The organism is Micromonospora sp. NPDC005553, from assembly GCF_042871765.1.
GTDB lineage: Bacteria > Actinomycetota > Actinomycetes > Mycobacteriales > Micromonosporaceae > Micromonospora.
Map to the genome: position 1 here is coordinate 549,648 of NZ_JBIAJD010000005.1, position 55,014 is coordinate 604,661.

At 69.8% G+C, this 55,014-nt stretch carries 59 protein-coding genes (2 of these 59 running past the window's edge); 32 read left to right on the forward strand and 27 right to left on the reverse strand.

Features of this window, described 5'->3' with window-relative positions; all coding sequences use genetic code 11:
• Both ACFYPG_RS23345 and ACFYPG_RS23350 read right to left on the reverse strand, forming a co-directional pair.
• A protein-coding gene (locus ACFYPG_RS23345) for a VOC family protein (protein WP_387353852.1) crosses the window boundary here: on the reverse strand, nt 1-81 show its beginning. The gene continues 285 nt to the left of window position 1, outside the view; only the first 81 of its 366 coding nucleotides appear in the window; it begins with the start codon at nt 79-81; the stop codon falls past the left edge of the window.
• 170 nt (nt 82-251) lie between these two features.
• Nucleotides 252-689 (reverse strand): TetR/AcrR family transcriptional regulator, encoded by a 438-nt coding sequence (locus ACFYPG_RS23350; protein ID WP_387353853.1) that lies wholly within the window; start codon nt 687-689, stop codon nt 252-254.
• A gap of 6 nt (nt 690-695) precedes the next feature.
• Here ACFYPG_RS23350 and ACFYPG_RS23355 point away from each other — a divergent pair, with 6 nt between their 5' ends.
• Both ACFYPG_RS23355 and ACFYPG_RS23360 read left to right on the forward strand, forming a co-directional pair.
• The gene (locus ACFYPG_RS23355; protein WP_387353854.1) at nt 696-1,907 is read left to right on the forward strand and encodes an aldo/keto reductase; all 1,212 of its coding nucleotides are present in this window, start codon (nt 696-698) and stop codon (nt 1,905-1,907) included.
• A gap of 242 nt (nt 1,908-2,149) precedes the next feature.
• Nucleotides 2,150-2,812 (forward strand): class I SAM-dependent methyltransferase, encoded by a 663-nt coding sequence (locus ACFYPG_RS23360; protein WP_387353855.1) that lies wholly within the window; start codon nt 2,150-2,152, stop codon nt 2,810-2,812.
• 46 nt (nt 2,813-2,858) lie between these two features.
• On the opposite strand, the gene ACFYPG_RS23365 is transcribed toward ACFYPG_RS23360, so the two are convergent.
• Nucleotides 2,859-3,509, reverse strand: a complete 651-nt coding sequence (locus ACFYPG_RS23365) for a TetR/AcrR family transcriptional regulator (RefSeq protein WP_387353856.1) — start codon at nt 3,507-3,509, stop codon at nt 2,859-2,861.
• Nucleotides 3,510-3,567: 58 nt separating this feature from the next.
• Between ACFYPG_RS23365 and ACFYPG_RS23370 the strand changes: the two genes are divergently transcribed.
• Both ACFYPG_RS23370 and ACFYPG_RS23375 read left to right on the forward strand, forming a co-directional pair.
• Complete coding sequence (locus ACFYPG_RS23370; RefSeq protein ID WP_387353857.1) at nt 3,568-4,398, forward strand: SDR family NAD(P)-dependent oxidoreductase; 831 nt, start codon at nt 3,568-3,570, stop codon at nt 4,396-4,398.
• A 98-nt stretch (nt 4,399-4,496) separates the two neighbouring features.
• Nucleotides 4,497-4,820 (forward strand): nuclear transport factor 2 family protein, encoded by a 324-nt coding sequence (locus ACFYPG_RS23375; RefSeq protein ID WP_387353858.1) that lies wholly within the window; start codon nt 4,497-4,499, stop codon nt 4,818-4,820.
• Between the two features lie 139 nt (nt 4,821-4,959).
• Here ACFYPG_RS23375 and ACFYPG_RS23380 read toward each other — a convergent pair whose 3' ends face one another.
• Nucleotides 4,960-5,733: an alpha/beta hydrolase gene (locus ACFYPG_RS23380; protein ID WP_355008538.1), complete on the reverse strand. Its 774-nt coding sequence runs from the start codon at nt 5,731-5,733 to the stop codon at nt 4,960-4,962.
• A 320-nt stretch (nt 5,734-6,053) separates the two neighbouring features.
• Here ACFYPG_RS23380 and ACFYPG_RS23385 point away from each other — a divergent pair, with 320 nt between their 5' ends.
• A complete protein-coding gene (locus ACFYPG_RS23385; protein WP_355008537.1) occupies nt 6,054-6,662 on the forward strand; it encodes a helix-turn-helix domain-containing protein in 609 nt (202 codons plus the stop codon).
• Between the two features lie 165 nt (nt 6,663-6,827).
• Here ACFYPG_RS23385 and ACFYPG_RS23390 read toward each other — a convergent pair whose 3' ends face one another.
• The 5 genes from ACFYPG_RS23390 to ACFYPG_RS23410 form a co-directional block, all read right to left on the reverse strand.
• Nucleotides 6,828-8,267: a dihydrolipoyl dehydrogenase family protein gene (locus tag ACFYPG_RS23390; protein WP_387353859.1), complete on the reverse strand. Its 1,440-nt coding sequence runs from the start codon at nt 8,265-8,267 to the stop codon at nt 6,828-6,830.
• A gap of 1 nt (nt 8,268) precedes the next feature.
• Nucleotides 8,269-8,826 carry a hypothetical protein gene (locus ACFYPG_RS23395; RefSeq protein WP_355008535.1) on the reverse strand — a complete coding sequence of 186 codons (558 nt, stop codon included), beginning with the start codon at nt 8,824-8,826 and terminating at the stop codon, nt 8,269-8,271.
• A gap of 78 nt (nt 8,827-8,904) precedes the next feature.
• Nucleotides 8,905-9,204, reverse strand: a complete 300-nt coding sequence (locus tag ACFYPG_RS23400) for a hypothetical protein (protein ID WP_387353860.1) — start codon at nt 9,202-9,204, stop codon at nt 8,905-8,907.
• A 228-nt stretch (nt 9,205-9,432) separates the two neighbouring features.
• A complete protein-coding gene (locus ACFYPG_RS23405) occupies nt 9,433-10,668 on the reverse strand; it encodes a low temperature requirement protein A (protein ID WP_387353861.1) in 1,236 nt (411 codons plus the stop codon).
• A 110-nt stretch (nt 10,669-10,778) separates the two neighbouring features.
• Nucleotides 10,779-10,973 carry a hypothetical protein gene (locus tag ACFYPG_RS23410; protein WP_355008532.1) on the reverse strand — a complete coding sequence of 65 codons (195 nt, stop codon included), beginning with the start codon at nt 10,971-10,973 and terminating at the stop codon, nt 10,779-10,781.
• Between the two features lie 181 nt (nt 10,974-11,154).
• Here ACFYPG_RS23410 and ACFYPG_RS23415 point away from each other — a divergent pair, with 181 nt between their 5' ends.
• The gene (locus ACFYPG_RS23415) at nt 11,155-12,405 is read left to right on the forward strand and encodes a PQQ-dependent sugar dehydrogenase (RefSeq protein ID WP_387353862.1); all 1,251 of its coding nucleotides are present in this window, start codon (nt 11,155-11,157) and stop codon (nt 12,403-12,405) included.
• A gap of 99 nt (nt 12,406-12,504) precedes the next feature.
• Here the strand turns inward: ACFYPG_RS23415 and ACFYPG_RS23420 are convergent, their stop codons facing one another.
• Together ACFYPG_RS23420 and ACFYPG_RS23425 are read right to left on the reverse strand one after the other, a co-directional pair.
• Entirely contained in the window at nt 12,505-13,014 is a 510-nt protein-coding gene (locus tag ACFYPG_RS23420; protein ID WP_387353863.1) for a hypothetical protein, read from the reverse strand.
• Entirely contained in the window at nt 13,011-13,523 is a 513-nt protein-coding gene (locus tag ACFYPG_RS23425) for a DUF1772 domain-containing protein (RefSeq protein WP_357202497.1), read from the reverse strand. The genes ACFYPG_RS23420 and ACFYPG_RS23425 overlap by 4 nt, the downstream gene beginning before the upstream one ends.
• Before the next feature lie 195 nt (nt 13,524-13,718).
• Between ACFYPG_RS23425 and ACFYPG_RS23430 the strand changes: the two genes are divergently transcribed.
• On the forward strand, nt 13,719-14,867 hold the full coding sequence (locus tag ACFYPG_RS23430; RefSeq protein ID WP_387353864.1) for a sensor histidine kinase: 1,149 nt from the start codon (nt 13,719-13,721) through the stop codon (nt 14,865-14,867).
• Nucleotides 14,864-15,526, forward strand: a complete 663-nt coding sequence (locus ACFYPG_RS23435) for a response regulator (RefSeq protein WP_387353865.1) — start codon at nt 14,864-14,866, stop codon at nt 15,524-15,526. The genes ACFYPG_RS23430 and ACFYPG_RS23435 overlap by 4 nt, the downstream gene beginning before the upstream one ends.
• Nucleotides 15,527-15,615: 89 nt before the next feature.
• Here ACFYPG_RS23435 and ACFYPG_RS23440 read toward each other — a convergent pair whose 3' ends face one another.
• Complete coding sequence (locus ACFYPG_RS23440; protein ID WP_387353866.1) at nt 15,616-16,164, reverse strand: GNAT family N-acetyltransferase; 549 nt, start codon at nt 16,162-16,164, stop codon at nt 15,616-15,618.
• Between the two features lie 130 nt (nt 16,165-16,294).
• Here ACFYPG_RS23440 and ACFYPG_RS23445 point away from each other — a divergent pair, with 130 nt between their 5' ends.
• The 3 genes from ACFYPG_RS23445 (at nt 16,295) to ACFYPG_RS23455 (ending at nt 17,426) form a co-directional block, all read left to right on the forward strand.
• A complete protein-coding gene (locus ACFYPG_RS23445; protein ID WP_387353867.1) occupies nt 16,295-16,864 on the forward strand; it encodes a DinB family protein in 570 nt (189 codons plus the stop codon).
• Nucleotides 16,865-17,019: 155 nt separating this feature from the next.
• Nucleotides 17,020-17,178 (forward strand): hypothetical protein, encoded by a 159-nt coding sequence (locus tag ACFYPG_RS23450; RefSeq protein WP_387353868.1) that lies wholly within the window; start codon nt 17,020-17,022, stop codon nt 17,176-17,178.
• Nucleotides 17,169-17,426, forward strand: coding sequence for an LPXTG cell wall anchor domain-containing protein (locus tag ACFYPG_RS23455; RefSeq protein WP_387353869.1), 258 nt, complete (start codon nt 17,169-17,171; stop codon nt 17,424-17,426). Before ACFYPG_RS23450 ends, ACFYPG_RS23455 begins: the two co-directional genes overlap by 10 nt.
• A gap of 120 nt (nt 17,427-17,546) precedes the next feature.
• Here the strand turns inward: ACFYPG_RS23455 and ACFYPG_RS23460 are convergent, their stop codons facing one another.
• The 3 genes from ACFYPG_RS23460 to ACFYPG_RS23470 all read right to left on the reverse strand — a co-directional run bounded on the left by ACFYPG_RS23460 (nt 17,547) and on the right by ACFYPG_RS23470 (nt 19,790).
• Nucleotides 17,547-18,290 (reverse strand): alpha/beta fold hydrolase, encoded by a 744-nt coding sequence (locus ACFYPG_RS23460; protein ID WP_387353944.1) that lies wholly within the window; start codon nt 18,288-18,290, stop codon nt 17,547-17,549.
• Nucleotides 18,291-18,387: 97 nt separating this feature from the next.
• The gene (locus tag ACFYPG_RS23465) at nt 18,388-18,957 is read right to left on the reverse strand and encodes a DJ-1/PfpI family protein (RefSeq protein WP_355008528.1); all 570 of its coding nucleotides are present in this window, start codon (nt 18,955-18,957) and stop codon (nt 18,388-18,390) included.
• An 89-nt stretch (nt 18,958-19,046) separates the two neighbouring features.
• On the reverse strand, nt 19,047-19,790 hold the full coding sequence (locus ACFYPG_RS23470; RefSeq protein ID WP_355008527.1) for a GntR family transcriptional regulator: 744 nt from the start codon (nt 19,788-19,790) through the stop codon (nt 19,047-19,049).
• Between the two features lie 438 nt (nt 19,791-20,228).
• Here ACFYPG_RS23470 and ACFYPG_RS23475 point away from each other — a divergent pair, with 438 nt between their 5' ends.
• The 9 genes from ACFYPG_RS23475 to zwf all read left to right on the forward strand — a co-directional run bounded on the left by ACFYPG_RS23475 (nt 20,229) and on the right by zwf (nt 30,931).
• Nucleotides 20,229-21,614, forward strand: a complete 1,386-nt coding sequence (locus ACFYPG_RS23475; RefSeq protein WP_355008526.1) for an extracellular solute-binding protein — start codon at nt 20,229-20,231, stop codon at nt 21,612-21,614.
• A 122-nt stretch (nt 21,615-21,736) separates the two neighbouring features.
• Entirely contained in the window at nt 21,737-22,561 is an 825-nt protein-coding gene (locus ACFYPG_RS23480; RefSeq protein WP_355008525.1) for a sugar ABC transporter permease, read from the forward strand.
• The gene (locus ACFYPG_RS23485) at nt 22,561-23,472 is read left to right on the forward strand and encodes a carbohydrate ABC transporter permease (RefSeq protein ID WP_355008524.1); all 912 of its coding nucleotides are present in this window, start codon (nt 22,561-22,563) and stop codon (nt 23,470-23,472) included. The genes ACFYPG_RS23480 and ACFYPG_RS23485 overlap by 1 nt, the downstream gene beginning before the upstream one ends.
• A complete protein-coding gene (locus ACFYPG_RS23490; protein WP_387353870.1) occupies nt 23,472-24,539 on the forward strand; it encodes an ABC transporter ATP-binding protein in 1,068 nt (355 codons plus the stop codon). The genes ACFYPG_RS23485 and ACFYPG_RS23490 overlap by 1 nt, the downstream gene beginning before the upstream one ends.
• Nucleotides 24,539-25,615, forward strand: a complete 1,077-nt coding sequence (locus ACFYPG_RS23495) for an ABC transporter ATP-binding protein (RefSeq protein WP_355008522.1) — start codon at nt 24,539-24,541, stop codon at nt 25,613-25,615. The genes ACFYPG_RS23490 and ACFYPG_RS23495 overlap by 1 nt, the downstream gene beginning before the upstream one ends.
• Nucleotides 25,616-25,766: 151 nt before the next feature.
• Entirely contained in the window at nt 25,767-27,227 is a 1,461-nt protein-coding gene (locus tag ACFYPG_RS23500) for an NAD-dependent succinate-semialdehyde dehydrogenase (protein ID WP_355008521.1), read from the forward strand.
• Nucleotides 27,224-27,373 (forward strand): hypothetical protein, encoded by a 150-nt coding sequence (locus ACFYPG_RS23505; RefSeq protein ID WP_355008520.1) that lies wholly within the window; start codon nt 27,224-27,226, stop codon nt 27,371-27,373. The genes ACFYPG_RS23500 and ACFYPG_RS23505 overlap by 4 nt, the downstream gene beginning before the upstream one ends.
• A complete protein-coding gene (locus ACFYPG_RS23510; protein WP_357203547.1) occupies nt 27,366-28,601 on the forward strand; it encodes an iron-containing alcohol dehydrogenase in 1,236 nt (411 codons plus the stop codon). Before ACFYPG_RS23505 ends, ACFYPG_RS23510 begins: the two co-directional genes overlap by 8 nt.
• Nucleotides 28,602-29,437: 836 nt before the next feature.
• Nucleotides 29,438-30,931 (forward strand): glucose-6-phosphate dehydrogenase, encoded by a 1,494-nt coding sequence (gene zwf / locus ACFYPG_RS23515; protein ID WP_357203553.1) that lies wholly within the window; start codon nt 29,438-29,440, stop codon nt 30,929-30,931.
• 76 nt (nt 30,932-31,007) lie between these two features.
• Here the strand turns inward: zwf and ACFYPG_RS23520 are convergent, their stop codons facing one another.
• Nucleotides 31,008-31,232 carry a hypothetical protein gene (locus tag ACFYPG_RS23520; RefSeq protein WP_387353871.1) on the reverse strand — a complete coding sequence of 75 codons (225 nt, stop codon included), beginning with the start codon at nt 31,230-31,232 and terminating at the stop codon, nt 31,008-31,010.
• A 167-nt stretch (nt 31,233-31,399) separates the two neighbouring features.
• Between ACFYPG_RS23520 and ACFYPG_RS23525 the strand changes: the two genes are divergently transcribed.
• The 6 genes from ACFYPG_RS23525 to ACFYPG_RS23550 all read left to right on the forward strand — a co-directional run bounded on the left by ACFYPG_RS23525 (nt 31,400) and on the right by ACFYPG_RS23550 (nt 38,880).
• Nucleotides 31,400-32,623: a sensor histidine kinase gene (locus ACFYPG_RS23525; protein ID WP_387353872.1), complete on the forward strand. Its 1,224-nt coding sequence runs from the start codon at nt 31,400-31,402 to the stop codon at nt 32,621-32,623.
• Nucleotides 32,611-33,267 (forward strand): response regulator transcription factor, encoded by a 657-nt coding sequence (locus ACFYPG_RS23530; protein ID WP_355008515.1) that lies wholly within the window; start codon nt 32,611-32,613, stop codon nt 33,265-33,267. The genes ACFYPG_RS23525 and ACFYPG_RS23530 overlap by 13 nt, the downstream gene beginning before the upstream one ends.
• Before the next feature lie 111 nt (nt 33,268-33,378).
• Nucleotides 33,379-34,140 (forward strand): ABC transporter ATP-binding protein, encoded by a 762-nt coding sequence (locus ACFYPG_RS23535; RefSeq protein ID WP_387353873.1) that lies wholly within the window; start codon nt 33,379-33,381, stop codon nt 34,138-34,140.
• Nucleotides 34,137-36,608 (forward strand): ABC transporter permease, encoded by a 2,472-nt coding sequence (locus ACFYPG_RS23540; protein ID WP_387353874.1) that lies wholly within the window; start codon nt 34,137-34,139, stop codon nt 36,606-36,608. Before ACFYPG_RS23535 ends, ACFYPG_RS23540 begins: the two co-directional genes overlap by 4 nt.
• A gap of 190 nt (nt 36,609-36,798) precedes the next feature.
• Nucleotides 36,799-37,818, forward strand: a complete 1,020-nt coding sequence (locus tag ACFYPG_RS23545; RefSeq protein WP_387353875.1) for an aldo/keto reductase — start codon at nt 36,799-36,801, stop codon at nt 37,816-37,818.
• A gap of 354 nt (nt 37,819-38,172) precedes the next feature.
• Nucleotides 38,173-38,880, forward strand: coding sequence for an SDR family oxidoreductase (locus ACFYPG_RS23550; protein WP_387353876.1), 708 nt, complete (start codon nt 38,173-38,175; stop codon nt 38,878-38,880).
• A gap of 84 nt (nt 38,881-38,964) precedes the next feature.
• On the opposite strand, the gene ACFYPG_RS23555 is transcribed toward ACFYPG_RS23550, so the two are convergent.
• Nucleotides 38,965-39,603 (reverse strand): response regulator transcription factor, encoded by a 639-nt coding sequence (locus ACFYPG_RS23555; protein WP_355008510.1) that lies wholly within the window; start codon nt 39,601-39,603, stop codon nt 38,965-38,967.
• Nucleotides 39,600-40,745, reverse strand: coding sequence for a sensor histidine kinase (locus ACFYPG_RS23560; protein ID WP_387353877.1), 1,146 nt, complete (start codon nt 40,743-40,745; stop codon nt 39,600-39,602). Before ACFYPG_RS23560 ends, ACFYPG_RS23555 begins: the two co-directional genes overlap by 4 nt.
• Nucleotides 40,746-40,912: 167 nt before the next feature.
• On the opposite strand from ACFYPG_RS23560, the gene ACFYPG_RS23565 reads away from it, so the two are divergent.
• The 5 genes from ACFYPG_RS23565 to ACFYPG_RS23585 all read left to right on the forward strand — a co-directional run bounded on the left by ACFYPG_RS23565 (nt 40,913) and on the right by ACFYPG_RS23585 (nt 45,447).
• Nucleotides 40,913-41,887, forward strand: coding sequence for a DUF418 domain-containing protein (locus ACFYPG_RS23565; RefSeq protein ID WP_387353878.1), 975 nt, complete (start codon nt 40,913-40,915; stop codon nt 41,885-41,887).
• A gap of 98 nt (nt 41,888-41,985) precedes the next feature.
• Nucleotides 41,986-42,882, forward strand: a complete 897-nt coding sequence (locus tag ACFYPG_RS23570) for an ABC transporter ATP-binding protein (RefSeq protein ID WP_355008507.1) — start codon at nt 41,986-41,988, stop codon at nt 42,880-42,882.
• Complete coding sequence (locus tag ACFYPG_RS23575) at nt 42,879-43,628, forward strand: ABC transporter permease (RefSeq protein WP_355008506.1); 750 nt, start codon at nt 42,879-42,881, stop codon at nt 43,626-43,628. The genes ACFYPG_RS23570 and ACFYPG_RS23575 overlap by 4 nt, the downstream gene beginning before the upstream one ends.
• Before the next feature lie 14 nt (nt 43,629-43,642).
• On the forward strand, nt 43,643-44,797 hold the full coding sequence (locus tag ACFYPG_RS23580) for a sensor histidine kinase (protein ID WP_387353879.1): 1,155 nt from the start codon (nt 43,643-43,645) through the stop codon (nt 44,795-44,797).
• The gene (locus ACFYPG_RS23585; RefSeq protein WP_366609775.1) at nt 44,794-45,447 is read left to right on the forward strand and encodes a response regulator transcription factor; all 654 of its coding nucleotides are present in this window, start codon (nt 44,794-44,796) and stop codon (nt 45,445-45,447) included. Before ACFYPG_RS23580 ends, ACFYPG_RS23585 begins: the two co-directional genes overlap by 4 nt.
• Nucleotides 45,448-45,567: 120 nt before the next feature.
• On the opposite strand, the gene ACFYPG_RS23590 is transcribed toward ACFYPG_RS23585, so the two are convergent.
• Nucleotides 45,568-46,098, reverse strand: coding sequence for a hypothetical protein (locus ACFYPG_RS23590; RefSeq protein WP_387353880.1), 531 nt, complete (start codon nt 46,096-46,098; stop codon nt 45,568-45,570).
• A gap of 227 nt (nt 46,099-46,325) precedes the next feature.
• Nucleotides 46,326-46,865, reverse strand: coding sequence for a DinB family protein (locus ACFYPG_RS23595; protein WP_387353881.1), 540 nt, complete (start codon nt 46,863-46,865; stop codon nt 46,326-46,328).
• A gap of 631 nt (nt 46,866-47,496) precedes the next feature.
• On the opposite strand from ACFYPG_RS23595, the gene ACFYPG_RS23600 reads away from it, so the two are divergent.
• Nucleotides 47,497-48,267, forward strand: a complete 771-nt coding sequence (locus ACFYPG_RS23600) for an AfsR/SARP family transcriptional regulator (RefSeq protein WP_355008501.1) — start codon at nt 47,497-47,499, stop codon at nt 48,265-48,267.
• Nucleotides 48,268-48,276: 9 nt separating this feature from the next.
• On the opposite strand, the gene ACFYPG_RS23605 is transcribed toward ACFYPG_RS23600, so the two are convergent.
• The 7 genes in view from ACFYPG_RS23605 to ACFYPG_RS23635 are tightly spaced (at most 40 nt apart) and all read right to left on the reverse strand, a layout consistent with a single transcriptional unit that may run on beyond the window.
• Nucleotides 48,277-49,134 (reverse strand): 2,3,4,5-tetrahydropyridine-2,6-dicarboxylate N-succinyltransferase, encoded by an 858-nt coding sequence (locus ACFYPG_RS23605; RefSeq protein ID WP_387353882.1) that lies wholly within the window; start codon nt 49,132-49,134, stop codon nt 48,277-48,279.
• Nucleotides 49,127-50,251: an aminotransferase class I/II-fold pyridoxal phosphate-dependent enzyme gene (locus tag ACFYPG_RS23610; protein WP_387353883.1), complete on the reverse strand. Its 1,125-nt coding sequence runs from the start codon at nt 50,249-50,251 to the stop codon at nt 49,127-49,129. The genes ACFYPG_RS23605 and ACFYPG_RS23610 overlap by 8 nt, the downstream gene beginning before the upstream one ends.
• On the reverse strand, nt 50,245-51,570 hold the full coding sequence (gene lysA, locus ACFYPG_RS23615) for a diaminopimelate decarboxylase (protein ID WP_355008498.1): 1,326 nt from the start codon (nt 51,568-51,570) through the stop codon (nt 50,245-50,247). The genes ACFYPG_RS23610 and lysA overlap by 7 nt, the downstream gene beginning before the upstream one ends.
• A gap of 40 nt (nt 51,571-51,610) precedes the next feature.
• Nucleotides 51,611-52,315, reverse strand: coding sequence for a class I SAM-dependent methyltransferase (locus ACFYPG_RS23620; protein ID WP_355008497.1), 705 nt, complete (start codon nt 52,313-52,315; stop codon nt 51,611-51,613).
• A gap of 5 nt (nt 52,316-52,320) precedes the next feature.
• The gene (locus tag ACFYPG_RS23625; protein ID WP_387353884.1) at nt 52,321-53,058 is read right to left on the reverse strand and encodes a thioesterase II family protein; all 738 of its coding nucleotides are present in this window, start codon (nt 53,056-53,058) and stop codon (nt 52,321-52,323) included.
• Nucleotides 53,055-54,161, reverse strand: coding sequence for a hypothetical protein (locus tag ACFYPG_RS23630; protein ID WP_387353885.1), 1,107 nt, complete (start codon nt 54,159-54,161; stop codon nt 53,055-53,057). The genes ACFYPG_RS23625 and ACFYPG_RS23630 overlap by 4 nt, the downstream gene beginning before the upstream one ends.
• Nucleotides 54,158-55,014, reverse strand: partial view of a cytochrome P450 gene (locus ACFYPG_RS23635; protein ID WP_387353886.1) — the 3' portion only. 343 nt of this gene lie beyond the right edge of the window; 857 of the gene's 1,200 nt are visible here — the last part of the coding sequence; its start codon lies beyond the right edge, outside the window; its stop codon occupies nt 54,158-54,160. The genes ACFYPG_RS23630 and ACFYPG_RS23635 overlap by 4 nt, the downstream gene beginning before the upstream one ends.

A 55,014-nucleotide genomic window follows, 5' to 3' on the forward strand; every position in this document is an offset into this window, starting at 1 on the left:
CAGCATCGCCGCCCAGAAGCGGGCCAGGACGGCTGGGTCAGGGCATTCCAGGTTGATTGCAGCGATGTGAGCTACCGGCATGGATCCTCCAGTGGACGGGGTCGTTCGGGCCGACGGAGACCTACCCTAGCACCCAAAATGACGGTTCGCTCTTTTTTACGCCACGTCCGCGAGGATCCGGTCGGCACATTCGGACGCTGGTCGAGCCGACCATCCACGGATGGGCGAGAGCCGGTCGCGTCACCCTCGTCTTAGCCCTTGATGATCGCCATCAACGCGGTGGTGAACGGTGCGGGGTCCAGGTCGCCGCGGATCGCCAGTTGCAGGCTGTAGCTGACGCTGAGGGCCACGAACGCTTCGGCGATCTGCCCGGCCTGCGGGCGTCGGGCGTCGGGCACCAACTCGGCGATCGCGGCCCGCATGGCAGCGAGCTGTCGTTGCACAACGGCTGCCAGCAGGGGCGATATCGCGGCTTCGGCATAGATCTGGGCGACCAGCCGGGCATGGTGGGTGTCCCGGGCCCGGGCCCGGACATGCTCAAGGAAACCTCCCACAGCCTCGGCGGTGAGCGCCCTCGGCAGCGCTTCGGTTCCTTGCTCGCAGACCGCGATGACGATCTCGTCCTTGCTCGTGAAGTACCGGTAGATGGCTCCGTTGGAGAGCCCGGACTCGGTGACGATGTGGGCCATCGACGTGTGAGCGAAGCCGTGACTGGCGAACCGAGCCCGGGCGGCGTCCACGATCTGCTGGCGGCGAGCGTCGAGATGAGCTTGACTGACCCTGGGCATAAAAGAGTGACCCCTCGCTTTATTTGCTACCGTCGGAAGCCTACCTCGTCGCACCGAACCTCAGGAGCTTCCATGCGCTACCAGACCTTTGGCCGTCTGACCGGACTGCGTGTTTCGGAGTACGCGCTCGGGACGGCGAACTTCAGCACGTCGAACACCGGCGCCGGGCCCGAGGCTTCACGACAGATCTTCGAGGCCTTCGTCACCGCCGGCGGCACCACGTTCGACAGCTCCAACCTGTACCAGGATGGACAGGCCGAAACCGTGCTCGGTGGGCTGCTCGGACCGCGGCGGGCCGACTTTGTGATCATCACCAAGTACAGCGGGACCAGGCAAGCTCAGCCCCGCCCTGGCACGACCGGTAACAGCCGCAAGATCATGGTCCGGTCCCTCGAAGCGAGTCTGCGCCGCCTCGGCACCGACTACGTCGACGTCTTCATGCCGCACTTTCCCGACGGCGTCACGCCGATCGAGGAGATCCTGGCCGGGTTCGACGACCTGATCCGCTCCGGCAAGATCCTGCACGGCGCCCTGTCCAACTTCCCGGCCTGGCGGGTCGCCGGCGCCGCGGTCCGCGCCGACCTGCGCGGCCTGGCTCCCCTGGTCGGCATTCAAACGGAATACAGCCTGGCCGAACGATCCGCCGAGCGGGAGCTACTGCCGATGGCGCAGGCCCACGGTCTGGGCATGGTCCTGTACTCCCCGCTGGCCGGCGGACTGCTCACCGGCAAATATCGGCAGGGTGAACAAGGCAGGCTGACCGTCCGGGGCGACGCGATCGAGGGCAGCACCCAGCGCACCGCCATCGTCGACGCCGTCCTGGCGATTGCCGAGGAACTCAACGTCAGCGCGGTCCAGGTGTCGCTGGCCTGGCTGCGTCGCCGGGCCGCACTGGCCCCCACGGCCCTGATCCCGATCGTCGGCCCGCGCACCGTGACCCAGTTGGAGGAATACCTGAAGTCTCTCCAACTCGACCTTGGCGACCAGCACTACCGACACCTGGACGAGGTCAGCGCGATCCCGCTGGGAACCCCACACGAGGACGTCACCGCCGCACTGAATCACGGCTTCGACGGTGACCGCGCACTGCTCGACCCTCCCCCCGTTTCCGTCATCTAGCGCTGCCGGTGTCCGCCGCCCATCAGTGATCATTGAGCGGTGACGACCCCTGCGGCGCCGCCGGCCGACTTCGGCGCGTTCTCATGACCGTTCCGAGAACACCGTCGGCAGACGGCAGGTCATCACACGCATCCAAGCGTTCCGCGACGAGCTTCTCGCCGCGCGCATACCCCGCGCCTTCCCGCACTGATCGCCCGGACGGCGGCAGGTGCGGGTGGGTACGGGGTCCTACTGTCCTCTCCGTGGACGCCAAGACCGAAGAGTTGCGAGCCGCGCACGACGTCCTCGCCGAGCTCTATGCGGAACGCCTGAATGACGCCCTGGATCGCATGCCCGCGGAGAGAGCCGTCCTCGACCTGTTCTGTGTACTGGCGCTTGCCACGGGGCTGGGCACCAACATCGGCGACATCGGCTGCGGATCGGGGCGCCTCGCGCCCTACCTGGCGGCCAAGGGCCTGACGCCCTGGGGAGTCGACCTCTCACCCGAGATGATCCGCGTGGCCCGCCGTGACCATGCGGCTTACCGATTCGACGTCGCCGACCTGCGTGAGCTGCCCTTCGAGGACGCGTCGCTGGTAGGCGCGGTTTGCTGGTACTCCCTCATCTTCTTGGCACCGGACGACCGACAAGTGGCCTTTGGCGAGCTGTACCGCGTTATCAAGCCGGGCGGCTATCTGGTGACCGCTTTCAAGGCCGGGAGCAGTCAGGTCCGACGCGCGGGACGCAGCGCCAACCTTGGCGTCGAGTTCGACCTCTACTGGCAGACCCCTCGGGAGGCGGAACAGAGCTGCACCGACGCCGGCTTCACAACCGTGTTCTGGGGTGGCGTCCCCGCCGATGGACCGGACAGCCCTGGCCAGGGGTTTCTTCTCGCCCAGAAACCTGTCGCTCAGGCACCGCGTTGACGACGCCGGCAGTCAAGAGTGGCCCTGACCGCCTTCGGCACAGACCCTAGCGGGCCAGGCGGTCCAACAGCTCGCCGAGCAGCGCGTGTTCGCCAGGGGTGAGGTCGCCCGGGTCGTTGCCGACCAGCGCACGCAGCGTCAGTGCGGCGCTCGCACGAGTCTCGGGGGCTTCGCCGGGGGCCATGCGCAGGACTCCGGCCAGCGCGGCCTCGCGGACGCGTCCGGACAGCCCGAGATCCGGGTCCGGTTGGCTGATCAAGGTGAGCGTGATGCCGACGTTGGCGGCCAACACCTGTTCGGCGGCATCGGCCGCCGGCACCTTGAGCAGGCCCCGGGCGGCGGTTAACCGCTCGCGCAGCGCGGCGTGCGCGGGGGCGGTGACGGCGCACGGCTTTCCTGGCTGGGCGCGGCCGTAAAGCAGCCCGTAGAACGACGGGTGCTCCAGCCCGAACTGCACGTGCCTGTTCCAGCCCTCGCGCAGGTCGTCCAGCGGGTCGCCGGAGCTCTCGACCGCGGTGTACTGGGTGAAGCCGTGGCTTGCCACGGCGTCGATCAGGCCCTGCTTGCTGCCGAAGTGGTGGTACAGCGTCGGGGCCTGCACCCCGGCGCGATCGCACACCGCCCTCGTGGACACCGTGCCGCCGCTCTCCAGCAATTCCGCCGCGGCGAGCAGGAGTCGATCCCGTGCGTTCTGCATGCTTGCTACATTACCTCATGTAGCACTACATTGCTTTCTATAGCGAGAGGAGAAGTCCATGAAGACCTGGTTCATCACTGGTGGGACTCCCGGAGGGTTCGGCCTGGTCTATGCCGAGGCCGCCCTGAAGCAGGGCGATCAGGTGGTGGTGACCGTGCGTCGGCCCTCTGAACTGCACGAGTGGGCTGAACAACACGGAGACCGTGTGCTGGTCCTCCAGCTCGACGTCACCGATGCCGACCAGGTGCGTGCGGCGGTCAGGACGGCCGAGGCGCGGTTCGGCGGGATCGACGTGCTCGTCAACAGCGCGGGCCGTGGCTGGTACGGCTCGATCGAGGGTGCCCCCGACGAGACGATCCGCCGCACGTTCGACCTCAACCTGTTCGCCGTGGTCGAGGTGGTGCGCGCGGTCCTGCCCGGTATGCGGGCACGAGGCGACGGATGGATCGTGAACATGTCGTCAGTGGCAGGCCTCGTCGGCGCACAGGGGTTCGGCTACTACGCGGCGGCGAAGTTCGCGATCGAGGGACTGTCGGAGACACTGCGCCAGGAAGTTGAGCCATTCGGTGTGCGGGTGCTCGTCGTGGAGCCGGGAGCGTTCCGCACCAAGGCCTTCACCTACTTCCAGAACGAGGACGTCAACGAGATCGTCGACGCCTACGTGCCGATGGTCGAGGGCGTCAAGGCGGCGTTCGTGGACCACAACGGCAAGCAGGCAGGAGACCCTGTCCGTGGAGTGCAGGCCGTGATCAGCGCGATGAACGCACCCGTTCCGCCGAAACGAATCGTGCTCGGCAACTCCGGCTACGACGTTGTTGTTGCGATGCACGAGAACGCACTCGCGGAGCTGCGCGCGAACGAGAAGCTCTCCCGCGGAGCGGACTTCTGAACCTTGGCCCTGGTCGGCACCTCAAGCTGAACACCGGTGTCGCAGGGACATACCAGCACGCGCCCGCGTCCTGGAACCCGAGAAATTGGAGAGCAGAAATGAGCGACATCACTCTACCCAAGGCCGTCGACACCTTCATCACGGCCACTAACGCACACGACGCGAATGCGCTGGCCGCGGTCTTCGGCGACGGGGCCGCCGTGCACGATGACGGGAACACCTGGGCCGGCGAGGCCGAGATCCGCGAGTGGATCCAGGGGCACCTGATCAACCCCAAGGTCGTGCTCACGCCGACCTCGTTCGCGGACGACCGGCTGGTGGCCTCCGGGGACGGTGATTTCCCCGGCGGGCCGCTGTCATTCGCATTTGTGTTCGACATCAAGGACGACCAGGTCATCGACCTCGCGATCGAGCCCGTCTGATGCGTCACCGGCCGGGCTGCCCGAGGGCTGCTCCGGCCGGTGAACGCGACAGTGGAGCACGGCATCAAACGGCTCAAACGCCACCGTGCAGTCGCGACCAGGTTCGACGAACTCGCCGTTCGCTACGAAGCGACCGCCGTTAGCCTCGACGACTCTTGGACATCTGCATTGAGCGTGCGGTGGCGCGGGCGGCGGTGTCGATGAAGTCGGCGACCGGGCCGGGTTGCGAGACCGCCACAGCGTGGGAGGCGGCGACCTCAATCGTTGTGGAGCCCGCCCTGTCGGCCATGAAGCGCTGCAGGTCTGGCGGGATGGCCTGGTCCTGGGCGCTGATCAGGGTCCAGGAGGGGATCGTCTTCCAGGCGACCTTGGTCACGCTCTCCTCCTGGGCGTGCGCGGAGGCGGGCCGCTGCGTTGCCTCCATGAGTTCGGCGGTGCCGGAGTCGACGTCGGCGGCGAACGCCTCGTGAAACTTGTCCTGCACAATGTACTGATCCATGGTCATGCCGCCGTCGTCGTCGGGTACCGGGATCATCCTGATGCTCGAGGTGAGCTGACTGCCGGGGTGCTTGGTGAGCAACCCGAGCGCACTTTCGCCCACGTCCGGGCTCAAGCTGGCGACGTACACCAGGGCCTTGACGTTGGGGGCGTCAGCCGCCGCCTCGGTCATGACCGCCCCGCCGTAGGAATGGGCGGCAATCACGACCGGTCCGGGCAGGCTGTCCAGGAGGGCGCGAACATATGCGGCGTCCTTTTGCACACCACGCAGCGGGTTGGCGACGGCAATGACCGGATAGCCCCGATGTTTGAGGTTGGCAATCACGCCGTTCCAACTCGACGAGCCGGCGAATGCCCCGTGGATCAGCACGATCGTCGGCATTTCCTGGGCAGACATGTCAGAAGCAGCGCTCATCTGGAGGTCCTTTCGAGAGGCCTCGTCACCCGTTGCCAGCGATTGCCGGCCGGACCGACGAGTACGGTCGACGGAGCATTTCCCCCGGCACCGCGAATCAGCCCGCGCGATCCCTGCGCCGAAGGGGTTGCAGCATCCAGAATCCCGCATCGATCGGGCCGCTGTCAGCGAGAACGGAGAACGCCGAACGCCTGGCCGGTATGCGAACCGGACAGCGAGATGAGTTGACGGTCACCGTTCGCACGTTGGGCGAGCATTGGGTACCACGTCTCCACCGCCAACAGGGATAAGACCGAACGTTCTGTCGCTAAGATGGTTGGATGGCGAGCGACGAACCCACCAACCGACCCTCCGAGGCGCGCCTCAAGCTTCTCCGCACGGCGACCAGGATTTTCTACGCGGAGGGCATTCACGCCGTCGGCGTCGACCGGATCATCGCCGAGGCGAAGGTGACCAGGGCTACTTTCTACCGACACTTCCCCAGCAAGGATGATCTCATCCTGGCCTACCTGCGGGAGGTGCATCAGCTGGAGCGCGGCATGGTCGACGAGGCGCTCGCCGCCAACCGATCGCCGGTCGACCCGCTCCTGGCCATCGCCAATTCCATCGCTCAGAACATCCAGTCCCCCGGGTTCCGTGGGTGCGCGTTTTTGAACGCCGCGGCGGAATATCCCGACACGAACCATCCCGTGCACCAAGAACTCATGGCCCACCGGCAATGGTTCCTGGACACCATCACCACGCTCATGGCACAGGTCCACGAAGGAACGGCGGATCCCGCGGCGCGCCACTTCGTCATGCTCCGGGACGGTGCCATGGCGGCGGGATGCCTCGCCGACCCCACGAAGGTGTCCGAGACCTTCCTGCGCGGTGTCGAAGGACTCCTCAGGATCAACTCGGAGCTTCGGTCGGCGGAGTCGGCCCGATAGCCCCCGCACGACCTCGAGCTGGGCCACCCTCCGGTAGGAGGATGACCCAGCTCCTGTTGTGGTGCCACCACCGGTTGAGCGCGCGCCCTCGCCCGGCCGACCTCGTCTTCTTTTCGTCGCAACGGCCGACCGCCGCCGATGACGCGGACGGCCGTACGGCGCAGGTCAGCGGCCGTACGCCTCCAGCAGGCGTAGCCAGACCTCGCTCACGGTCGGGTACGCGGGCACGGCGTGCCACAGCCGCTCCAGAGAAACCTCACCGACGATGGCGATCGTCGCCGCGTGGATCAGTTCCGCGACGTCCGGGCCGACGAGGGTGAGGCCGACGATCACCCGCCGGCCCTCGTCCACGACCATCCGGGCGTGCCCCTGGTAGCCGTCGGCGTGCAGCGCGGCCCCGGCGACGGCGGCCAGGTCGTAGTCGACGACCCGGATCCGCAGTCCAGCGGCCTCGGCGGCGGCTGCGGTCAGCCCCACCGACGCGACCTCCGGGTCGGTGAAGACGACCTGCGGCACGGCGCGCTCGTCGGCGGTGGCGACGTGCCGACCCCACGGACGGTCGTCTGTCGCTTCGCCGGTGGCCCGCGCCACGATCACGTCGCCCACCGCGCGGGCCTGGTACTTGCCCTGGTGGGTCAGGAGCACACGCCGGTTGACGTCCCCCGCCGCGTACAGCCATCCGTCGCCAATCAACGCGCCGGCACCGTCGACCACCCGCAGGGTGTCGTCGACCGTGAGCCAGGCGCCCGGCTTCAGGCCGATCCGGTCGAGGCCCAGGTCGTGCGTGTTCGGCGTACGGCCGATCGCGACGAGGATCTCGTCGGCCTCGACCTGTTCGCCGTCGGTGAGCGTGATGTGCACCGTGCCGTCGCCGTCGCGGCTCACCGATCTGGCCTCGGCACCGAGTTGGACCGACACGCCAGCTTCCCGCAGAGACTGCGTGACCCGCTCGCCGACGAACGGCTCCGCCGCAGTGAGCACCCCGTCGCGCGCAAGCACCGTCACCGCCGATCCGAGGCCGGCGTACGCGGTCGCCATCTCCGTGGCCACCACGCCACCACCGATGATGGCGAGGCGGCCGGGAACCTCGCTCGCGGCGGCTGCCTCACGGCTGGTCCACGGTGCAGACTCGCGCAGACCGTCGATGTCCGGCACCAGCGCGCCACTTCCGGTCGCGACGACGACGGCGTGTCGGGCGGTGAGCGAGGTGGTGGCGCCGTCCGCGCCGGTCACCTCGACGACCCGGTCGGCGCCGATCCGTCCCTGGCCCCGATACAGCGCGATCCCCGCCGAATTCAGCCAGGACACCTGCCCGTCGTCCCTCCAGTGCGAGGCGAAGGCGTCCCGGCGACGCAGCACGGCCTCCGCGTCCAACTCGCCGGTCACCGCCTCGCGTGCACCGGGCAGCTGACGAGCCGCCCGGAGCGCGGTCTGGCTGCGCAGCAGCGCCTTGGTCGGCATGCAGGCCCAGTACGAGCACTCGCCGCCCACCAGTTCCCGCTCGACGATCGCGGCGGTCAGGCCGCCCTGCACGACGCGGTCGGCGACGTTCTCCCCCACCGGCCCCGCGCCGATGACAATGACGTCGTACGCGGCCTTTTCCACGTCAGTTTCCCTTCGCGGTGCGGCCGAGGCGGATGGCCGCGATGAGGAAGAAGATGGCGCCGGGGATGGCGTAGCCGATCGCGTTGGTCAGCGCCGGGTTGTCCGCGGAGGCTGCCGCGAAGAACGATGCGCCGGCGATGACGGAGATGCCACCGCTGATGATCATCGGCCATTGGCCCCCCATCTTGCGGCGGGTGACGGCCACGATCAGCTGAACCAGTCCGGCCACGACCGCCCAGGCGCCCCAGACGCGCAGGACCGCTGGGATGCCGGACGCGCCGGCGATGCCCAGGCCCACCGCGGCGAGCAGGCTGATCGCGACGTTCACGTACAGCAGGGTGGGCGATCCGGTGGCCCGCGACGCGCGGACGTCGACGATGGCGGCGGCCACGTCGAAGAGCGGGTAGAGAACGAGCAGCGCGGCGGTGAGGGGGTTGAGGTGTTTGGCGAGGGGGAACGTCACGGCGGCCCAGACGATCGCGAAGGCGAAGCGACCGAAGTACAACCGCCGCAGGGCGGCGGCCGTCGTCGAGATGCCGGGAACGGCAACGGTGGTCATGGTCATCCTCTCGGAAATTTCCGGAGCGAAGGGACATCCAGCGGGGTGAGGGCCGCCGCCGGGAGGGGAAGGGCGGTGCTACTCGACGTGGGAGAACAGCCCCGTGATCTCCACCTCAGCGCCCTGGAGCCCACCGAAGACGGCACCGGCAGCGGGCGTCGCGACTGCGGCAGAGGCGTCCTCGTAGCTGGCGAAGTACAGGTCGAGCGTCCGATACGCGGGTGTGGGCGTGCCGTCCTCCTTCGGCCACACCTTGGCCGACTCGACCCGCTGAAGCTTCGGGAACGTCTCCGCGGCCCGGAGTACGTCGGCGTAGACCTTCTCGAACTCGTCGGGGTCGGCGGGGTTACCGATGACAAGGGTGATCTTGGTGGGCACGGCGCTCTCCTTCAGGCACAGCCGCTCACCTGGCGGGCGCCAGGTGGAACGAACGTTCTGTCTGTTGGAACCGTACCTACTCGGCCCACCACCGTCAAGACCGACCGTTCTATCTTGTGCTTGCTGTGGCGTCCGCCACCAGCTGGGTCCGGTTCGACGGGAACGCGCGGTGCGCCCAGCCGGGCGGTCACGTGATGAAACGGGCCATCGTGGCGAACGGGTGCCGCGTCACGCCTCGGAGTCGCGGTCTCCGGACGTCTCCCGTCCGATCGGCGAGGCGGGAACCTCCAGCGACTGGCCTCGCCAGCGCAGCGCTCCGAGTAGTGCGACCAGGGCGAGCACACAGGCCACCACGCTCAACCCGACCATCGGCGCCCGATGCGCCAGCACCGGCGCGGACACCAACAGGGCGCCCAAACCGATCACCTGGGGTCGGGAGACCTGACCGAAGACCTCGTACTCCAGCCGCAGGCGGGCCACGAGGAAGAGCATCGGTCCGCCCACCACGAACAGCAGCCAAGTGGGCCGCGGCTGTCCGAACGGATGATCGATCACCAACTCGTAGCCGACCGAGGTGACGAGCACGCCGAGCACGATGAACAGGTGCGTCCGTTCCGACGTGGCGCCCAGCCGGCCGGGCATACCGGCCCGGCCGAACGCCTCCGACAACAGCAGACCGGCACGGTAGAAGTAGATTCGCCAGAGCAACGCGCTGGTCGCGAACGTGACCGCGAAGGCGGCCGCCCGATTCCCGGAGTAGTCCGCGCCGCTGAAGACCACGCCGATAACCAGAATCGACTCACCGAGCGCGATGAGGAACATCTGCTGATAACGGTCCGCGAGATGAGTCCCCGCGATCCGCCACCGACCTATCTTCGAGACCCCGAGCCACGGCAGCGGCCAGCCCAGGACCCAGGCGAGGTAGTCGACAGCGAGGGCGACAACCCACAGCGGCAGGCGGAGGTGGTCCGGGCCCAACGCGCCGACCAGCCACAGCGGGGCGCTCGCCACGGCCCACACGACAAGCCGGAAGGGCACCAGCCGTCGCGGATGCCCGCGCAGCGCGACCGCGACCACCAGTGGCCGCAGCACCATCACCATCAGGTACGCGACCGCGAACGGCACCGCTCGTTCCTCAAGGGCGCGGGGCAGCGTCACCGCCATGATCAGTCCGGCGAACATGGTGCCGATCACGACGGCCTGAATGACCGGCTGCTCCGGTTCGTACCGGCTGGTGATCCAGGCGGTGTGCGACCAGATCAACCAGAGCGCCAGAAACAGCAGCAGGGTACGCCCGAAGCCCGTGACGAGCGCCCAGCCAGTGTCATCGCCCAATCCGGCGAAACGTTGCGAGACCCGGGTGAGGGCCACCACGAAGGCCAGATCGAAGAAGAGCTCCAGGAACGTCGCCCGACCCGAACTCATCGGAGGGCGCAGCAGCTCGGCACCCCGCCCCGCCGCCATCGTCCGCCTCCGTCCGCCTCTCGCTACCAACGAGCCGACCGCCAGTGGAGTTGCGTCGACGCCCAGCCGGCGTCTGGCCTGGAATGACGGCGGCGGGTCCGGCGTGACGGTTACGGGCGGGCGTTGACCGGTCGGGGCGCGAACGCGGAGGGCAGGCCGAGTTCGGCCCGGGCAACCTCGATGAATAGGCGCTCGGCCTCCCACAGGGCGTCGAATCGTTCGGCGGGCAACGCCTCGGCGCCACTGCTGGCCCGTGCAGCCGCCAGGAGCCGGGCCTGGCGCACCAGCTCCGACGAGCGGCTCACCACCTCGACTGTGCCGGCCACCAGCCGAAGCGCGGTCTTGGTACTTCCCCCGCTCCGGACCTCGCGGGACGGCCCAGGCCGATCGGCACGCGCAGACATCAGTTGGATATCGATTGCAGTCACTGTACGGTGGGAACGCTCCCAGACCGTGTCCACCACCCACCTGCTCGAGGAGCTGAACATGTCACGACGACGTCGTCGCCCGGCCGCCATGCTGGCCGGGTTGCTCGCTCTGGCCCTGGCTGCGGCCCTGTCGCCACCGACGCCGATGGCCGGCACTGCCGCGGCCGGCCCATCCAAAACCCGTGCTGTGCCACTCACTGAGCTGACAGTGGTTTCCGAACGGGTGGCTTTCGGTCTGCAGCGTCCCATCGCGATCACCGGGTTGCCGGACGGCCGGATGCTGATCGCGGAGAAGAACGGCACTGTCCGCGCCTACCACCCCGACACCGGCCTGGCACCCGACCCGGTGATCGACCTGACCGCCCGGATCGACACGTCGGACAACGAGCGCGGCCTTCTCGGCATCACACCGGCGCCGAACTTCGCGCGGACCGGGATGCTCTACGTGGCCTACACGAGCCTGCCTGCCGGCGCGCTGACCCTGGCGCGAGTGCCCATCAACGCCCCCGATCGGGTGCAGGTGCTGCTCACCCAGGAGCACGCCGAGTACGGCAACCACAACGGCGGACAGGTGGCCTTCGGCCGCGACGGCTACCTCTACTGGTCCCTCGGCGACGGTGGCTACGCGAACGACCCCTACAAGAGCGGCCAGAACCTCGGCACCCTGCTCGGCAAGATTCTGCGGATCGACGTCAACCGCAGCTGCGGGGCGAAGCCCTACTGCGTGCCCTACGACAACCCGTTCGTCCGCACGGCGGGCGCGCGGCCGGAAATCTGGGTCTACGGGCTGCGCAACCCGTGGAAGTTCTCCATCGACCCGGCCGACAACTCGCTGTGGATCGGTGACGTCGGCCAGGGTCTGATCGAGGAGATCAACCACATCCGCCCGTCCCAGCGTGGCGCGAACCTCGGCTGGTCCTGTCGGGAGGGCACGCCGGTCTTCGACGAGACGCAGTGCCGGCCGGGCATGCGGCTCACCGACCCAATCGTCGAGTACGACCACTACATGACCGAGAACTGTTCCATCATCGGCGGCCTGGTGTACCGGGGGTCCGTCACCCCGGAGGCGCGGGGCACCTACATCGCCAGCGACTACTGCTCGACCCGCGCTTTCGCAGTGCGTCCCAAGTCCACCGGTGGCTACGAGTCCGCTGAGATCGGCACCTTCCCCACCCAGCCGACGGCGTTCGGCGCCGACGTGAACGGCGAGCTGTACGTGCTCAGTGACCTCCCGGGATGGCTGAGCAAGGTGCGGTTCGAGCGGGTCCAGCCGACCCCGACCCCCACCGCCGGGGCGACGATCCGCTGAACCTCGGGACATGCCCGTGACACCCGCGCTACCTCAGGGGACGGCCGCGCTCGGCGGCCGTCCCCTGCTCGCGCGGGCTGGTGCTCGCCGGTCGACAGATCAGCCTCGCGGTGGCCGAGGGGCACTCGCCTCGTCCGGTGGGCGCCACACCTTCTCGACCGACTGCTCGGCGGCGCGCTGCCGCCCGATGACGAGCCGGCTCAGCACCGCCGCCACCGCCCCGGCCACCACCCCGGTGAGGATTCCGGTGACGAGGCTGGAGAACACCGCCGCCACCCGAAGGATCGCTTCCTGCGCCCGAGGGTCGATGTTCCCGAGCCTCGGCCCGGTCGCACCGAACGCCTCGTCCCACAGAATCTGGTGACCAACCGCGAGAAGAACACCGTAGATCGCCCCGATGACCACCACGGTCAGGAACGGACGCGGCGGACGCCGCCACAGCACGGCGGCGACCCAACAGATCAGCGGTACGACCGCGAGCAGCACCGCGGCAAGCCGCCCTTCCTCCACGACGTGCAGGTCGTGCAGGACCACCCGCGGTGCGGCCAACACGGCGAGCGCGACCAGGGCAGTCCACGAGAACCCGAGCGTGCGACGCCCGGCGCTCATCGCTCGACCCGTACCGGCGCGGTTTCCCTGGCGAAGCGCAGCAGGGCGGTGAATGCCAGCGCGGATGTCACCGCTCCGCCGGCGAGGCGCACCCAGTGGCCGGCGACGAACTCCTCGGCGACCTGGCGTAGGTACTCAGGGGAATGCGTGCCGACCGGGTCGACGAACATGATCTCGTTGCGTGGCCAGAAGAACACCACCGAAAACAGAAACTCGCAGGCGATGAAGACCGCCGCGGCGGCGGCGACGTACCACCGCAGGCGCCGATTGCGCCAGGTGAGGGCGGTCGCGGCGAGGCTCATCAACACGACCGAGGCGCCCAGCGGCGGGAAGTAGTCGCTCGGGCCTCCGGCGACCAGGAACTCACGGGCCCGGTCCAGCGAGGCTGGTGCGTCGCCGAAGACGTTCGGGTAGAGCATCACGGTCTCGGCCGCGACCCCACCAAAGGACATCATCGCGGCCCAGACGAGCACGACAAGCACGATCCACGTCAGCCTGATACGGGACACAGCAGTACTTCTCCTTGGTTTTCGAACCCTTGCGGGCACGATCTGTGATGTCGCCGTCGACGCTAGGTCGCCAATTCGGGGCCGTCTGCCGCGCAGCCGCGTGAGCTGGCATCGCTTCTCGACGTACGTGCGGGAGCGGGGGTGTTGCCTGCGGACGGCAGCGGCTCGGGCCCGCGCCGACTTAGGCTCACGGACGTGCAGGCAACCTCACCCACCCGAACCGAGGCGCTGCTCGCTGTGGCCATCCTGGGCCTGGTCGCGGCGGCGATCGCGACCGAGGACGCGCCGACCTCCCGGGCGGCGCTGGCTGGCGGGTTCGGGGTCGGCCTGGCCGTACTGCTGCTGGTAGCCCGGCGTTGGACCGTCCCCGCGCTGCTGGCGACAGCCGCCGGCATCCTCGGCTACTACGCGCTGGAGTTGCCGCCGGTCGGCGTGGCCGCGCCGGCCGCCGCCATCCTCTACGTGGCCGCCCAGCGGGGCCGGGTGGTCCCGGCCGCCGCCGTCGGCGGGAGCCTGCTGGCCGTTTCGGTGGCCGCCCGGCTCGTCGAGGGAGACGACATCTCTGTCGTGATCGGTGCTGGTCTCGGCTCCGAGGCGGCCCTGATACTCGCCGTCATCGCTCTCGGTGACGCCGTCCGCAACCGGCGTTCGCTACGGGTCACGCTGGCCCGGCAGGCCGCCTCGGCGGCCGAGGAACGCCGCCGGGAGGCAGCCCGGCAGGTCGAGGCCGAGCGGCTGCGCATTGCCCGGGAGGTGCACGACACGCTCGGACACACGATGTCGGTGGTCACCCTGCAGTCGGCTGTGGCGAGGGAGGCACTTGCTGATGCCGAGCCCGAGCGGGCCGAGGCCGCGCTGGCAGCGATCCACTCGGTGAGCGGCAGCGCCATGGCCGAGCTGCGTGCCACGTTGGGCACGCTGCGTCGCGAGCCCGGGCCACGCGAGCCGGCCCCCGGTTTCACCCAGCTGCGCACGCTCATTGAGGGCGTCCGCCGCGGTGGGCTGCCGGTCGAACTGCGTCTCGACGGGTCGGTCGACACCCTGCCCACGGTGGTCGGCAGCACTGTGTACCGCATCGTGCAGGAGGCACTGACCAATGTGCTGCGCCACGCGCACGCCACCCGCGCCACAGTGACGATCCGGGTGACCTCGGCCCGGCTGTCGGTGGAGGTCGTCGACGACGGCCGGGGATCCACCGGCGGCACGGCGGTTGAGACGGGTCAGGGGCTACGCGGTATGTCGGAGCGGGTTGCCCTGCTCGGCGGAACCCTCGATGCCGGCGAGACCGCTGACGGCGGCTTCCGGGTCTCGGTCCACCTACCGCTGGCCGGAGTCGCCGCATGACCGACGTACGCGTCGTCCTCGTCGACGACCAGCACCTGGTCCGCACCGGACTCCGCGCGTTGCTGGAACGCGCCCCGGACATCACCGTTGTCGGCGAAGCCGGCGACGGCCGGGTCGGTGTGGCGGTCGCCCGCGAGCAGCGGCCCGACGTCGTCCTGATGGATGTCCGGATGCTCGGCGGCGACGGTATCGAGGCCACCCGCCGCATCCTCGCCGACCCGACGCTGGCCGACGTCCGGGTGGTCATGCTGACCACCTTCGACGACGACGAGTACCTCTTCGAGGCCATCCGCGCCGGCGCCGCCGGCTTCCTCCTCAAGGACACCCCGCCCGACGCCCTGCGGGACGCCGTCCGCGTGGTGGCCGGCGGGGACGCGCTGCTGTCACCGGCGGTGACCCGGCGGGTGATCGCCGCGGCCGCCCGCTCCCCCGTCGCGGACCCGGCCCGGCTGATCGGGCTCACCGGGCGCGAACGCGACGTCCTGGCACAGGTCGGCACCGGACGGTCGAATGTGGAGATCGGGGCGGCCCTGCATCTCAGCCCGGACACGGCCCGCACGTACGTGAGCCGTCTGCTGCACAAACTGAACGCCCGCGACCGCGCCCAGCTTGTGGTTATCGCGTACGAGAGCGGGCTGGTGCGCCCCGGCGAAGGCTGAGCAACGGCGGAGAGCAGCCGGCCACCACCTCGGTGAGCACCTTCGGTGCGGTGGCAAGATTCGGCCGGACGTGGCCGCTGCCGACCAGCTCAAGCAGACGGCGTGACCGGAGACCGCAGGCCGAGCCACTGCTCGGCGTCCCAGGCATGGAACCGCTCCACCTCGGTGAACCCCAGCCTTGCCGCAAGGCGCATCGAGCCGACGTTGGCGGTTTGAGTGGTGAGCACCACCGGCTCGCCGGGAAGAACGCCGCCGAGCCAGTCGAGTGCCGCCGCGCACGCCTCGGCGGCGTACCCGAATCCCCACGCCCTTGGCAGAAACAGGTAGCCGAGGTCGACCTTCCCGATGGCAGCCGGGCGATGGTGCGCCGTTGCTCTCCTGAGCAGGATCTGGCCGATCATCGCCCCGTCGAGCTCAACGACGAAGCTCCCCGGCCACTGCTCGGGCACCACGGGCATCTCGCGCTCAAGCTCGCCAGGCAGGCGGGGACCACCGAGGTAACTGTTCACCTCTGGCGACGCCAACAGCTCGATGAAGGCGTCACGATCCCGGGTCTCGGGCTCACGGAGCACGAGCCGCTCGGTCCTGATCGGAGCAGGCGGCCAAGCCACGGCTTGCAGGTCTGCCATACGCGTCATCGGTCGAGGCTGTCACGCCTGGGTCATCGGAACCCCACCCAGCCAGCGCGAGTTGTCATTGTCGAACCGCGCTCACGGCGGCGCTGTCCGAGGGACACAGCCGGGCCTCTGCTGTAGGTAGCGTGCGGAAATGACAAGGAGCGCGCGAATCGCGGACCAGCTGGACCGGCATTGGCACAGGAACCTGCGTCCTCGGCTGCACGGTCTCGCCGATGAGGAGTACTTCTGGGAGCCGGTGCCTGGCTGCTGGAGCATCCGCCCACGTGGCACGTCGGTCGCATCGATGCCGGCGGGTTCGGGGGCATGGACGATGGACTTCGCGTCCCCTGACCCGGTGCCGGCGCCGGTGACCACGATTGCCTGGCGGCTGGCGCACATCATCGTCTCCTGCCTGGGCTACCGGGTCGGATGGCACTTCGGCGGCCAGAACGTCGACTCCCAGACATTCGCCTACGCGGCAACCGCTGACGAGGCGCTGAAACAGCTCGACGAGATGTACGGGACATGGAACACCGGCGTCCGCGAGCTCTCGGACGCCGACCTGGAGAACCCGCCCACGGTCGGTCCCGAACGGTTTCCCATGGAGGGCATCGTCCTGCACGTCAACAGGGAGCTCATCCATCACGGCGCCGAGATTTCCCTGCTGCGCGACCTCTACCGCTGGCAGGACGGGGCCGCGCGCGCATCCACCGGCAGATGACCGCACCGTTCGTGTGCTCAGCCAGCCGTCCTCAGCAGACAGTTGAGCGACGGCACCCGACCTTACGCCGACTGCTGATCGTTCACGGAGCCAAGGACCTTCGGCCCCGTACCGTGCTCTCACTGCCGGATGGCGTCACGGCCGTACGCGTTCCGATGACGTGCTCCAGCCCCGGCCACTGGGTGCCTGGAAAGCCCGGCGGCAAGGAGTACCGCTGTGGCGAGAGCAAACGCCTGGCCAAGGGCGAGAAGATGGAGTACGAGTTCGAGTTGCGCCTCGACGAGGCAGGCACCGGGCCGCAGAGGTGCGGCTGACCTTCCACACAGGCGTGGATCCCAACCCCGCCAACGACAGCGCGAAGATCACCATCATCGCGAGCGCTGACGGCGGGAGCGAGAGCCCCGGTGGGGATGACGGCCAGGGAGGCGGGGGCACCGATGGCTCGCTGCCGATCACCGGTGCCAAGGCTGGACTGATTGCCGGCATCGGTGGCGTACTGCTCGCCGCCGGCGCTGCGGGCTTCGTGGTGGCCCGCCGTCGCAGGACCCGCTTCGTCGCCTGATCTGTTTCCTGCGCCAACCGTGCCCCGTCGACCTCAGGTCGGCGGGGCACGGGCTCACCCGCATGAACTGCTGTGACTCACAAGGTCGTCGCCCTGACGTCGTGCGGAGTGCCGCAGCGATCAGTGATCTCGGTCCGGGTCGAGGAAGCACGACAGCAGCTGTCTGAACTCCCGCGGGTGCTCGATCGCCGGCACGTGCCCGCATCGACCGAACACGTGCAGACGGACGTCAGCCAGGTGTTCGAGCAGGGGCTGGGCTGCCGTCGCGAGCGGCGTGACCCGGTCCTCGACGCCGTGCACGAGCAGTACGGGCGCGCGCACCGTCGCCAGCGTCTGCGCCGAAAGAGTGAGATCGGTGGCCCATCGTGCCCTTGGTGGAGGGAACACCGACGCGAATGCCGCCGCCCCCGCCCGCATCGCGGACGCACGGGCGTCGACGGCCGAATCGGTCACGAGCGCCTGATCGAGGACGAGGCGACTGAGCATGTCCCGTGCCCCGGACGGGCCGGCGGGGGCGGCCCAGACCGCGTCGAGGTCGGCGGAGAGCGGCGCCCCGGGGGCGCCCATCGTCGAGACCGCCACGACACGGGTGACCTGCTGGGGGCGTGCGGCCGCCAACGCCAGCGCCACGGCACCGCCCATGGAGTGACCCACCACGGCGTAATGCTCGATACCGAGGGCATCCATCAGGCTTGCGGCCTGCTCCGTCCACAGCCGGAGCCCACCCCTGGAGCCTGCCGGGAGGGGTGTGCGGCCGAACCCCGCCTGGTCAGGAGCTACCACGCGCCAGGACGCGCCCAGCGCCTGCGCCGTCGTTGCCCAGGCGCCGGACCCGGTCGTGCCGGGTCCGGAGCCGTGCAGCATCAGCACCGCGGGCCCCGTGCCGCTGTCCAGGACGTGGACGGGGGAACCGTCGACTGCGACGGTCCGAAGTGCGGTCACCAGGGCAGGTCGGATGTGCTCATGCCGACGCGGGGTCGACGGACTTCGAGAAGAGCTCCATCATCGCCCTGCCGAACTGCGGCATGTCGGGCCAACCCCGGCAGGAGACGAGGTTGCCGTCCACGACGTCGGGAGCGTCGATGACCGTCGCGCCCGCGTTCTCCATGTCACCGGTGATGGGGGGGAAACACGCGGTCTTTCGACCCTTCAGCAGCCCGTACACCGCTGGCACCTGCGCGCCGTGGCACACCAGCGCGATGGGAAGGTTGCGCGCGAAGAAGTGCTCGGTGATGCGCCTGACGTCGGCGTCGACCCGGATCCACTCGGGGGCTCGTCCCCCGGGGATGATGAGGGCGTCATAGCGCTCGACGTCGACGTCGGCCCAGGGCACGTCGACCGGCAGCTTGCGGCCGTTCTTCTCCACGTAGGCGTCGGAGTTGGGGTCGAACTCGTGGATGACCAGTTGCACGTCGCGCATCGTCCGTGACGAGACGTCGACGTCCCAGCCGCCCTCCTGCACGCGGTAGTAGGGATACATGGTGTCGAGCTCCTCGGCGGCATCGCCGGTCAGGAGCAGCGCTCTGGGCACCTACTTCTCCTCGCATCTAGGGGCGGGTGAGGTGGATCCAATCCGATCCGATCAGGATTGAGTCAGCATTCCTGGGCCCAGCGCGCCCGTCAAGCCTCTACCGTCATTCCGTCCGCGTGCTCGATCTCGTTGAACAATCGTCGGAAACGCTCACCGGATCGCAGGATGTGCCGACGCATCGCGTAGGCGGCGGCGTCGGGGTCACGCGCGGCGATCGCGGTCACGACGTCCTCGTGCTCGGCCATGGCCTGGTGCGTGACCTGGGTGTCGTGGTGAAGCCGGAAGAGGTGCACGTGGCTGTGCAGGCGAGCGAGCGTTTCACGGATGACCTGGTTCTCCGCGCTCAGGGCGACGAGATCGTGGAAGGCCGCGTCGCGTAGCCCGAAGGCGCCGTAGGCCAGCGGTCCGCTGCCCCCCTCCAGCTCCGCCATCTCCTCCAGCATCCGTCGCAGACCCGCAACCTGCTCCGAGGAGGCGCGTTCGGCGGATCTGCGCGCCGCTGCCGGCTCGAGGAGCAGGCGGACCTCGAGCATGTCCTCGAACCGGTGACGGGTTATCTGGGGAGGAATGCGGTAGCCGGCATGGGGCACCCGCACGACCAGACCCTCGGCCTCCATCCGGTTCAGAGCGTCTCGGATCGGCGTCTGCGAGACTCCCAGTTCCCGGGCCAGGACGTCGATCGTGACGCGGGAGCCAGGCTCGATCCGTAGCGACATCAGCTGTCCGAGCAGCGTGTCGTACACCTCGTCGGCGAGCCGGCCGCCAGATCTTCCCGCCGGCGTTCCGCCCGTCACGGCCCTGCGGCCCCGCGCGATCATCGCTTCGTCGTCCATCGTGACGTGAGGTCCCTTCCTGCGCCTTCGCGAAACTATTGACATCAGTCACAACGCTGCGGCATGCTGACGCCCCCACGCGATCGTATAGGAAAAGTGACGCACGCCCGCCATCCTGTACATCGCGGCACCACCCGCCACCGCTTCACTTCGATCACCTGAAACTCCCACGAGCATGCTCGACGTCCCGCTCGGGTCGTCACCGGGTCGCAGCTGAACCGAAGGACTCTCCCGACGGCAGGCAGACCCGGCACTCGCGGCGTACTCGTGACGCCGGTCCGCGGGTCGGTCCCCGTGGCAGCCCGGCAACGCGCCTGAACAACCCAGCAACTGCTCGGCGAAGCACATAGCGAGGCCTTAGAAGTTCCCACCCAGAAAGCAGGCAATAAGATGCGGTATCTGAAGCGAACAGGACGATTGTCCGATCCCGGCCGAAAGGTGCAGCTGGCGACCCTGGCCATGCTGCTGGTGGCCACGACCGCGACGGCGTGCGGCGATGGCAAGGACGACGGCGAGAAGGCGAGCGCCCCCAAGGCGCCGGCGACCATCCCGGAGCTCACCAAGGATCCGCTGACGCTCAGCTTCATCTGGTTCGACTGGCCGCCCGCCAAGGCACTGGAAGCCTTCGCGAACGCGGAGTACAAGAAGGAACGGCCGAACGCGACCATCAAGGTCAACACCGTGCCGAACGCGAACTGGCACGACGCCATGTTCACCCAGTTCGCGGCGCGAAAGACCGACTTCGACATCGCGATCCTGGACTCGCAACACATCGGCGAGGCCGTGACGAACGGCAACATCCTCGACATCACCGACTTCGTCAAGAAGAACATCGACGTCACCGCCTACGACCCGTACCTCCTGGCGGCCTACGGCCAGTACCCCCAGGCGGAGACCGGCAAGCGCGACGAGAACGCCAGCCTGTACGGACTACCGCTGCTCGGCGACACCTGGACGATGATCTACCGCAAGGACCTGATCGGTGCCAAGCCACCGCAGACCTGGGACGAGATGATCGCGGCCGCCACGAAATGCCAGGCGGACAACCCTGGCGTCAGCGGGCTGGCCTTCCACCAGGCCAACGGCTCCGACGCCGCGGCCGTCACCTACAACACGGTGAACGGCGTCTACGGCGGCAACCTCTGGGACTCCAAGGCGCGCAAGATCGAGGGTGTCCTCAACGACACCGCGGGCCAGGAGGCGATGGACGTCCTGGTCAACAAGATGAAGCCGCTGACCGCCAAGGGTTCCGGCAACTGGTTCATCGACGAGGTGAACGCGGCGGTCGCCCAGGGCAAGGCGTGCATCGCGTTCAACTGGATCGCCGCGAGCGGCGGCCTGCTCGATCCGAAGCAGTCGACGCTCGGTACCAGCCGGGAGAAGATTCTCGACAAGCTGGGTTTTGCCACCCTGCCGAGCCAGAAGACGAACCTGGTCCCCCTCGGCGGCATGGGGATGCACGTGTCGGCCTACTCCGCCAAGGACAACCAGGCCGAGGCCCTGAACTTCATGGAGTGGTTCGAACGGGCTGACATCCAGAAGAAGTGGGCCGCGGCTGGTGGCGTGCCATCGCGTACGGACGCAATCCAGTCACCCGAGTTCCTCAACGCCGGGCCGTTCAACAAGGTGTACGCCGACTCGGTGCCGCGGATGCGGGACATGTGGAACGTGCCCGAGTACGCGCGCCTCGTCGACATCGAGAACACCAACGTGAACGCGGCTCTCAACGGCGCCAAGAAGCCCAAGGATGCGCTCGACGACATCGCCAAGGAGCAGCAGGGCGTGCTCGACTCCGGCAACCGCAAGGGTGGCGGCGGACTGTGAGTGACCCCGCCCCTCTGACTACCGACGATCCCGGGCAGGTGGCGTCCGCAAGGCCGCCTGCCCGGGGTCGGGCCCCTCGGCTGAGCGACCGCGGGCTCGCCGTTGCCTTCATCTCCCCCGCGATGCTGCTGCTGCTCGCCATGTCGGTGTTCCCGTTGCTGTGGGCGTTGTACCTGTCTTTCACCGACTACTCCGCCACCCGCGGGGGGCCGGCCGATTTCATCGGATTCGGGAACTACACCGCCATCCTGACGTCGGCGCAGGTCCACACGAGGGCCCTGACGACGTTGATCTACGTGGTCGGCGCGGTCGGCCTTCAGACCGTGCTCGGATTCGGCATCGCCTACCTGATCTCACGGCGCACACATGGGCGAGGAGTGCTGACCACCCTGTTCCTGGTGCCGATGATGCTGTCGCCGGTCGTGGTCGGGCTGTTCTGGCGATTCATGCTCGACGCACAGTTCGGCGTGGTCAACAGCATGCTCGGCTCACTCGGTCTGGGGCAGGTGGAGTGGCTCACCCGCCAGCGGACGGCACTGCTGTCCCTGATCGTGGTCGACACCTGGCAATGGACGCCGTTCATCATGCTCATCGCGCTCGCGGGCCTCACCGCGGTTCCCAAGTACCTCTATGAGGCCGCCTCGATCGACCGGGCGTCCGAATGGTTCCGGTTCCGCACCATCACGCTTCCGCTGGTGTGGCCGCTGCTCCTCATCGCCGTGATGTTCAGGGCCATCGAGGCATTCCGGCTGTTCGACCTCGTCTACATCCTCACCAACGGAGGCCCGGGTGTTTCTACCGAGACGTTGTCGTTCCACATCTACAAGGTCGCGTTCCTGGGCTTCAACACCGGAACCGCTTCGGCGTACGGAATCCTCATGGTCCTCGTCGTCATCGTCCTCACGCAGTTCTACCTGCGCTATCTGAACAAGCTCAAGGAGGGCTGATGGCCGTCTCCGTCGACGAGGCAGTGGCCACGGGTCCTGCCCGGGATCACACGCCCCCCGCGCGCCGCCTCGGCAGCCGAGGCCGCTCCGTGCTGGAGGTCGCGCTGCTGACCGCGCTGGCCGTCGTGATGCTCTTTCCGGTGCTGTGGATGATCGAAACGTCCATCAAGGAGAACAGGGACGTCTACGCCATCCCGGCCAAGTTCTTCGACTTCAAGATCACTCTGAGTCATTACAAAGACGTGTTCGTCTCCCCCGGCGGCGGTCGCTCGGCCCTGTCCGTCTCGTTCCTCAACTCTGTCGTGGTGGCCGGAGCCTCCACGGTGCTGGCCACCGTGCTGGGGGTCCCGGCGGCCTGGGCCTACTCACGCTTCGCCGTGAAGGCCAAGAAGGACCAACTGTTCTTCATCCTGTCCACGCGCTTCATGCCGCCCGTGGTGGTCGTGATCCCGATCTTCCTCATGTACCGCCAGGTCGGACTCATCGACAACAAGCTCGGCCTGATCCTCATCTACACGGCGTTCAACGTCCCGTTCACGATCTGGATGATGAAGGGGTTCGTCGACGAGGTGCCCGCGGAGTACGAGGATGCCGCCATGCTCGACGGCTACACCCGTCTGCAGGCGTTCCGGCGCTTCACCCTTCCCCTGCTCGTGCCCGGCATCGCCGCGACGGCGGTCTTCGCGCTCATCTTCTCGTGGAACGAGTTCGTGTTCGCCACCTTCCTCACCTCCAGCGACGACGTCCGGACGGCCCCACCCGCCATCGCCGGCCTGATCGGCGGCACCACCACGGACTGGGGCCTCGTGGCCGCCGCCTCCGTGGTGTTCGCCCTACCGGTGCTCGTCTTCGCGTACCTGGTGCGCAAGCACCTCATCGCCGGCGTGACGCTCGGGGCGGTGCGACGCTGATGGCGGGCATCGAGGTGACAGCGCTGCACAAGCGCTACCCGGACGGGACGGTCGCGGTCGAACACGTGGACCTGTCCATCGGCCACGGCGAGCTGTTCGTGATGCTCGGCCCTTCGGGCTGCGGCAAGACGACCACGCTGCGGGCCATAGCCGGCCTGGAGAGGCAGACGACGGGCGACATCCGCATCGGCGACACGCTGGTCAACGACCTACCGCCCGCCGAACGCGACATCGCCATGGTGTTCCAGTTCTACGCCCTCTACCCGCACCTGAAGACCCGCGACAACCTGGCGTTCCCGCTGCGGGCCGAGGGACTGCCCAAGCAGGAGGTGCACGAGCGGGTCAACGAGGCCGCCCGGCTGATGCAGCTCGGTCCGCTCCTGGACCGGCGACCCCGCCAGCTGTCCGGCGGCGAGCAGCAGCGCGTCGCGCTCGCTCGCGCCCTGGTACGGCGACCGCGCGCGTTCCTCATGGACGAACCTCTCACCAACCTGGACGCGGAGCTGAGGGCGGACATGCGCACGGAGATCAAGCACCTGCAGGGGGAACTGGGCGCCACGATGGTCTACGTCACCCACGACCAGGTCGAGGCGATGTCGCTCGGTCACCGAATCGCCATCCTCAACAAGGGCCGCGTCGAGCAGATCGGCACGCCGCTGGAGGTCTACGACCGTCCGGCGAGTCTCTTCTGCGCCTCATTCATCGGCTCCCCGCCGATGAACCTCATCGAGGTGGAGGTGGCCGACGGGAAGCTGCGCGGTGAGGGCGGACTGGTCCTCACGCCACCGCCGGGCCTGCCGCGCGACCGTGGCCTGATCGCGGGCGTCCGGCCGGAGGCGCTGGAAGTCACCGAACCCGGGGCGGAACACTCGGTCCCGGCCCGCGTGGTCTCGGCGGAGTGGCTGGGCGACGAAATCATCTACGTGGTCGACCACGGCGGCCAGCGCGACGTACGGGTTCGGATGCCACCGACCGTCCGTTTCGCCGCTGACGCAACCGTCGGGTTGCGGCACACCGGCGGCACCCCGGCGGTCTACGACGTGAGCACGGAAGAGCTGGTGGCCTGATGGGAACCGTGGCAGCGCACGGGCTGCGCAAGTCCTTCGGAAAAGTCCAGGCCCTCGACGGGGTGACGCTGGACGTGCCGGACGGCTCGTTCTTCGTCGTGCTGGGGCCCTCCGGGGCAGGCAAGACGACGACCCTGCGAGCGATCGCCGGCCTTGACAAGCTTGACGCCGGGTCGGTGCATCTGGACGGCAGGGACGCGACCGGTGACACCCCGGCCGCACGCGACCTGGCCATGGTCTTCCAGAGTTACGCCCTCTACCCGCGACACACGGTGTACGAGAACATCGCTTCGCCGCTGCGGGCACGTCGCTGTTCGTCGAGCGAGATCGCCGCTGCCGTCGAGCAGATGTCGAACCTGCTGCACATCGAACGGTTGCTGCAGCGTCGTCCGGCGCAGTTGTCGGGTGGTGAGATGCAGCGCGTCGCCCTGGCCCGGGCGCTGGTCCGTAGTCCGCGCGCGTTCCTCATGGACGAGCCGCTGACGAATCTCGACCTCAAGCTCCGCGTCGAGATGCGCACCGAGCTCACCCGCATCCACCGCAGCCTCGGAGCGACCTTCGTCTACGTGACCAACGACCAGGTCGAGGCTCTGTCCATGGCCGACCAGGTCGCGGTCCTGAAGGAGGGGACTGTGCAACAGGTCGGAACACCGACCGAGGTGTACGAGCGCCCAGCCAACCAGTGGGTCGCGGGATTCGTCGGGAGCCCGCCGATCAGCCTGCTCGCCTGCCGTGCCGAGGGAGATCGTCTGGTCGGTGCCGAGGGCTGGACGCTGCCGCGGCCCCGCTGGACCACGGCTGAGGACGGTCGTGAGCTGATGCTGGGCCTGCGGTCGGAGGACCTGTCCGTCGAGCAGCGTGGGAGCGCGTCGTTGTCGGGCGAGCTCTACGGGCTTGAGCCGCTCGGTGACCGGACGGTGGTCGACGTCCGGGTCGGGACGGAGATCCTCAAGGTCAAGGCCCGACCCACAGTCGCGGGTACGCCGGGCGAGCGGGTGCTTGTCACCGTCGACCTGGACCGTGCGCACCTGTTCGACGCGGGCACCGGGGTGTCGCTGTCCGAGGCTGGGCGGTAACGGCGCCGGGCGGCGACGGCGACATGCGCCCGTACGTGGCAGTCGAGCCCGCCTCGCCCGCGACGAGGGCGTGTGACCCGTCCGTCTACGCGCACAGCGCGATCGCTGAGGCACGCCGGACATCACGAGGAAGATCACAGGAGGCGACGCGATGAGTGACCCGATGAACGTGCTGGCCCCCGAGTATCGGCGGCTCCGGATCGGCGACGCGTGGCGCGACGCCGCAAGCGGAGCCACCTTCGCCGTCGAGGACCCCGCCACCGGCAAGACCATCGCCGAGGTGGCGGACGCTGACGTCGTCGACGGGCTCGCCGCCCTGGACGCGGCGAGCAGGGCAATGGCGGAGTGGGCGGCCACCCCGCCACGGAAACGGTCAGAGTTGTTGACCGCGACGTACCGGGCACTGACCGAGCGATCCGAGGAGGTCGCCCGGCTGATCACGCTGGAGATGGGCAAGCCGCTCGCCGAGGCTCGGGGAGAGGTGGCCTACGGTGCCGAGTTCTTCCGTTGGTTCGCCGAGGAGGCGGTGCGCGTCGAAGGGCGCTACAGCATCGCTCCCGCAGGTGGATACCGCATCCTCACCGTGCCGAAGCCGGTCGGACCGTGCGTCTTCGTGACGCCCTGGAACTTCCCGTTGGCCATGGGTGCCCGCAAGATCGCTCCTGCGCTGGCTGCCGGCTGCACGACGATCACCAAGCCAGCAGGTCAGACGCCGCTCACCATGCTGCTCCTGGCCCGCATCATGGAGGAGGTCGGCGTTCCCCCGGGCGTCGTCAACGTGGTGACCACCAAGCGTTCCGGCGCGGTGGTCTCCGCACTGCTGGCCGACAGTCGGACCCGCAAGCTGTCCTTCACCGGGTCGACCGAGGTCGGGCGCGTCCTGCTACGACAGGCCTCGGACAATGTGCTGCGCACCTCCATGGAACTGGGCGGCAACGCCGCCCTGATCGTGTGCGCCGACGCTGACCTGGACGTCGCGCTCGACGGTGCCATGGTGGCCAAGATGCGCAACATCGGGGAGTCCTGCATCGCGGCCAACCGGATCTACGTCGAGGAGCCGGTGCGCGAGGAATTCACGGCGCGCTTCGCCGAGCGGATGGGCGCTCTCTCGGTGGGCCATGGTCTCGACGACGGCGTGAACGTCGGGGCGTTGATCGACGAGGCCTCGGTCACCACGATCGACGGGCTCGTCGCCGATGCGGTCGATCGCGGCGCACGGGTCCTGGTGGGCGGCGAGCGTCCCGATGGGCCGGGTCACTTCTACCCGCCCACGGTCCTCGTCGACGTGCCCGAGGATGCGCGGATGCTGCGGGAGGAGATCTTCGGCCCGGTGGCGCCGATCATCTCGTTCACGTCCGATGACGAGGTGATGGCGAAGGCCAACGACACCGAGCACGGCCTGGCCGGATACGTCTTCACCCGTGACCTCCAGCGGGCGCTCCGGTTCGCCGAGGGGCTGGACACGGGGATGCTCGGCATCAACCGTGGTCTGATATCGGATCCGTCAGCTCCGTTCGGCGGCGTGAAGCAGTCCGGGATCGGCAAGGAGGGGTCGCACGAGGGCGTCCTCGAGTACCTCGACCTCACCTACGTGGCGATCGACCTACCGTGACCGGCCTGCTGCCCCGGGGGCCCGCCGCGCGCGTCTGCGCCACCCGGGCGGCCAACCTCGCCGACGCCGTCCCGGTCTCGCAGGTGACCTGGACGTCCACCCAGCACATCGCCGCCGACGTTCCGGAGAGGCACTGCCATGCTTGAGACCGTCCGCGGACCACGCCAGCTGATAGTGGGCGAAGGGGTCGCGCAGAACATCCCCCGAGTGGTGGCCGAGAGTGGCTCGCGAGTCCTCATCGTGACCGACCAGGTTCTCCTGCGGCAGCCAGGCGTGGCCGAGATCGTGGCCGCCGTACGGGAGAAGGTCGAGGCCGTCGAGGTGTTCTCCGACGCGACCTCAGACGTGCCTCTCTCCGATGTCGCCCTGGCCGTCTCGGCCGCCGCCGAGGTGAACGCCGACGTGATCCTCGCCATCGGGGGTGGCACGGTGATCGACCTCGCCAAAATCGTCGGCGTCATCCGGCGCCACGGTGGGACACCGCGTGACTTCTACGGCGAGTCGAGGGTGCCGGGGCCGACGATCCCTCTCGTCGCGGTCCCCACGACGTCCGGCACCGGTTCCGAGCTCACACCCGTCTCGGTGTTGACCGACCCGGACCGCGAGCTGAAGGTGGGGGTTTCCAGCGTCCACATCGTCCCCGACTTCGCCATCGTCGACCCCGAACTCACCTACACCTGCCCGGCGACCGTCACCGCCCACTCCGGTATCGACGCGTTCTGTCACGCCGTGGAGAGCTACACCGCCCGGCCTCGGGCCCACGGACCGCGCGACCCGGTGGAGCAGGTGTTCCTCGGCCGCAACCCGATCACCGACCACTACGCGCTCCGCGCTGCGGAACGCATCGCCCGTAGCTTGCGCCGTGTGGTCAGGGACGGAAGCGACACAGCCGCGCGCGCGGACATGTCCTATGGATCCATGCTCGCCGGGATCGCATTTTCCCACGCGGGCAACGCGGCCCCGCACGCTCTCCAGTACCCCATCGGCGCAGCCACGCACACGCCGCACGGCCTGGGCGTCGGACTGCTACTGCCCTACGCGCTGGACGCGGCCAGGGATGCCATCACAGACCGGTTGGCCATCCTCGCCCGGGTGTGCGGGCTCGACGTCACCGACGCCTCCGACGCCGAAGCCGCAGACACGTTCCTCACCTGGCTCGACGGGCTCCTTGCCGACATCGGTATCCCTGCCACCTTGGCGGACATCGGCGTGGCACGCGCCGACCTCCCGCGCTTCGCGGAGATGGCCAGTGGTGTCACCCGCCTGATCCAGAACCACCCGGGCCCGAGCGACACCGCCAGCCTGACCGCGATCCTCGAAGCGGCCTGGACCGGGGACCGGACCCGACACGCCCTGACTCCGAGCAGAGAGTGACCAGCCCTTCCCGAGACGACGACCACCCTGCTCTACCCAGGGCGTCGGAATGCTCGGCTACGCCATCGCGCCCGACGTCGTAGCCGTCCTCCGGTAGGGCGTATCCGGCAGGAGCCGGGTGTCCGCCTGACCACCACCAGGTCACGGCTGTTTCTCTGGCCGGCCATCAACGACGTTGGGCAGGTCGCCGACCTCTGCGGGCATGCCGGCACGACCGTGACCGACGTCGTGCCGCGCACCATCGCGCGGGCCGTGTGGTCCCCACCTCTTGGCATTGGGTGGACGGCAACCGTCCCCGAGGATCAGGGACGGGCCGTAGGCCATCGGCGTGCCGACATGCAGCACCCTTGACACATAATGGTCCCCTCCTGGATTGGTAGACGACCTTCAGCGTGGCGCTCATCAATGGATTGCGTGCACCCAGATCGCCGCCCGTAACGAAGCCGTAAGAACACCGTTCCGCGTACTGCTGGGCGATGACCAGCCGTCCTCGATGAGGTCCCACCCGCTGACATCGGGATGAATCACCACCACCGGACCAGCGCGACGCCGTAGCCGCACCCTGGCGGTCCCCCGGCGCCGCCGCCGACGGCGGCCGGTTGACCTCCGCGCGCTACCTGGCGACGATCATCCGTACCACCATCTCGTACGCCGGCAGACCGCACCGAATCCGACACCGAGAGGGCTACCCGTCAGCCCGGCATGCGACGCTCAAGCTTCACGACCAACGAGCCACGCCGTTGTGGCCCCCGGACACCACCGCCATCGCCGCACAAGTCCTGGCCGGACAGTCCGCCCCCAAACCCACACCCCTTGTGCCCGGAGGAACGCAGACCATGGACCACGCTTCTCAGCTCATTCAGGAGCGGAGTGCCCCGCCGGCCACGCTGGTGATCTTCGGTGCCTCCGGTGACCTGACCCGGCGTAAGCTGCTGCCCGCAATCGAGAGCCTGGCTCGGCACGAGCGGCTCCCGGACCAGTTCGCGCTGGTCGGCGTCGCGCGTACGTCGATGACCGACGAGCAGTTCGCCGAGAGCGCCCTCGGTGCACGCACCCTCGCCAGCAAACGCCAGCTCCAGAGCGGCGTGCGGTACGTGGCCGGCGGCTACGACGATCCGGAGACGTACAAGCGGCTCGTGGAGACCCTCGACGAGCTCGACGCACAGCGGGGCACGTCCGGCAACCGGCTCTTCTACCTGTCCACCCCCGCCGGGGCCTTCGAGCCGGTGATCAACGGACTGGCCGGTGTCGGGCTCAACCAGCCACGCGAAGGCTCCTTCTCCCGCCTGGTCATCGAGAAGCCGTACGGACGCGACCTGGCCACCGCCCGCGAGCTCGACGGCGTCGTGCACAGCGCGTTCGACGAGCACCAGGTCTTTCGTATCGATCACTATCTGGGCAAGGACACCGTCCAGAACGTGCTGGCGCTGCGCTTCGCGAACTCGATCTTCCAACCCATCTGGGATCGCTCCTGGGTCGACCACGTGCAGATCACCGTCGCCGAGACCCTCGGCGTCGGCAGCCGCGGCGGCTTCTACGAGGACGCCGGCGCGATGCGGGACATCGTGCAGAACCACGTGCTCCAGGTCCTCGCGCTGGCGCTGATGGAGCCACCGGCCTCCTTCGAGGCTGAGGGCCTGCGCAACGAGAAGGTGAAGCTGCTGCAGGCGATCCGGCTCCCCACCGACCGGGACATCGCCGAGGCCGCGGTCCGGGGACAGTACACCCGGGGCGGCACCCGCGAGGAGCTGATGGCCGGCTACCGCGAGGAGACCGGCGTCGACCCTCTGTCGCGGACCGAGACCTACGCGGCGATGCGACTCAACGTGGACAACTGGCGCTGGGCCGGGGTGCCGTTCTACGTACGCACCGGCAAGCGCCTGCCGGCCCGGCTCACCGAGGTGGCACTGCAGTTCCAGCGGCCGCCGCACCTACCGATCCCGACCGATCAGCTCACCGGCCTCGATGCTGACGCGCTGATCCTGCGGATCCAGCCGAACGAGGGCATCTCGCTGCGCTTCGGCGCCAAGGTGCCGGGCCACTCCTTCCGGGTCCGCACCGCCACGATGGAGTTCTCCTACGACCAGACGTTCGTCGAGGAGTCCCCGGAGGCGTACGAGCGTCTGCTCCTGGACGCGCTGATCGGCGACGCGTCACTCTTCATCCGCAGCGACGAGGTGCAGCAGTGCTGGCGGATCGTCGACCCGATCATCGACCACTGGGAGAAGGACAACTCGCCGATCCCCACCTACGAGGCCGCCTCCTGGGGGCCGACCGACGCCGACCGGCTCATCGGCCGGCACGGCCGCAAGTGGCGCAACTCCGCGTGACCCTGCGTCACCCCGGGCTGCTGGAGCACGAGATGATCTTCTTCAACGCGGGCGAGCCGCCCTGGTAGAGGGCGGCCTACGGCGTCCGGTGACGGCGGTGGTGGACGATCAGCGCGACCGCGCTGAGCACCGCCACCAAGCCGAACGCCGAGCTGACCCACTGGTTGTCCGCCGCGGTCGAGAGCACCACGTTGGCCGCCGCGCTGACGAAGAGCACCAGCCACAGCAGCGGGCGCAGCAGGCCACCCGGCCTTTTCGGTGCGGCGACCGGGGCTTCGGTGATGCGGTACGGATCGGTCATGACTGCCTCCTTCGGCGAATGTTTCCTGACGCCGTCAACGCTAGGGACGCGGCGCGGCGGAGACGATCCCGCCAGCTCGACGACAGTGGTACAGCAGGCTGTACCTTCCGCCCCGACGTCGCCGGGCGGGGCCTACGGTGGCCTATGTTGGCGGTGGAGGTGGGTCGATGGCGTACGTGCGGGGCCGGGTTCGCGCCTCGGTCGACGCCTTGGAGCACATCGTCGGAGGGCTGGGCACCGCCACGCTGGCGCTGGGCGCGCTGCTCTGGGCGGCGATCGTGGCGGTGACCTGCCTGGGCGGGGTGGGGCTGCTGGCGGCGCCGGGCGCGTTGCGGGCGGTGCGCTGGGTGAGCGACCGGGAGCGGAGCCGGCTGTCCCGCTGGGGCGAGCCGATCCCCACGCCGGGTCCGGTGCCGGCCGGGTTGCGGACGGCGACGCGCGATCCCTTCGTACGCCGGGAGCTGGGCTGGGTCGCGCTGTACTCGCTCGTCGGCCTGGTGACCGGGCTGGTCGGCATCGCGCTGCCGCTCTATGCGGTGCAGGACGGCACCTTCCCGCTGTGGTACCGGCTGGTCCCCCCCGACGCCGCGCCGGGGATCGTCTGGTGGCACATCGATGGCCTGTCCGACGCGCTCTGGGTCGGGGTGCTCGGGGTGGGCTGCCTGGCCGCCGCGATCTGGTTCAGCCCGGTCCTGGCCCGCCTCCAGGCATGGCCGGGCCGGTGGCTGCTGCCTCCACCGCCGGGTGTCGACCTGTCACTGCGGGTGGCAGAGCTGACCGCCACCCGCGCCGCGGCGCTGGACGCCCACGCGGTCGAACTGCGCCGGATCGAGCGGTCGCTGCACGACGGCACCCAGAACCGGTTGGTAGCGGTCAACGTGTTGCTCGGCGCTGCGCGGCGGGCCGTGCGCCGCAATCCGGACCGCGCCGACGAGATCCTCGGGCAGGCGCAGGACGCCGCGGAACAGGCACTCGGCGAGCTGCGTACGGTGGTGCGCGGGATCCTGCCGCCGGTGCTGGACGACAGGGGTCTCGCCGGTGCGCTGACGGGCCTGGCCAGCAGCTGCGCGGTGCCCTGCCGACTGGAGGTGGACGTGGCTGTGCGGTGCGCGGCCTCGGTCGAGGCCACCGCGTACTTCGTGGTGGCCGAGGCGCTGACGAACGTCGTCCGGCACAGCGGTGCGAGCCAGGTGGACGTGGCCGTGCGCCGCGAGCGCGGCCGGCTGCTGGTGAGCATCGAGGACGACGGGCACGGCGGCGCGAACGAGACACGTGGCTCCGGGCTCACCGGTATCCGCCGGCGGGTCGAGGCGTACGACGGCCGGATGACGCTGACGAGCCCGCCGGGAGGGCCGACGAGAATGGACGTGGAGCTGCCATGCGGATCGTGATCGCCGAGGACGACCCGCTGCTGCGTGAGGGGTTGGCGCTGCTGCTGCGGGCGGAGGATCTGGACGTCGTCGCCACCGCCGGCACTCCGGGCGAGTTCCTGGTCGCCGTCGACGAGCACGCGCCGGACGTCGCGATCGTGGACGTACGGATGCCGCCGACCCACACCGACGAGGGCATCGTGGCCGCCGTGGAGGCCCGGCGGCGCCGTCCCGGCCTCGCGGTACTGGTCCTGTCGGCGTACGTCGAGCAGGCGTTCGCCACCGACCTGTTCTCGGTCGGCGCCGTCGGGCTTGGTTACCTGTTGAAGGAGCGGGTGGGCCGGGTCGAGGAGTTCCTCACCGCGCTGCACCGCGTCGCCGACGGCGGCAGTGTGATCGACCCGGAGGTGGTGGCGCAGTTGCTCGCCCGCAACCGCCGGACGGACACCGCACTGAGCGAGCTGTCACCGCGTGAGCGTGAGGTGCTGGGGCTGATGGCCGAGGGGCTCGGCAACAGCGCGATCGCCGAGCGGCTGTTCGTCACCGACGGCGCGGTGCACAAGCACATCCGCAGCATCTTTTCGAAGCTTCAGCTTCCACCGGACGACAGTGCCGACCGCCGGGTCACCGCCGTGCTGCGCTACCTGGACGGCGATCGGCGGTAGCGCCTGCTGTACCCGGACCTGGCAGCCCGCGGGATGGTTGCCGTTCTCCCACGTCAATAGCGTTTCTGGTGCGCGCAGTTCTTGCCGATGACACGGAGAGAGGCCACCAGAATGCCGGATTATCCGGAACAGACAATCGCACCGGCGGTACGCGTCGAACACCTCAGCCGCGTGTACGACGCCGGCGTTGACCAGGTGACTGCGCTTGCCGGCGTCGATGTCAGCTTCGAACGGGGCACCTTCACGGCGGTGATGGGCCCCTCGGGCTCCGGCAAGAGCACGCTGCTGCAGACCGCGGCCGGGCTCGACCGGCCCACCTCCGGTCGGGTGGTCATCGGAGGCACCGACCTGTCCGGGCTGTCCGAGACCCGCCTGACCGAGCTGCGTCGTACCCGGATCGGGTTCGTCTTCCAGGCGTTCAATCTGATCGGCGCGCTCACCGTCGAGGAGAACATCGTGCTGCCCCTGCGCCTGGCCGGCGTCCGTCCGGACCGGGCCTGGCTGACCCGGGTGGTCGAGCGGGTCGGCCTCACCGACCGGCTGCACCATCGGCCGGCCGCGCTCTCGGGCGGCCAGCAGCAGCGGGTGGCGATCGCCCGGGCGCTGGCCACCCGCCCCGAGGTGATCTTCTCGGACGAGCCCACCGGCGCCCTCGACTCGCGGACCGCGGCGGAGGTGCTGACGCTGCTGCGCGCGGTCGTGGACGAACACGGGGTGACCGTGGTGATGGTGACCCACGATCCGGTCGCCGCGTCGTACGCGGACCGGGTGCTCGTGTTGGCCGACGGTGCGATCGTCGCCGACCTTCCGCAGCTGGGAGCCGCCCGTATCGCCGAGCACCTGGCGTCGCTGGATCGGCGGGTACTGCGATGATCGGTCTCGCCGCCCGCCTGCTGCGCCACCGCGCCGGACCCGCCGCCGCGACCCTGCTGGCCCTGATGGCCGGCGTGCTGATCCTGGTGGCGATGGGCACGCTCGTCGAGTCCGGGTTGCGTTTCCGCGCGGAGCCACGGCTCTGGGCCGCGGCCGACGTGGTCGTCGCCAACCGCACGGTCAGCCACACGTTCAAGGAGTTCGGCGGCGACACCACCACGAGCACCGTCACGCTGCCCGAGGGCGGCACTGTGGACGCGGCAGTGGTGGACCGGATCCGCCAGGTGCCGGGCGTCACGGCCGTCACCGGCGACAGGAAGGTGGTCATCGGCTCACCCGCTGCCGTGGGACACGGCTGGGACACGTACGCCTTCACCGGTCGTCCCGTCACCGCCGTTGCCGCGCCACGGGCCGACGACGAGGTGCTTGTCGACACCCGGTTCGGCGTGGCACCCGGCAACCGCATCGACCTTGTCGTCGGCGGGGTCAGCCGGTCGTACCGGGTGAGCGGAACCGCCGAGACCGGTTCGGCGGCGGTGTTCTTCACCGACGCGCAGGCCGCCCGGTTGTCCGCCCAGCCGGGCCGGGTGGATGCGATCGGCGTGCGGATGGCGCCCGGCGCCGACCTCGGCGCCCTACGCGAGATCGCGTCGGAGGCCGGCGCCACGACATACGCCGGGAAAGACCGTGGCAACGTCGAGCAGTCGGAGAACCAGGCCGCCCAGACGTTGCTGGTCACGGCCGGATCGGCTTTCGGGGGGTACGTCGTCCTGCTGATCGTCTTCGTGGTGGCCGGCACCATCGGGCTGTCCGTCCGGCACCGTCGACGTGACCTGGCGTTGCTACGCGCGGTGGCGGCCACGCCGGGCCAGGTGCGCCGCATGCTGGTCGCCGAAGCCGCGCTGCTCGCCCTGGTCGGCTCTGCGATCGGCGGCCCGGCCGGCCTGCTGGCGGCCCGCTGGGTGCACGGCGAACTGGTCGGGCGGGGGTTCGTGCCGGCCAGCTTCCCGATGGCCGGCGGCCTGTTCGCGGTGCCGGCCGCGGTCGGTACGGCGGTCCTCGTGGCCGTGCTCGCCGCGTTGGTCGCCGGACGCCGGGTCACCGCGATCAAGCCGATCGAGGCGCTCGGCGAGATCGCTGTCGAGCCTCGGCGTAGCGGCCGGGTGCGGCTGATCGCCGGCGTGCTGACGCTGGCGGCGGCCGGCACCTCGGGGGCGTTCACGCTCGGCGCCGCCGGGTCGACCGGAGCGCTGGCCGCCGCGGTCGGCATGCTGTACCTGTTCGTCATCGCGGTGGCGCTGCTCGCACCGAGGATCAACGCGTACGCGGCACGCCTGCTCACACCGTTGTTGCCGAGGGTGTGGAGGGTCAGCGGCTACCTGGCTGCGGCCAATCTGCGAGCCAACGCGCAGGGCATGGCGACCGTCCTGACCGCCCTCGTGCTGTCCGTGGGGTTCGGCGGCTCGGTCTGGTTCCTACAGACCAACCTGGAACGGCAGACCACCACGCAGAGCAGCGCGGGAACCCTCGCCGAGCGGGTAGTTGTCGCACCCGGTGGGCTGCCGGCGGACGCGGCGCGCGAGATCCGCGAGTTGGCCGGGGTTCAGGCGGCCACTGGTGTGCACCGTACGCAGGTGGTGATGCGGGTGCTCGGCGGAATCGAGCCGGTCAACGCGCAGTCGGTCGACCCCGCGGGCATCACGTCGACGATGGACCTCGCCGTGCGCGAGGGCAACCTGGCCGACCTGCGCGAGGGCACTGTCGCCCTGTCTGCGACGCAGGCCTCCTCGTCCGGCTGGGACGTCGGCGATCAGGCGGAACTCTGGCTGGGCGACGGGACCCCGGTCACGTTGGACGTCATCGCGATCTACGGCCGTGGCCTCGGCTTCGGCGACGTCACGCTGGCCGCCGAGACGGTCGCCGGGCACACGGCCGGGGACACCAACGACGAGGTCCTCGTCAGCGCCGGCCCGGACGCCGACACCGCGTTGGCCACATGGTCGGCTGGGCAACCGGGCACCGAGATTCTCGACGCCGCCACCCGTACCCGCCTGATCAGCACCGATCTGGCGCTCGGCGCCTGGCTGAACCGGCTGCTGATCGGCGTGATGGTGGGGTACGCAGCCCTGGCCGCGGCCACCACGATGGTGATGGCCGCACTGGCCCGCCGCCGCGAGTTGGCGTTGCTCCAACTGGTCGGGGTCACCCGTCATCAGATTCGGAGGATGGTCCAGGCCGAACAGGCCGGACTGCTCGGCACCGCGGTACTGATCGGCGCGACGATCGCGGCGCTGACTCTGAGCGCGATCGTCAACGGACTGACCGGTAGCCCGATCCCGTACGTTCCGCCGCTCGGTTGGGTGGCGGTGCTCGGCGGCACGACGCTGCTGGCGCTGGCGACCACCGTGTGGCCGGTTCGACGGCTGCTCAGCGCCCCTCCGATCGACAACATCGGTGTGAAGGAGTAGACGTCCGGACGCGGGAGTGACGACGCGCCGTCTGACGGCTACGTCGCGTTACCTCCGTCACTCCCCTTGGCATCCGGAACGTCGTTCCGTATGTTGATTACCGGAACACCGCTCCGGTTGCCGGGCACGCTGAACCGGGCGGGCTGCCACCAAACCGTGGACGTTGAACGTGTCTGAAGGAGTAACAGTCATGCAGTACCGCACCTTGGGTCGCACTGGTGTGCAGGTCAGCACCCTCGTACTCGGCGCAATGAACTTCGGCAAGATCGGCAACACCACCCAGGAGGACGTCGCCGCCATCGTCAACGGCGCGCTCGATGCGGGGATCAACCTCATCGACACCGCCGACGCCTACAGCGGTGGCCAGTCCGAGGAGATGGTCGGCAAGGCCATCGCCGGCCGCCGCGACGACGTCATCCTGGCCACCAAGGCGACGCTGCCGATGGGCGACGAGCGCAACCAGCGGGGCGGCTCGCGCCGCTGGTTGGTCACCGCGCTGGAACACAGCCTGCGCCGCCTCGGCGTCGACCACGTCGACCTCTACCAGATGCACCGGTGGGATCCGACGACCAGCGACGACGAGACGCTGTCGGCGCTGACGGACCTGCAACGCGCGGGCAAGATCCGCTACTTCGGCTCCTCGACCTTCCCTGCCTACCGCATCGTGCAGGCGCAGTGGGCCGCCCGCGAGGGGCGTCTGAGCCGTTACGTGACCGAGCAGCCGAACTACTCGATCCTGCAGCGTGGCATCGAGACCCACGTGCTGCCCGCGACCCAGGAATACGGCATGGGCGTGCTGGCCTGGAGTCCGCTGGCGTCGGGCTGGCTGTCCGGGGCGATCCGCGCCGACCAGGAGATCAGCACGAACCGCTCGGGCTTCATGCAGCATCGCTTCGACGTCAGCATTCCCGCCAACCGCGCCAAGCTCGACGCCGTCGAGCAGCTCGCGAAGGTTGCCGACGAGGCCGGCCTCAGCATGATCCAGCTCGCGCTCGGCTTCGTCACCGCGCACCCGGGCGTCACCAGCGCGATCATCGGTCCCCGCACGATGGACCACCTCAGCTCGCAGCTCGCCGCCGCGGACACGGTGCTCCCGGCCGACGTGCTCGACGCGATCGACGCGATCGTGGCTCCCGGCGTCGACCTCGCCGCCCACGAGAAGAACGACACCCCGCCCGCTCTGCTCGAGCCGGCGCTGCGCCGCCGCTGATCACTCGGCACGCCGGCGACCAGACGGCAGGCGGACGTACGCCTACGCGTCCGCCTGCCGGCGCCCAACCCGGCTGGCGTCGCGCGTTGGGTCGCCGACGAACTCATCATCCCGTCGACCGCCTGACCGCCTGACCGGCCGGTCCCGGTCGATCTCCGAACCGGGCGGCCTGGGTCAGGTGGTGGAGTGACTGATTTCAAGGCTCCCGCTGCCGGAGTCGCACTGAGACCAGTGCCAACCCGATCAGCGGGAGCCTCCCGATCGCGCTGCCGGGGCCAGCCACCGCCCGTGCCGGCCGTGATTCACCTCGCAGTACTTGCCTCTCACGTTAGCGTGAGGTTTTAGCGTGGTGGCATGCAGATCAACGGCTCAACAGCTCTCGTGACCGGTGCCAACCGCGGGCTCGGCAAGGCCTTCGCCGAGGCACTCCTGGCCCGCGGCGCCACCGTCTACGCGACCGCCCGTCGCGTGGAAAGCATCGACATCCCCGGTGCCGTCGCCCTCCAGGTGGACATCACGGATCCAGCGTCCATCGAGGCGGCGGCAGGCAAGGTGGGCGACCTCAACATCCTCATCAACAACGCCGGCACCTCCACCGAAGCCCCGCTGCTCGGCCCCTCCCTGGAGAACATCCGCCAGGACTTCGACACCAACTTCTGGGGCACCCTCAACGTCACCCGCACCTTCGCGCCGAGGCTGGCCGGTGGCGCCATTCTCAACGTCATCTCGGCGCTGAGCTGGTACACCTTCGCCCCCAGCAGCAACGGCTACGCCGCCTCCAAGGCTGCGGAGTGGTCCCTGACGAACGGCATCCGACTCGAGTTGGCCGGCCAGAAGACTCTGGTCACCGCCCTGGCGCTGGCGATCGCCGACACGGACATGATGGCCGGCATCGACATCCCCAAGCTCCCGCCCCACGAGGTGGTCAGCCAGGCTCTCGACGGACTGGAAGCGGGCAAGATCGAAGTCATCGCCGACCAGCCCACCGCCAACGTCAAGGCCTCCCTCTCAGGCGACCCCGCCCTCTTCTACGCCGACATCACCGGCAACCTCTTCAGGTGACGTCGCCTGGGGCACCGCGGATCAGGTCCCGGTCGCCTCGGGTGGATCGGCTGGACGCGGTCCATGCTGCCCGACGAAGTGCTCTCAGTTCGCCGGGATGCCGGCCCGGTGCGCCAGCAGGCCCGCCTGGGTGCGGTTGTCGCAGCCGAGCTTTTCCAACAGTCGGGACACGTATCCCTTGACCGTCGCCTCGGAGAGGCGCAGTCGTCGGGCGATCTGCTGGTTGGAGCGGCCGGCGCCGAGACAGCCGAGGACCTCGACCTCCCGGGCAGTGAGCGTGGCGAGCAGTTCGCGGACCCGTTCTCCGCCGTGCCGGCTCAACACCAGCCGCTGGGTCGCCGTCGGAGACAGCACCGTGTGTCCGGCGGCGGCGACCCGTACCAGGTTGACGAGATCCTCCGGCGCCGTCGACTTGAGCAGGAAACCGACGGCACCCGCCCGCATCGCCCGCAGCACGTACTCGTCGAGGTCGAACGTGGTCAGCGCGACGATCCTCGGTGGCGCTGAGGACCGGTTGAGGTGCTCGATGGCGGTGAGCCCGTCGACGCCCGGCATCCGCAGGTCCATCAGGACCAGATCCGGCCCGTACCGGGTCACCGCCTCCACGGCCTCCGCGCCGTCGTACGCCTCGCCGACGACCTCGACGTCGGGGGCCGCTTCGAGAATCGTCCGCAGGTAGGCGCAGACCATCCGTTCGTCGTCGACGAGCAGGATCCGGATCATCGGGGCACGTACCCGGGAAGGGTGGCCCGCACCACGAACCCGCCCTCCGGGGTCGCCGCCGCGGCGAGGGTGCCGCCCAGCACGTCGACCCGACTCCGCAGGCCGGCCAGGCCGGAGCCCCCGCCGGCGGCGGCGACGTCCGGGTCGGGTGCACGCTCGGGCCGGTCGTTGGTCACTGTCGCGCGAACCAGATCCGGCTGGTAGCGGATCGACACGGTCACCTGCGAGCCCGGCGCGTGCTTGTGCACGTTCGTCAGCGATTCCTGCACCACCCGGAAGAGGGTGCGCCGCATGGCCGGTGCCAGCGCCGACGGGTCACCCTCCTCGTCGAGACGGACCGGCAGACCGACCGCGCGCGAGTCGGTCACGAGATCGCTCAGGTCGCACTCCGCAGCCGGGTCCTCCGTTGCGACGCGGGTCGTCGGTGGGTCGCCGTGCCGCAGCACGCCCACCAGGTCGCGCAGCTCGGCCAGCGCCTGGCAGCCTGTCGTTCGCAGCTCCTCGGCGGCGCTGCGAACGGCAGGATCCGTGGTGCTGGTGCCCAGCGCCCCGGCGTGCAGCACCATGAGGTTGATCCGGTGGGTCACCACGTCGTGCATCTCGCCGGCGATCCGGAGCCGCTCGTCGCTACGGGCCTGCTCGGCAAGGAGCAGCCGCTCCTGCTCGGCGCGTTCGGCACGCTCGAGCAGCTCCGCGACGAGCCGGCGGCGGGCACTCACGTAGAGGCCGAGCAGGGCCGAGATGGCCAGCAGTCCGGGCCCGCTGAACGGGTCGTCGACCGTCCAGAGCCGCGCGCCGATCAGCCAGCACACCCCGAGCACCGCGATCACCGCCCAGGACCGCCGGCGGTCGCGACCGTGAACGATCACCGCGTACGGCACGAGGAAGACTGCCGACGCCGGCACCAGCAGGCTGACGCCGGCGATCACCAGGGCCACCGGGTACGGCCGGCGTCGGCGCAGCAGCAGGGTGGCCGCCGCGGCGACCTGCACCACCGCGTAGACCCAGACGGGGGCCGGGAGATGCCTCGACCCGGCGCTCGGGAAAGCGACCTCACGGGCCACGCCCGCCGCCGCCGCTACGACGACCAGCAGCACGTCGACGGCGAGCGGCGGCACCCCTCGGCGGTCCACCGCGCTCATGCGTTGCACGGTAGCCGGGCCGGCCAGGATTGGCGCGGCGAGCAACAGCAGTAGCGACGAAGGAACCGGGGGACGCGACGAAGGTAGGTCGCGGAGGCGACTTCCAGGGCTGTCCCGACCGGACACGACTGCGGTGGCATTGACGGATGGCACACTCGACCGATTCTGTGGCGCAACCGGCAGGGCCCCGCCGCATCGACGAACTTGACGCGCTGCGTGGGCTCGCGCTCCTCGGCATCGTCATGTTCAACATCGTCCAGATGACCCACATGACCCGGGTTTCCGGGCCGGCTGGTGAGCACGTCGGCGCGTACCTCTGGGAGCTGCTCTTCGTGCAGCGGCCATTCCCGATCTTCTCGCTGCTCTTCGGGATCAGCTTCTCGCTCTTCCTGCGGACGGCGGCTCGGCGCACCGACCGGCCCCGGCTGGTGCTGCTGCGCCGGCTGCTCTGGCTGGGTCTCTTCGGCGCGCTGCACACCCTGATCCAGCCCGGTGAGGTGCTGAAGTTCTACGCCGTGTTCGGGCTGGTCGTGCTCCTGCCGGCGTCGTACCTGTCCCGGCGCTGGGCGCTCGGGCTGGGCATCGTGTTGACCCTCGCCGCCGCGCTGACCTTCAACGGTCTCTTCATCATCCCGGGGCTCTTCCTGCTCGGCCTGGCGATCGCGGAGTACGGCATCCCGGACACGCTGCCGTCACGGGGCCGGCAACTCGCCCTCGCCCTCGCCGTCGCGGTGCCGGTAGCCGCGGTCATGGGCTGGTTGCAGTTCCGGGCTGGAGTCGGCCCGACCGCCAACTACCGCATCCTGCCGGCCGGCCTCGCCTTTGCCTTCCTTGTCACCGTCGGGTTCCTGCTGCTGATGCGAACCGCCCTGCGACGGCCGCTCGGCGCGCTGCTGTCGCCACTCGGCCGGGTGGCGCTCACCAACTACGTCGCCGCGTCGTTCCTGATCGTGGCCGGCGACGCGCTGCTCGACATCGGCTCCCGGTCCTCCTACTCGGCCGTCGTCGGACTGGGCCTGGCGATCGGGGTCGTGCAGGCGATCTTCAGCGTGCTGTGGCTGCGCTGGTTCCGGTACGGCCCGCTCGAATGGCTCTGGCGATGCCTCACCTGGTGGCAGCGGGTGCCGATCCGCCGCGCCTGACGCGGCGACGGCCGATAGAACCTGGGTACCACCGGCGGGTCGGAAGAGCCGACCCCGGTACCACGATGAGGACTGCGCCCAGACCTAGCGTGGTGAGCATGATTCAGATACGCGAGGTAACCAAGCGGTACGGCGCGAAAACGGTCGTCGACCAGCTGTCATTCACCGCGAAGCCCGGACAGGTTACCGGCTTCCTCGGACCCAACGGCGCCGGCAAGTCGACGACCATGCGGATGATCGTCGGTCTCGATGCGCCGACCTCTGGCGACGTACTGGTCAACGGCAAGCCCTACACATCGTCAAAGGCACCGCTGCACGAGATCGGCGTTCTGCTCGAGGCCAAGGCTGTGCACCCGGGGCGCACGGCGGTCAGCCACCTGCTCTCCATGGCTCGGACGAACGGCATTCCGCGCTCGCGCGTCGATGAGGTGCTCGACCTGGTCGGCCTCTCGGCCGTCGCCCACAAGCGGGTCGGCGCATTCTCCCTCGGCATGGGCCAGCGGCTCGGCATCGCCGCCGCGCTGCTCGGCGACCCGGCCGTGGTGATGCTCGACGAGCCGGTAAACGGCCTCGACCCCGAGGGTGTCCTCTGGGTGCGCAACCTGCTCACCGGCCTCGCCGCTGAAGGCCGCACCGTGATGCTGTCCTCGCACCTGATGAGCGAGGTCTCGCGGATCGCGGACCACCTGGTCATCATCGGCCGGGGCAGGCTGCTGGCCGACACCACCGTGGCCGACTTCGTGACCGCCGAGGGGGTCCGGGTCGTCACTCCCGCCCCGGACGCGCTGCGCACGACGATTGCCGGCCCGGGCGTCACGGTCACCTCGACAGGTGCCGAGGAACTACTCGTCGCCGGCGCCTCCGCCCGCGTGATCGGGCTGGCCGCGGCCGCCCGCGGCATCCCGCTGTTCGAGCTCACCCCGCAGAACGCCTCGCTGGAAGAGGCGTTCATGGACCTGACCCGCGACGCTGTTGAATACGAGGCCGCCCGATGAAGATCACCCCTGGTGGCGTCGTCGCCGCCGAATGGACCAAGTTCTCCTCTCTGCGCTCCACCTGGATCACGACCGGCATCTCCGTCTTCCTCCTGATCGCCTTCGGCATGATCGCCTCGGCGTCCTTTTCGGGCGACAACATGAGCTCGGTGGGCCTGGTCCTGTCCGGCAGCGTCCTGGCCGCCCTGTCCGTCGGTGTGCTCGGCGTGCTCCTGGGTGCGAGCGAATACACCACCGGCATGATCCGGGCGACCCTCGCCGCGGTGCCGCGCCGGTTGCCGGTGCTGTGGTCGAAGAGCCTCGTGGCTGGCTCGGCCGCCTTCGTCACGATGACCGTCGGCGCTTTCGCCGCCTTCGCGGCAGGGTCGGCCGTACTCAACGACAACATCGACGCCATGGGCCTCGGTGACGACGGTGTGCTGCGGGCCCTGATCGGCGCCGGCGTCTACCTCGGCCTGGTCGCGGTGCTCGGCGTCGCGCTCGGCATGCTCGTCCGCTCCAGCGCCGGCGCCATCACCATCCTTGCCGGTCTGCTGCTGATCGTGCCCGGTCTGGCCCCGCTGCTGCCAGACTCGATCGCCGATGCGGTTACCCCGTACCTTCCCAGCAACGCGGGCGGCGCCGTGATGGCACTGGCTCCCACGGACGGCACGCTGGGTCCGTGGGCCGGTCTCGCGGTCTTCGCCGGGTACGTGGTCGTGACGCTCGCTGCCGCCGCTTATCGGCTCAAGAAGACCGACGCGTAAGGGAGACTCGGGCGATGAGCACGCAGGGATGGCTCGTGGACCGGCAGGCACGGCTGCGGGCGTTCGACCGGCGCCACCCGTGGGTCACGGACACCCTGGTAGCCGTACCGATCGTGCTCTTCAGCATCCCGAACATCATCGAGAAACCCCTGTCGGCGACCATCGCGACCCTGGTGCTGCTGCCACCGCTCTACTGGCGGCGGCGATACCCGTTCCCGGCGTTCCTGGCCACCGTAGCCACCGACCTGCTCCTCAGCGGGCTGGGCATCAGCGTCGGCGCCGGGGTGATCCTGCTGGTGGTGCTCTTCGGGGTGGCCTCCCGGGGTACCTGGCGTGCGCTGACCTGGGCGTCCGGGATCACGGTGGCCCAGCTTTTCGCTGAGATCTACCTGTTCGGGTCGGTCACGCAGAACCGCACCCTCACGTCGTTGCTGGCTCTCGGGGCGACAGTGGCGGCGATCGCGTCCGGCGTCGCGGTGCGCACCCGCCGGGCGTATCTCGTCGCCCTGGAGGACCGGGCCGCCCGCCTCGAAATCGAACGGGATCAGCAGGCCCGCCTGGCCGTCGCTGAGGAGCGGGCACGGGTGGCCCGGGAAATGCACGACATCGTCGGCCACCACGTGTCGGTGATCGTCGGCCTCGCCGACGGCAGCGCTGCCCTCGCCAGATCGCGGCGGGAGCAGACCGCCGAACCGCTCCGGCTGATCGGCGAGACCGGCCGCCAGGCGCTCGCGGAGCTGCGCCGGGTGCTGGGCGTGCTGCGCGGGGAGGACACCGATCCGCAACTGAGGCCGCAGCCCGACATCGACGACCTCGACCGGCTGCTGCCGAGCGTGCGGGCAGCCGGGCTGCCAGTCACCTACTCCACCTCGGGTGAGCTGCACACCCTCAGCAAGGGGCTGCAGCTCGCGGTCTACCGCATCGTCCAGGAAGCGCTCACCAACATCCTCAAACACGCCGGACGGGGCGCGACCGCCGACGTGAGTCTCAGTGTCGCCGACGGAGAGGTACGGGTCCGTGTGCGCGACAACGGCCGTGGCGCCCCCGCCGCCCCGAGCCACGGTCTGCTCGGCATGCGTGAGCGCGGGGCCATGTACGGCGGGGTGGTGACCGCCGGCCCGGCCGAGCACGGCTGGGTGGTCGACGTCGTCCTCAAGGAGCCCACATGACAACCGTGCTGATTGCCGACGACCAGCCGCTGCAGCGCATGGGTTTCAAGATGCTGCTCGATGGAACCCCCGGAATGACCGTGGTCGGCGAGGCCTCGGGCGGCGCCGAGGCGGTCCGGATGATCGACCAGAGCCGCCCCGACGTGGTGCTGATGGACGTACGCATGCCCGGCATGGACGGCATCGAGGCGACCCGCCGCATAACGGCGGCCGGCTCGCGCACCCGCGTCCTGATCCTGACCACCTTCGAACTGGATGAGTACGTCTATGCCGGGCTGCGGGCCGGGGCAAGCGGATTTCTGCTCAAGGACGCCCGGCCCGAAGAGCTCATCGCGGCCATCCGCGCCGTGGCTGCCGGCGACTCGGTCGTCGCTCCCAGCCTGACCCGCAAGTTGATGGACGCCTACCTGCAGGAACCAGCGCCGGCCACGTCCGAGGATCCCCGCCTGGGCACGCTGAGCGAGCGGGAGCGCGAGGTGCTCGAAGCGATCGGCCAAGGAGCCACCAACACCGAGATCGCCGAACGCTTCACGCTGACCGAGTCGACAGTGAAGAAGCACGTCGGACGGGTCCTGTTCAAGATCGGCGCCCGCGACCGGATCCAGGCGGTGATCTTCGCGTACGACAACGGCCTGGTGCACCCTCGCTGACCGGCGCAAGGGTGGTGACTCGAGGGAGAGTGACGTCCGGGCGGTCGATGGGCTGCCCGAGCCGCGCCACACAACCGGTCGGCGCCCGAGAGCCTGGAGCGCCCGGGCGCACGGCGGGTGCTATGAAGGGGTGTCGTCCTGCCGGGCCGGCCCGAAGAGAGTCATGACGAGCGCCACGATGCTGAAGAAGCCGGATCCCAAGGCCAACAGAAGCGAGGGTACGAAGGCAGATGGCGGTGGCACCCAGCCACCAAGCACCCAGGGCAGCGTGACAAGGACGACGACCGCGGCCGTGGTGGCGACTTCGTTGATGACGAACGCGGTCGATATGGCCGAGGCGCCGCGAGCGACTGTGCGGTAGGTCGTGTTGGCGGTCAGGGCAACCAGCACGACCGAGAGCGCGATGAAGGTGAGGGCACCCCAGATCGGCTCCAGGCCGGCGAGTGTGAGGGACACGAGGAGCGGCACGGCCGACACCAAGAAGATCCAGCGCACTCCCGAGCGCATGTAGCGGTCGGCCGCGGCTGCGCCCTGGCGGTTCTTGTGCAGGTCGGAGTCGAGGTAGAAGAAGACTCCGACGAGAAGTGTGCCGACAAGAGCGGCGGAGACTTCTGCCATAGTCAAAAAGAAGTCGTCATTGATTTCCCGCATCGCGACCGCCTCCCCTTCAGCATGGAAGATGTCCCGACGGCAGTCTCTCGGCAACCCTACGGCCGAGCGAGGAGGGATATGTGCCTGTTCACGGTCTCGGCCTTCCCAGTTGACAGGTCCATGCGTTCAGGCGCGAGTTGTCCGACGCACGCACAGCACCGTGAGCACAGGAGAGCGCGTTTCGCGTTTTGTGTCAGTCAGGTGTGGTGACCCATCGCCCCGGTGGGTCACACGCCGGTTCGCCCGTCGATGCACTCGCGCAGGAGGTCGGCGTGACCAGCGTGCCGCGCATACTCCTCGATCACGTGGAGGAGCACGTCGCGCGTGGCGTGGCTGCCACCGTCGACCGGCACCTCGCGGCCCAGGTCGGCCTCATCGAGGGCATCGAGCCATTCGTCGGCCTTGGCGATCTCGGCCTTCCAGGTCGCGAAGGCGTCCTTCACCACCGCCGGATCGGCGACCGCGCCCCCGAAGTCCCTATCCGGGTCGTCCTCGTGCTGGTAAAGGCACGGCGCGTCGGCCCGTCCTTGGAGTACACGCTGGAACCATTGGTGCTCCATCTGGGCCAGATGGCGGACCAGGCCGAGCAGGCTCAGGGTGCTGGGCGGTACCGAGCGTCGGCCGAGCTGCTCGGCGTCCAGTCCGTCGCACTTCATTTCTATCGTGAGACGGTAGTTGCCGAGGTACTCCCGGTAGGTCGCCTTTTCACCGACGGGCTGACCGAAGGTTCTGGGGTCGTCCTCAGGGGCGGTCCACAATTTACTCACGGCGTCACCCAATCGTGGGCGGACCGCACCAGTCAAGCGAGTTGGGGTGCGCCGAATTCCACGGCCGCCAAGCGGAATCCGGTCGCCGTCCCGTCGCCCTCGACCCGCCCGGCGTGCCGCGCTCGGACGGCGGAACCAGCGTCGCCGCCCGCCTGGTGGACTCCTGTCAGATGTCGAACACTTCCCGCATGTCGGGCCACGGGTGCGCACCCGGCGTGGGATCCGCATCCTGGCACCGGACTAATCTCCCCTGCGGCCGGGTCGTCGCCAGAGCCCGTTGCGGGCCGACCAGGGGGCTGTGAAACGGATCCCGGAGAGGGCACCCGCCGTCCGCCGACCAGGGACGGTGCCGTCCACCGACAGGGCATACCCGATCGGCCCCCTGCTCACAACCGTCCTTCCCGCCGATCCGACCAGCCGCCCCGACATGTACCGCGAATCGCGCCACAGTGGACGCGCGTGTCGCACGGGCGAGGCCACAACCCTTGCCATCGCCGACCTACCGTGAGCACGCCACCGCTCACAACGATGTCGCCCGGTGGCCGGCAGAACGGTCACGGACGCCAACGCGTGATGGTCCGTGGTGCGAAATCGGGGGGAAAAGCAGATGGACATCAATATATTAGGGCCAGTGCGGGCGCGCGTCGATGACCGGTCCGGCGGCCAGATCACGACCATGCGGGAGAGCGACCTGGGGGGCACCAAGCCCCGCACTGTGCTCGCCGTCCTCCTGCTCGCCAGAGACGGCGCGGTCGGCGACGACCGGCTCAGTGAGCTGCTGTGGGGCAGCCGGCCGCCCACCACCGCCATCGGGCAACTGCACACCTACGCCTCCCGGCTGCGCCGCGAGCTGGGCCGCGAGGTGCCGCTGCTGCGGGTCGGGCGGGGCTACCGGCTGATCAGTGAGCACCTGCGGGTCGACTACGCCGAATTCCTGCGCCTCACGACCGCAGGCCGGCAGGCGCTGGCCCAGGGGCATCCCGAACGGGCCGCGCCGCAACTGCGCCGCGCCCTGCTCCTCTGGCGCGGAGACGCCCTCACCGACGTCACCTCCCACTTGGCGGCAGCCGAACGGCCACGACTGGAGGAGCTGCAGCTCGAGGCCCTGGAGGGCCGCGCGGAGGCAGACCTCCTGCTCGGGGAGCACGGCCGGCTGGTCTGCGAGCTGACCGGCCTGGTCGCCCGGTATCCGCTGCGGGAGCGGCTTCGGGCCCAGCTGATGATCGCGCTGTGTCGCTCGGGTCGCCAGGCCGACTCGCTCGACGTCTACCAGGCGGGGCGGCGGATCCTCACCGAGGAACTCGGCGTCGACCCGGGCCCCCTGCTGCAGGCAGCCCAGTGCGCGGTGCTCGCCGGCGGGACGGTGGCCAACGACGGCGGGGTGCTGGCCGGCGTCCGATAGGGACGCCGGTCAGGTGGCCACGCCGTGGCTTCGGAAGAGCTCGTCGATGGCGACCTTGTCGAAGGTCTGACCCTCGGCGAGTCGGCGCAGCACCAGCAGGCACGGCATGCCGAACTCACCACCGGGAAACGACCTGGACCGGGTCGCGCCGACGCAGACCGACCACGCGGGTGCCTGCCCGCGCGGCAGTTCCACCCCGGTCTCCGCGTCGAAGACCCGGGTGCTGGCCGTCAGGATGACGCCGGCACCGAGCTTGGCGCCGCGACGCACCCGGCCGCCCTCCACCACGATCGACCGGGACCCGACGAATGCCTCGTCCTCCACCACGACCGGTACCGCGGAGGCCGGCTCCAACACCCCGCCGATGCCCACCCCACCGGAGAGGTGGACGTTGCGGCCGATCTGCGCGCACGAGCCCACCGTGGCCCAGGTGTCCACCATGGTGCCGGCTCCCACCCAGGCGCCTATGTTGGTGTACGAGGGCATCAGCACCACCCCGGGTGCATGGTGGCTGCCCCACCGGGCGATAGCGCCTGGCACCACCCGCACCCCGTCGAAGGTGCGCTTGAGTGGCAGCCGGTCGTGGTAACGGAACGGCCCGGCCTCGGACGGCTCCAGCCCGAGGACCCGGAACGCCAGCAGGATGGCGCGTTTCGCCCGCTGGTCCACGACCACCTCGTCCGTGACCGGATCGACGGCGGCGACCCGGCTCACCCCGCTGTCCAGTTGGTCCACGGCGGCGGTGACGACGGCGTGGCCCGTCGGATCGTCGGTGGTCACCGTGTCGCGGCGGTCCCACAGCTCGTCGATCTCGGCCGGCAGGGGCGCCCCGGTCGGGGCGTTCGGCACCACGGTGGCGTCAGACATGCGCCGCCCTTCTCTTGTCGGATTCAAGCGGCCCCAGGGCACCCGCCCTGGGGGTGATCTCGGCGATGTCGCGGACGGCGGCGAAGCGGACATGTCCCCGACCCTCCGGTCCGTATGCGCCGCCGGGCATCACCACAATGCCGGCGCGACTGGCAAGGCTCCTCGCCCAGGTGTCGCCGTCCCCACCCGGCGCGGCGGTCCACACGAAGAAGCCACCGTCGGGACTCCGTGCTGCCGCCCCGTTGACGGTGAGCAGTCGCACCAGGTCGGCCACCCGGGTGGCGCCTCGCTCGTACTGGATCCGGGCGTGCTCGTCGTCGCCGAGCAGGTACGCGGCCGACCGCTGGGCGGCGGCGCCCGCCATCAGCCCGGCAGCGCGGCGGCACGGCACCAACCGCCCGACCACGGCGGGATCGCCGGCGTAGAAGCCGACGCGCAGCCCCGGGCTGTTCGACCGCTTCGACAGGCTGTGCACGGCGAGGACCCCGGCGGTGCCGTGCGCCAACGCGGTCCGTGGCGACCCGGACCAGGTCGACTCGGTGTACGCCTCGTCGGAGACCACGAGCACGCCGTACCGTCGGCCCCAGGCGATGAGGGTGTCCAGCGGTTCGAGCGCACCGGTGGGGTTGCTCGGGCTGTTCACCCACAGGCACAGCGCGCGGTCGCGTACCGCGGCAGGCAACAGGTCGGGCCGCATGCGGTGGTCGTCGTCGGCCGGTACCCGGTGGGTGGCGAAGCCGGCGAGACGCGCCCCTTTCTCGTACGCGGGGTAGCAGAGCTGCGGGACGAGCACCGTGTCACGCCCCGGCGGGGCGAGTCCGGCGTCGCGCAGGAACAGCGGCAGGGTGGAGATGAACTCCTTGGCGCCGGCGCAGGCCGCGACGGCGTCCGGCGCGAGCGCGACCCCGAACCGGCGGCGCAGGTAGCCGGCGGCCGCCAGCCGCAACTCTTCGGTCCCGGCACTGGGTGGATAGCCGGCCGGTTCCTGCCCGGGCGCCTCGCCGGGTGTCACCGGCGGCGGATCGGCGGGAACGCCCAGCGACAGGTCGAGCAGTGCCGACCCCGACCCGCGCGCCAGGTCGAGCAGCTCCTCGCGCGACGGCGGGGCGCTCAGCACGGCACCGCAACGCCGGACATGGCCACCAGCGCGGGGGCGGGCACCACGGCGGGCGGGAATTCGAGGGTGGCGAAGTGGTCGTGTTCACCCTCGGCCCGGCGGATCATCTCGATGCTGCCGTCGCGGCGCAGAAGCAGCTCCTGCGGACGCAGGCGACCGTTGTAGGTGAAGCCCATCGAATGGCCGTGCGCACCGGTGTCGTGGATCAGCAGCAGATCACCCTCCCGCAGCGCCGGCAACGGGCGGTCCCTGCCGAACCGGTCGTTGTTCTCGCACAGCGGCCCGGTCACGTCCACCGACTCCGTGGGCCCGGCCGCCCGCGCGAAGGGCACCGTGATGTGGTGGTACGCGTCGCGGTAGAGCGCCGGACGCATCAGCGCCGTCATGCTGGCGTCCACCCCGGCGTACTCGCGCCACTTGGACATCCGGTTCACCACCCGGGTGGCGAGCACCCCGTGCGGTCCCGTGATGAAACGGCCGCTTTCGAAACACAGACGCGGCGCGGGCAGGCCGTACTCCTGCTGCCACCGGTCGAGACGCTCGCGGAGCGCCCGGCCGAGCGCGTCGATGTCGGCGGTCGGTTCGCCCGGCCGGTAAGGGATACCGATGCCGCCGCCCAGGTTCAGCGTCCGCACCGCGACGCCCGTGTCGCGGTGCAGGGCGACGACCTGCTCCAGCAGCAGTTCGAGGGTGAGCAGCACCGGCGCTGCGGTGAGCGAGTTGGAGGCCAGCATCATGTGCAGGCCGACGGTCCGAACGCCGAGCGTCACGGCGCGCGCCACCACGTCGGTGAGCCGGTCGGCGGGGACGCCGAACTTGGCGTCGGCCGGGTCGCCGAGGAAGGTGTCCGCGTGCCGGCGGGAACCCCGGTGCGCGTCGTCACCCGGGTTGACCCGGAACGCCAGGGTGTCCGGCACGGCGCCCAGTTCGGCGATCTTCTCGAGGACCGTTGCGTCGTCGACGGTGATCAGCGCGTCCGCGCGCAGTGCCGCGGTCAGCTCCGCCCGGCTGGTGTTGTTCGAGTTGTAGCAGATCTGCCGGCCCCGCGCGCCGGCCCGCAGCGCCAGTGTCAGCTCGGGACCCGAACTGACGTCGAAGCCGAAGCCGTGCCGGGCCAGGATGCGCAGGATCGCCGGATTGGGCAGCGCTTTGACCGCGAAGTACTCGGTGTAGCCCAGCGACCGGAACGCCCGGTCGAAGGCCGCGCAGGTGTCGTCGATGCCCTGCTCGTCGTAGAGGTGAAACGGTGTGCCGAAACGCTCGACGGCGCGCGGTAGGGCGTCGTCCAGACGTGCCTGGAACGCGGGGCTCACGGGCATCTGTCGGGCTCGCTTTCTGCCAGGGGCGGGTGGTTCGGGGTCAGTAGCCGAACCGCGCGATGATCACCGAGCGGACACGGTCGCCAGAGAGGGGGCGTCGGTAGACGTAGCTGTCCACGCTGACGTCGTCGAAGCCGGCCAGCTGAGCCTGCTCCCGCAGGTAGTCGACGGCGAGCCAGTGGAAGCCGGTCACCCCCGGCGCCGCCTGCACCCGGCTGCCGTCGCGGGTGGCGTCGTTGGAGGCCACGAGGATGCCGCGGCCGTCCACGCCGAGCCAGCTCCGGACGTGCGCCATGATCGGCAAGGTTGCGGTACGGGCGTCGTAGAGGTGGCCGAGCAACCCGTCGAGATAGGCCACCGGCCACGGGTCGGTCGGCGTCCAGGTCGTCACGTCGGCTTCGATCGACCGGACGCCCTTGGCCGTTGACATGGTGACGGCCTCGGCCATCGCGTCCACTGCCAGCACCTCGACTCCGGCGGCGGCCAGGTGACCCTCCACCACCGCGTTGCCGCTGCCCAGGCTGACCAGCCGGCGGCTGCCGGCCCGCGTCAGCTCGCCGTTGAGCAGCTCCAGCATCCAGGTCCGATAGGCCGGTGAGTGGGTGGAGGGGGTGACAGAGTCGCCGCGCGCGCCCCCGGTCTCCCAGATGTCGAAGAGGCTGACGTCGTCGCCGGACCGCGAGCGGTAGAAGTCGGCGAGGTCGGCGAGTTGGTCGGGTCGGGTGTCGGTGGTCTCGATGGTCACAGCGGTCACCTTCGTTCGGCAGTAGCCGGCAGGGTCGGTGCGGACAGGACGTCCGCGAGCAACGGCACCAGGTCCTCCATGCCGGAGCGGTAGAAGTGGCCTCCGGGCAGGACCCGGAAGGTGAATGCGGCGGTCGTGAGGGCCGACCAGGCGGTCGTCAGCTCGTCGTTGAGGAGCGGGTCGTCGGCGCCGCGAACCGCCAGGACGGGGCAGCCGACCGGCGCCGGCCCGGCCGGCCGGTAGCGGGCCGATGCCCGCACGTCGCCGACGAGGGCCCGCTCGACCAGCCGCCGGCCCAGCGGCGTCGCCCGGATCTGCGCCGGCAGACCGCCGAGGGCACCCACCCGGTCCCAGATCTCGTCGTCGGTGCCGTCGAGGAGGGCTGCCGTGCTGTGCCGCCACGGCGCTGCGGCGCCGCTGACCACCACCAGGGCGGGGCCCCTGCCCGCCTGGTGGGCGACCGCCGCCCAGGACGCGGCGAGCAGGGCGCCGAAGCTGTGGCCGACGACGGCCCACCGTTCGCCGGGGGCGGGCGCGTACCGCTGGTCCAGGTCCCGCACGTAGCCGTCGACCTCGGGCGGCGGCCGCTCGGCGATCCGCGCGCCGCGGCCCGGCAGCTCCGGTGCGACGACCGACAGGGCGTCGCCCAGCAGCTCACCGAGTCGGTCGTCCCAACCGCGGAAGACGCCGGCCGAGCCACCCGCGGGGGGCAGCAGGAACAGCCGGCTCGCCGCGACGGTCACGGTGTCGCGGTCGCCGGGACGGCGAGCTCGGCGGCGTACATCCGGTCGAAGGCGGCGACCAGGGTACGGTCGGCCACGGTCCCCCCGCTGAGCGCCGTGCGGCACAGCATCTTCAGCGCGCGCCAACTCTTCGTGGCGGCGGCGAGCCCTTCGATGAACGGCTCGCCGTCACCGGCCAGCCCCGTCCACGGTTCGCCGGTACGCCGGTACGCCTCCGCCACCGCCAGGTACGCCCGCTCGATCATCAGCGCCGAGTGGTACGTGTTGGTCAGTTGCGCGTGCCGGCGCTGGCCGGGTGCGGTGAGCGCTGGCACGAACGCGTCGCGGTACCGGGACAGCTGCGCAGGCAGCGTCCGCCGGTCGGCGAGGAGGGCGTCGACGGCGGCGCGTTCACGGCGGTGAACCGTCCCGTCGGCCAGGGCGGTCTGGGTCCGCTCGCCGAGGTGCAGCCGGTAGAGCGAGTCGTGCTTGTCGTAGACGTGGAACAGGTTGGAGCGGATCGCCTCGACGAACAGGGCCCGATCGAAGCGCAGCACCAGGGTACGGACGCCGACGTTGTCGATGCCGAGGTACGAGTTCTCGTCGAAGTCGACGACCGTCACCTTGTGCCCGTTGGTGCGGTGCTCGCGCAGGTAGTACTCGTCGAAGTGCTCGTGGTAGTAGCTGTCGACGCGGGCGACGCAGTGCCCGTGGTCGCGCACGGCGGCGCGCAACGTCGCCTCGATGTCACCGTCGACGGGCAGGTGGTGCTTTTCCACGCCCCACTCCCCCAGCAGCAGGGCGTCGCGGGCCGCCTCGCCGTCGAGAAGGTTCCGGCAGGACAGGCCACCCCACTCGGCGCGCAGCCTCGGGGCTCCGGCGACCAGGAGGAACGCCGCGAGCAGGCGAGGCGGCAGAAGCTGGGTGAGGCTGACGATGTGGCAGTCGTAGTAGACGCTCTCCACGGCGTTCCAGTGCCGGCCGGTGACCTCCGACTGGTGGGCGGTCACCCCGGGGACGTCGCGGGTCGGGTGTGCGACGGCGACGGGCTCGGGCACGAAGGCCACTGTCACGGCGTCGCTCGTCGGGCTGTCGGTGATGGGACCGTCGACGGTGGTGGTCACGGGCGTCTCCCGAAGGCGAGGCGGAGGGTGGCGGGTGAGCGGAAGCTGAGCCCCTGCACGGGGCTCGGCGTGACGTCGGCGAAGCGCAGGCCGGGGCGGCGTTCGAGCAGCAGGCGCAGCGCGGTGGTCACCTCGGCCAGGGCCATCCGACGGCCCATGCACTGGTGGCGCCCGGCGCCGAAGGAGAGCAGGCGCTGGTGTCCCGGCCGGCCCGGGTCGAACGTGTCCGGGTCCGGGAACACCGCCGGGTCACGGTTGGCCGAGCCGAGCAGGACGGTCAGCAACGAACCCTTCGGGATGTCCTGGCCGAGAAGCTCCCCGCCACCCCAGATCCGGATGGTGCTGTGGATCGGCGCCTCGTAGCGCAGGGTCTCGTCCACCACCGCCTCGATGAGGTTGCCGTCCGAGGCGACCTGCGCCATCAGCTCCGGGCGCGAGCACAGGGTGTGCAGGACGTTCGCGATCAGCCGGTTGCTCGTGTCGATGGCGGCGGGGATGAGCAGCCCGACCTGGCGGACGATCTCGTCGTCGTCGACGTCGGCGCCCTCCGCGGCGGAGGACAGCAGCTGCCCGATGACGCTGTCGTCCGGTGCGGGTCGCAGCTCGGCGACCCGGCTGTGCAACAGGGCGCTCATGCGTGCCCACGCCGCGACGGCGGCCCGTCGGCGCACCGGATCGGCCGAGTCGATGAAGGCGATCACCGCGTCGCTGCAGGTCTGGAACTGCGGCACGTCCGCCGGTCGCAGGCCGATGATGCGCGACATCACCCGGATCGGTACGGCGTTCGCGAAGCCCGTCACGTAGTCGGCCGGGCCATCACCGGCCGCCGCGTCGAGGTCGTCGAGCACGCCGC

Bases quoted from the DNA above. Each gene is read 5' to 3' on its own strand.
- ACFYPG_RS23350 (WP_387353853.1), bottom strand. From the start codon at position 689: ATGGCCCACATCGTCACCGAGTCCGGGCTCTCCAACGGAGCCATCTAC.
- ACFYPG_RS23365 (WP_387353856.1), bottom strand. From the start codon at position 3,509: ATGCAGAACGCACGGGATCGACTCCTGCTCGCCGCGGCGGAATTGCTG.
- ACFYPG_RS23370 (WP_387353857.1), top strand. From the start codon at position 3,568: ATGAAGACCTGGTTCATCACTGGTGGGACTCCCGGAGGGTTCGGCCTG.
- ACFYPG_RS23375 (WP_387353858.1), top strand. From the start codon at position 4,497: ATGAGCGACATCACTCTACCCAAGGCCGTCGACACCTTCATCACGGCC.
- ACFYPG_RS23380 (WP_355008538.1), bottom strand. From the start codon at position 5,733: ATGAGCGCTGCTTCTGACATGTCTGCCCAGGAAATGCCGACGATCGTG.
- ACFYPG_RS23385 (WP_355008537.1), top strand. From the start codon at position 6,054: ATGGCGAGCGACGAACCCACCAACCGACCCTCCGAGGCGCGCCTCAAG.
- ACFYPG_RS23395 (WP_355008535.1), bottom strand. From the start codon at position 8,826: ATGACCACCGTTGCCGTTCCCGGCATCTCGACGACGGCCGCCGCCCTG.
- ACFYPG_RS23405 (WP_387353861.1), bottom strand. From the start codon at position 10,668: ATGGCGGCGGGGCGGGGTGCCGAGCTGCTGCGCCCTCCGATGAGTTCG.
- ACFYPG_RS23415 (WP_387353862.1), top strand. From the start codon at position 11,155: ATGTCACGACGACGTCGTCGCCCGGCCGCCATGCTGGCCGGGTTGCTC.
- ACFYPG_RS23420 (WP_387353863.1), bottom strand. From the start codon at position 13,014: ATGAGCGCCGGGCGTCGCACGCTCGGGTTCTCGTGGACTGCCCTGGTC.
- ACFYPG_RS23435 (WP_387353865.1), top strand. From the start codon at position 14,864: ATGACCGACGTACGCGTCGTCCTCGTCGACGACCAGCACCTGGTCCGC.
- ACFYPG_RS23440 (WP_387353866.1), bottom strand. From the start codon at position 16,164: ATGACGCGTATGGCAGACCTGCAAGCCGTGGCTTGGCCGCCTGCTCCG.
- ACFYPG_RS23445 (WP_387353867.1), top strand. From the start codon at position 16,295: ATGACAAGGAGCGCGCGAATCGCGGACCAGCTGGACCGGCATTGGCAC.
- ACFYPG_RS23450 (WP_387353868.1), top strand. From the start codon at position 17,020: ATGACGTGCTCCAGCCCCGGCCACTGGGTGCCTGGAAAGCCCGGCGGC.
- ACFYPG_RS23460 (WP_387353944.1), bottom strand. From the start codon at position 18,290: ATGCTGCACGGCTCCGGACCCGGCACGACCGGGTCCGGCGCCTGGGCA.
- ACFYPG_RS23470 (WP_355008527.1), bottom strand. From the start codon at position 19,790: ATGGACGACGAAGCGATGATCGCGCGGGGCCGCAGGGCCGTGACGGGC.
- ACFYPG_RS23480 (WP_355008525.1), top strand. From the start codon at position 21,737: ATGCTGCTGCTGCTCGCCATGTCGGTGTTCCCGTTGCTGTGGGCGTTG.
- ACFYPG_RS23485 (WP_355008524.1), top strand. From the start codon at position 22,561: ATGGCCGTCTCCGTCGACGAGGCAGTGGCCACGGGTCCTGCCCGGGAT.
- ACFYPG_RS23490 (WP_387353870.1), top strand. From the start codon at position 23,472: ATGGCGGGCATCGAGGTGACAGCGCTGCACAAGCGCTACCCGGACGGG.
- ACFYPG_RS23495 (WP_355008522.1), top strand. From the start codon at position 24,539: ATGGGAACCGTGGCAGCGCACGGGCTGCGCAAGTCCTTCGGAAAAGTC.
- ACFYPG_RS23500 (WP_355008521.1), top strand. From the start codon at position 25,767: ATGAGTGACCCGATGAACGTGCTGGCCCCCGAGTATCGGCGGCTCCGG.
- ACFYPG_RS23510 (WP_357203547.1), top strand. From the start codon at position 27,366: ATGCTTGAGACCGTCCGCGGACCACGCCAGCTGATAGTGGGCGAAGGG.
- zwf (WP_357203553.1), top strand. From the start codon at position 29,438: ATGGACCACGCTTCTCAGCTCATTCAGGAGCGGAGTGCCCCGCCGGCC.
- ACFYPG_RS23520 (WP_387353871.1), bottom strand. From the start codon at position 31,232: ATGACCGATCCGTACCGCATCACCGAAGCCCCGGTCGCCGCACCGAAA.
- ACFYPG_RS23525 (WP_387353872.1), top strand. From the start codon at position 31,400: ATGGCGTACGTGCGGGGCCGGGTTCGCGCCTCGGTCGACGCCTTGGAG.
- ACFYPG_RS23530 (WP_355008515.1), top strand. From the start codon at position 32,611: ATGCGGATCGTGATCGCCGAGGACGACCCGCTGCTGCGTGAGGGGTTG.
- ACFYPG_RS23535 (WP_387353873.1), top strand. From the start codon at position 33,379: ATGCCGGATTATCCGGAACAGACAATCGCACCGGCGGTACGCGTCGAA.
- ACFYPG_RS23540 (WP_387353874.1), top strand. From the start codon at position 34,137: ATGATCGGTCTCGCCGCCCGCCTGCTGCGCCACCGCGCCGGACCCGCC.
- ACFYPG_RS23545 (WP_387353875.1), top strand. From the start codon at position 36,799: ATGCAGTACCGCACCTTGGGTCGCACTGGTGTGCAGGTCAGCACCCTC.
- ACFYPG_RS23550 (WP_387353876.1), top strand. From the start codon at position 38,173: ATGCAGATCAACGGCTCAACAGCTCTCGTGACCGGTGCCAACCGCGGG.
- ACFYPG_RS23555 (WP_355008510.1), bottom strand. From the start codon at position 39,603: ATGATCCGGATCCTGCTCGTCGACGACGAACGGATGGTCTGCGCCTAC.
- ACFYPG_RS23560 (WP_387353877.1), bottom strand. From the start codon at position 40,745: ATGAGCGCGGTGGACCGCCGAGGGGTGCCGCCGCTCGCCGTCGACGTG.
- ACFYPG_RS23570 (WP_355008507.1), top strand. From the start codon at position 41,986: ATGATTCAGATACGCGAGGTAACCAAGCGGTACGGCGCGAAAACGGTC.
- ACFYPG_RS23575 (WP_355008506.1), top strand. From the start codon at position 42,879: ATGAAGATCACCCCTGGTGGCGTCGTCGCCGCCGAATGGACCAAGTTC.
- ACFYPG_RS23580 (WP_387353879.1), top strand. From the start codon at position 43,643: ATGAGCACGCAGGGATGGCTCGTGGACCGGCAGGCACGGCTGCGGGCG.
- ACFYPG_RS23585 (WP_366609775.1), top strand. From the start codon at position 44,794: ATGACAACCGTGCTGATTGCCGACGACCAGCCGCTGCAGCGCATGGGT.
- ACFYPG_RS23590 (WP_387353880.1), bottom strand. From the start codon at position 46,098: ATGCGGGAAATCAATGACGACTTCTTTTTGACTATGGCAGAAGTCTCC.
- ACFYPG_RS23605 (WP_387353882.1), bottom strand. From the start codon at position 49,134: ATGTCTGACGCCACCGTGGTGCCGAACGCCCCGACCGGGGCGCCCCTG.
- lysA (WP_355008498.1), bottom strand. From the start codon at position 51,570: ATGCCCGTGAGCCCCGCGTTCCAGGCACGTCTGGACGACGCCCTACCG.